At 71.7% G+C, this 44435-nt stretch carries 43 protein-coding genes (1 of these 43 cut by a window edge); 28 read left to right on the forward strand and 15 right to left on the reverse strand.

From position 1 onward, the window contains the following. Positions 1 to 1450: the 3' portion of a basic amino acid/polyamine antiporter gene (locus ACFVDP_RS21510; RefSeq protein ID WP_383491750.1), read on the forward strand. Its footprint begins 5 nt before the window's first position; the window shows 1450 of its 1455 coding nt (coding positions 6-1455); its start codon lies off the left edge, out of view; the stop codon is at positions 1448 to 1450. A gap of 49 nt (positions 1451 to 1499) precedes the next feature. Next, on the forward strand, positions 1500 to 2765 hold the full coding sequence (locus ACFVDP_RS21515) for an arginine deiminase (RefSeq protein ID WP_383491752.1): 1266 nt from the start codon (positions 1500 to 1502) through the stop codon (positions 2763 to 2765). A 51-nt stretch (positions 2766 to 2816) separates the two neighbouring features. On the opposite strand, the gene ACFVDP_RS21520 is transcribed toward ACFVDP_RS21515, so the two are convergent. Next, positions 2817 to 3239: a hypothetical protein gene (locus ACFVDP_RS21520; RefSeq protein WP_383491754.1), complete on the reverse strand. Its 423-nt coding sequence runs from the start codon at positions 3237 to 3239 to the stop codon at positions 2817 to 2819. 341 nt (positions 3240 to 3580) lie between these two features. Here ACFVDP_RS21520 and ACFVDP_RS21525 point away from each other — a divergent pair, with 341 nt between their 5' ends. Then, the gene (locus ACFVDP_RS21525) at positions 3581 to 3832 is read left to right on the forward strand and encodes a hypothetical protein (RefSeq protein WP_383491756.1); all 252 of its coding nucleotides are present in this window, start codon (positions 3581 to 3583) and stop codon (positions 3830 to 3832) included. 112 nt (positions 3833 to 3944) lie between these two features. On the opposite strand, the gene ACFVDP_RS21530 is transcribed toward ACFVDP_RS21525, so the two are convergent. Both ACFVDP_RS21530 and ACFVDP_RS21535 read right to left on the reverse strand, forming a co-directional pair. After that, positions 3945 to 4268 (reverse strand): hypothetical protein, encoded by a 324-nt coding sequence (locus ACFVDP_RS21530; RefSeq protein WP_383491758.1) that lies wholly within the window; start codon positions 4266 to 4268, stop codon positions 3945 to 3947. 76 nt (positions 4269 to 4344) lie between these two features. Further along, positions 4345 to 5052: a hypothetical protein gene (locus ACFVDP_RS21535; protein WP_383491760.1), complete on the reverse strand. Its 708-nt coding sequence runs from the start codon at positions 5050 to 5052 to the stop codon at positions 4345 to 4347. A 223-nt stretch (positions 5053 to 5275) separates the two neighbouring features. On the opposite strand from ACFVDP_RS21535, the gene ACFVDP_RS21540 reads away from it, so the two are divergent. Then, a complete protein-coding gene (locus ACFVDP_RS21540; protein ID WP_383491762.1) occupies positions 5276 to 6184 on the forward strand; it encodes a HipA family kinase in 909 nt (302 codons plus the stop codon). Positions 6185 to 6335: 151 nt separating this feature from the next. On the opposite strand, the gene aceB is transcribed toward ACFVDP_RS21540, so the two are convergent. Together aceB and ACFVDP_RS21550 are read right to left on the reverse strand one after the other, a co-directional pair. After that, positions 6336 to 7958: a malate synthase A gene (aceB, locus tag ACFVDP_RS21545; RefSeq protein ID WP_383491764.1), complete on the reverse strand. Its 1623-nt coding sequence runs from the start codon at positions 7956 to 7958 to the stop codon at positions 6336 to 6338. 201 nt (positions 7959 to 8159) lie between these two features. Beyond that, positions 8160 to 8762, reverse strand: coding sequence for an NTP transferase domain-containing protein (locus tag ACFVDP_RS21550; RefSeq protein ID WP_383491765.1), 603 nt, complete (start codon positions 8760 to 8762; stop codon positions 8160 to 8162). 220 nt (positions 8763 to 8982) lie between these two features. On the opposite strand from ACFVDP_RS21550, the gene ACFVDP_RS21555 reads away from it, so the two are divergent. Next, positions 8983 to 9291, forward strand: a complete 309-nt coding sequence (locus ACFVDP_RS21555; RefSeq protein WP_383491767.1) for a DUF5955 family protein — start codon at positions 8983 to 8985, stop codon at positions 9289 to 9291. Positions 9292 to 9316: 25 nt separating this feature from the next. Here ACFVDP_RS21555 and ACFVDP_RS21560 read toward each other — a convergent pair whose 3' ends face one another. From ACFVDP_RS21560 to ACFVDP_RS21570, 3 genes are all read right to left on the reverse strand, one after another. Further along, positions 9317 to 10786, reverse strand: a complete 1470-nt coding sequence (locus ACFVDP_RS21560) for a PLP-dependent aminotransferase family protein (protein ID WP_383491768.1) — start codon at positions 10784 to 10786, stop codon at positions 9317 to 9319. A gap of 105 nt (positions 10787 to 10891) precedes the next feature. Further along, the gene (locus tag ACFVDP_RS21565) at positions 10892 to 11518 is read right to left on the reverse strand and encodes a response regulator (RefSeq protein ID WP_383491770.1); all 627 of its coding nucleotides are present in this window, start codon (positions 11516 to 11518) and stop codon (positions 10892 to 10894) included. Next, positions 11515 to 12705 (reverse strand): sensor histidine kinase, encoded by a 1191-nt coding sequence (locus ACFVDP_RS21570; protein WP_383491772.1) that lies wholly within the window; start codon positions 12703 to 12705, stop codon positions 11515 to 11517. The genes ACFVDP_RS21565 and ACFVDP_RS21570 overlap by 4 nt, the downstream gene beginning before the upstream one ends. A 136-nt stretch (positions 12706 to 12841) precedes the next feature. Between ACFVDP_RS21570 and ACFVDP_RS21575 the strand changes: the two genes are divergently transcribed. Both ACFVDP_RS21575 and ACFVDP_RS21580 read left to right on the forward strand, forming a co-directional pair. Continuing rightward, positions 12842 to 13903 (forward strand): ABC transporter permease, encoded by a 1062-nt coding sequence (locus ACFVDP_RS21575; RefSeq protein WP_383491773.1) that lies wholly within the window; start codon positions 12842 to 12844, stop codon positions 13901 to 13903. Further along, a complete protein-coding gene (locus ACFVDP_RS21580; protein WP_383491775.1) occupies positions 13900 to 14592 on the forward strand; it encodes an ABC transporter ATP-binding protein in 693 nt (230 codons plus the stop codon). The genes ACFVDP_RS21575 and ACFVDP_RS21580 overlap by 4 nt, the downstream gene beginning before the upstream one ends. 128 nt (positions 14593 to 14720) lie before the next feature. Here ACFVDP_RS21580 and ACFVDP_RS21585 read toward each other — a convergent pair whose 3' ends face one another. Beyond that, on the reverse strand, positions 14721 to 15518 hold the full coding sequence (locus ACFVDP_RS21585) for an IclR family transcriptional regulator (RefSeq protein ID WP_383491777.1): 798 nt from the start codon (positions 15516 to 15518) through the stop codon (positions 14721 to 14723). A gap of 196 nt (positions 15519 to 15714) precedes the next feature. On the opposite strand from ACFVDP_RS21585, the gene allB reads away from it, so the two are divergent. Beyond that, entirely contained in the window at positions 15715 to 17079 is a 1365-nt protein-coding gene (gene allB, locus ACFVDP_RS21590; protein WP_383491779.1) for an allantoinase AllB, read from the forward strand. Between the two features lie 3 nt (positions 17080 to 17082). Further along, complete coding sequence (gene alc / locus ACFVDP_RS21595) at positions 17083 to 18207, forward strand: allantoicase (protein ID WP_383491781.1); 1125 nt, start codon at positions 17083 to 17085, stop codon at positions 18205 to 18207. A 130-nt stretch (positions 18208 to 18337) separates the two neighbouring features. Here alc and ACFVDP_RS21600 read toward each other — a convergent pair whose 3' ends face one another. Further along, a complete protein-coding gene (locus ACFVDP_RS21600; RefSeq protein ID WP_383491783.1) occupies positions 18338 to 19069 on the reverse strand; it encodes an SDR family oxidoreductase in 732 nt (243 codons plus the stop codon). A gap of 196 nt (positions 19070 to 19265) precedes the next feature. Between ACFVDP_RS21600 and ACFVDP_RS21605 the strand changes: the two genes are divergently transcribed. Both ACFVDP_RS21605 and ACFVDP_RS21610 read left to right on the forward strand, forming a co-directional pair. After that, positions 19266 to 20171: a DMT family transporter gene (locus ACFVDP_RS21605; RefSeq protein WP_383491785.1), complete on the forward strand. Its 906-nt coding sequence runs from the start codon at positions 19266 to 19268 to the stop codon at positions 20169 to 20171. Between the two features lie 63 nt (positions 20172 to 20234). Further along, a complete protein-coding gene (locus tag ACFVDP_RS21610; RefSeq protein WP_383491787.1) occupies positions 20235 to 20642 on the forward strand; it encodes a ribonuclease in 408 nt (135 codons plus the stop codon). A 22-nt stretch (positions 20643 to 20664) separates the two neighbouring features. On the opposite strand, the gene ACFVDP_RS21615 is transcribed toward ACFVDP_RS21610, so the two are convergent. After that, positions 20665 to 20883, reverse strand: a complete 219-nt coding sequence (locus ACFVDP_RS21615; RefSeq protein ID WP_383491789.1) for a hypothetical protein — start codon at positions 20881 to 20883, stop codon at positions 20665 to 20667. A gap of 179 nt (positions 20884 to 21062) precedes the next feature. On the opposite strand from ACFVDP_RS21615, the gene ACFVDP_RS21620 reads away from it, so the two are divergent. The 5 genes from ACFVDP_RS21620 (at position 21063) to ACFVDP_RS21640 (ending at position 25786) form a co-directional block, all read left to right on the forward strand. After that, complete coding sequence (locus ACFVDP_RS21620) at positions 21063 to 22340, forward strand: sensor histidine kinase (RefSeq protein ID WP_383491791.1); 1278 nt, start codon at positions 21063 to 21065, stop codon at positions 22338 to 22340. 44 nt (positions 22341 to 22384) lie between these two features. Continuing rightward, positions 22385 to 23050 (forward strand): response regulator, encoded by a 666-nt coding sequence (locus ACFVDP_RS21625; protein ID WP_383491793.1) that lies wholly within the window; start codon positions 22385 to 22387, stop codon positions 23048 to 23050. A 78-nt stretch (positions 23051 to 23128) separates the two neighbouring features. Beyond that, the gene (locus ACFVDP_RS21630) at positions 23129 to 24358 is read left to right on the forward strand and encodes an ROK family protein (RefSeq protein WP_383491795.1); all 1230 of its coding nucleotides are present in this window, start codon (positions 23129 to 23131) and stop codon (positions 24356 to 24358) included. Between the two features lie 55 nt (positions 24359 to 24413). Then, positions 24414 to 25598, forward strand: a complete 1185-nt coding sequence (locus tag ACFVDP_RS21635; protein ID WP_383491797.1) for a cytochrome P450 — start codon at positions 24414 to 24416, stop codon at positions 25596 to 25598. Positions 25599 to 25603: 5 nt separating this feature from the next. Further along, the gene (locus ACFVDP_RS21640) at positions 25604 to 25786 is read left to right on the forward strand and encodes a hypothetical protein (protein ID WP_383491799.1); all 183 of its coding nucleotides are present in this window, start codon (positions 25604 to 25606) and stop codon (positions 25784 to 25786) included. Here the strand turns inward: ACFVDP_RS21640 and ACFVDP_RS21645 are convergent. The 4 genes from ACFVDP_RS21645 to ACFVDP_RS21660 all read right to left on the reverse strand — a co-directional run bounded on the left by ACFVDP_RS21645 (position 25776) and on the right by ACFVDP_RS21660 (position 31176). Then, positions 25776 to 26777 carry a hypothetical protein gene (locus tag ACFVDP_RS21645; protein ID WP_383491801.1) on the reverse strand — a complete coding sequence of 334 codons (1002 nt, stop codon included), beginning with the start codon at positions 26775 to 26777 and terminating at the stop codon, positions 25776 to 25778. The genes ACFVDP_RS21640 and ACFVDP_RS21645 overlap by 11 nt on opposite strands. 150 nt (positions 26778 to 26927) lie before the next feature. Beyond that, positions 26928 to 27935 (reverse strand): Gfo/Idh/MocA family oxidoreductase, encoded by a 1008-nt coding sequence (locus ACFVDP_RS21650; RefSeq protein ID WP_383491803.1) that lies wholly within the window; start codon positions 27933 to 27935, stop codon positions 26928 to 26930. An 83-nt stretch (positions 27936 to 28018) separates the two neighbouring features. After that, complete coding sequence (locus tag ACFVDP_RS21655; RefSeq protein WP_383491804.1) at positions 28019 to 29965, reverse strand: cellulase family glycosylhydrolase; 1947 nt, start codon at positions 29963 to 29965, stop codon at positions 28019 to 28021. Positions 29966 to 30153: 188 nt separating this feature from the next. Beyond that, positions 30154 to 31176, reverse strand: a complete 1023-nt coding sequence (locus ACFVDP_RS21660) for a LacI family DNA-binding transcriptional regulator (RefSeq protein WP_383491806.1) — start codon at positions 31174 to 31176, stop codon at positions 30154 to 30156. A 234-nt stretch (positions 31177 to 31410) separates the two neighbouring features. On the opposite strand from ACFVDP_RS21660, the gene ACFVDP_RS21665 reads away from it, so the two are divergent. The 12 genes from ACFVDP_RS21665 to ACFVDP_RS21720 all read left to right on the forward strand — a co-directional run bounded on the left by ACFVDP_RS21665 (position 31411) and on the right by ACFVDP_RS21720 (position 44338). Further along, on the forward strand, positions 31411 to 33108 hold the full coding sequence (locus ACFVDP_RS21665; RefSeq protein WP_383491808.1) for an ABC transporter substrate-binding protein: 1698 nt from the start codon (positions 31411 to 31413) through the stop codon (positions 33106 to 33108). 9 nt (positions 33109 to 33117) lie between these two features. After that, positions 33118 to 34107 (forward strand): ABC transporter permease, encoded by a 990-nt coding sequence (locus ACFVDP_RS21670; protein ID WP_383491810.1) that lies wholly within the window; start codon positions 33118 to 33120, stop codon positions 34105 to 34107. Beyond that, a complete protein-coding gene (locus ACFVDP_RS21675) occupies positions 34104 to 34985 on the forward strand; it encodes an ABC transporter permease (RefSeq protein ID WP_383491811.1) in 882 nt (293 codons plus the stop codon). Before ACFVDP_RS21670 ends, ACFVDP_RS21675 begins: the two co-directional genes overlap by 4 nt. Continuing rightward, positions 34982 to 36079 (forward strand): ABC transporter ATP-binding protein, encoded by a 1098-nt coding sequence (locus ACFVDP_RS21680; protein ID WP_383491813.1) that lies wholly within the window; start codon positions 34982 to 34984, stop codon positions 36077 to 36079. The genes ACFVDP_RS21675 and ACFVDP_RS21680 overlap by 4 nt, the downstream gene beginning before the upstream one ends. A 127-nt stretch (positions 36080 to 36206) precedes the next feature. Beyond that, positions 36207 to 37196: an ABC transporter ATP-binding protein gene (locus tag ACFVDP_RS21685; RefSeq protein ID WP_383491815.1), complete on the forward strand. Its 990-nt coding sequence runs from the start codon at positions 36207 to 36209 to the stop codon at positions 37194 to 37196. Between the two features lie 62 nt (positions 37197 to 37258). Then, positions 37259 to 38023 carry a GntR family transcriptional regulator gene (locus ACFVDP_RS21690; protein WP_383491817.1) on the forward strand — a complete coding sequence of 255 codons (765 nt, stop codon included), beginning with the start codon at positions 37259 to 37261 and terminating at the stop codon, positions 38021 to 38023. 131 nt (positions 38024 to 38154) lie between these two features. Further along, positions 38155 to 39153 carry a sugar ABC transporter substrate-binding protein gene (locus ACFVDP_RS21695; protein WP_383491819.1) on the forward strand — a complete coding sequence of 333 codons (999 nt, stop codon included), beginning with the start codon at positions 38155 to 38157 and terminating at the stop codon, positions 39151 to 39153. 149 nt (positions 39154 to 39302) lie between these two features. Then, a complete protein-coding gene (locus tag ACFVDP_RS21700) occupies positions 39303 to 40307 on the forward strand; it encodes a sugar ABC transporter substrate-binding protein (protein WP_383491821.1) in 1005 nt (334 codons plus the stop codon). Then, positions 40304 to 41359: an ABC transporter permease gene (locus ACFVDP_RS21705; RefSeq protein ID WP_383491823.1), complete on the forward strand. Its 1056-nt coding sequence runs from the start codon at positions 40304 to 40306 to the stop codon at positions 41357 to 41359. Before ACFVDP_RS21700 ends, ACFVDP_RS21705 begins: the two co-directional genes overlap by 4 nt. Beyond that, positions 41356 to 42198 (forward strand): ATP-binding cassette domain-containing protein, encoded by an 843-nt coding sequence (locus ACFVDP_RS21710; RefSeq protein WP_383491825.1) that lies wholly within the window; start codon positions 41356 to 41358, stop codon positions 42196 to 42198. Before ACFVDP_RS21705 ends, ACFVDP_RS21710 begins: the two co-directional genes overlap by 4 nt. A 347-nt stretch (positions 42199 to 42545) precedes the next feature. Further along, positions 42546 to 43700, forward strand: a complete 1155-nt coding sequence (locus ACFVDP_RS21715; RefSeq protein ID WP_383491827.1) for an ROK family glucokinase — start codon at positions 42546 to 42548, stop codon at positions 43698 to 43700. A 53-nt stretch (positions 43701 to 43753) separates the two neighbouring features. After that, positions 43754 to 44338, forward strand: coding sequence for a sugar kinase (locus ACFVDP_RS21720; protein ID WP_383491829.1), 585 nt, complete (start codon positions 43754 to 43756; stop codon positions 44336 to 44338). Positions 44339 to 44435: the final 97 nt, after the last annotated feature.

A 44435-nucleotide genomic window follows, 5' to 3' on the forward strand; every position in this document is an offset into this window, starting at 1 on the left:
TCAGGCCGCGGACACCGCCCGGGACGCCACCCCACGGACAGCCAAGCTGACGTTGTTCACGCTGACGACGATGGTCGTCGGCTCCATGGTCGGCGCGGGGGTGTTCTCGCTGCCGCGCCGGTTCGCGGACGAGACGGGCGTCGCCGGCGCCCTCATCGCGTGGCTGGTCGCGGGCGCGGGCATGCTCATGCTCGCCTTCGTCTTCCAGCGCCTCGCGCTGCGCAGACCGGACCTCGACGCGGGGGTGTACGCGTACGCCAAGGCCGGGTTCGGCGAGTACCTCGGCTTCTTCTCCGCGTTCGGCTACTGGGCCAGCGCCTGCGTCGGCAACGTGACGTACTGGGTGCTGATCATGTCCACGGTGGGAGCGATCGCCCCGGCGCTCGGCGACGGCGACACGTTCCTCGCGATCGTCCTGTCCTCGGTCGGACTGTGGGCGTTCTTCCTGCTCATCCGCCGTGGCGTGAAGGAAGCCGCGACGATCAACCGGATCGTCACCGTCGCCAAGGTCGTCCCGATCGTGGTCTTCGTGATCCTGGCGCTGTTCTTCTTCAAGCCGCACGTCTTCGCCGAAAACTGGGGCGGCGCCGACTACGCGGGCTCCCTCTTCGACCAGGTCCGCGGCACCATGCTCGCGACCGTCTTCGTCTTCCTCGGCGTCGAGGGCGCCAGCGTCTACTCGCGCCACGCCAAGCGCCGCGAGGACGTCGGCCGGGCCACGATCCTCGGTTTCCTCAGCGTCTTCGCGATCTTCGCCTCGGTCACCATCGTGTCGTACGGGATCCTGCCGATGAGCGAGATCGCCGAGCTGCGCCAGCCGTCGATGGCCGGGGTCCTGGAGGAGGCGGTCGGCACCTGGGGCACGGTCTTCGTCAGCGTCGGCCTGATCGTCTCGGTGCTCGGCGCCTATCTCGCCTGGACCCTGATGGCCGCCGAGGTGCTGTTCGTCGCCGCCAAGGACGAGGACATGCCGCGCTTCCTGGGCCGCGCGACCTCGGAGGACGTGCCCGTACCGGCCCTGCTGATGACGACGATCCTGTCCCAGGTCGTCCTCGTCATCACCATGTTCTCGGACGACGCCTTCAACTTCGCGCTGGACCTGACCAGCTCACTGACGCTGATCCCGTTCCTGCTGGCCGCCGCGTTCGCCCTGAAGATCGCGCTGCGGCCCGATCCGCGCACCGTCGGCGGCGGCACCGGCTTCTCCTCCGACCTCGTGGTGGCCGCCCTCGCCACCGTCTACACGGCGTTCCTGCTGTACGCGGCCGGGCTCAAGTTCGTCCTCGTCTCGTTCATCTTCTACGCCCCCGCCACGATCCTCTTCGTCATGGCCCGCCGCGAGCAGGGCAGACGCGTCTTCTCCGCCCGCGAACTGATCATCCTGGCCGTCTCGATCGTCGGCGCCGTGCTCGGCGTCGTCGCGCTGGCGGCCGGCTGGATCAGCCTGTGAACCCCACCAGCAGCCCCGGACCACCGGCTCGACCACCGGAAGGCACACCGTGACCGACCACGACACGACCCCCGCTTCCGCCTCGTACGGCGTGCACTCCGAGGTGGGCCGACTGCGCAAGGTACTCGTGTGCGCGCCCGGCCTCGCGCACCGCAGGCTCACCCCGACCAACTCGGACGACCTGCTCTTCGACGACGTCATGTGGGTGGAGAACGCCGAGCGCGACCACGCCGACTTCGTCAACAAACTGACCCGGCGCGGTGTCGAGGTCGTCGAGCTGCACGACCTGCTCGCGCAGACCATGGCGATCCCCGAGGCGAAGAGCTGGCTCCTGGACCGCAAGATCGTGGCGAACCAGGTCGGCGTCGGCCTCATCGACGACACCCGCGCCTTCCTGGAGAGCCTCGAGCCGCGCCGGCTCGCCGACCACCTCATCGGCGGCCTGGCCACCACCGACCTCCCCGACGACTTCCGCTCGCCGTACGTGTCCCTGGCCCGCGAATCGACCGGTGTGCGCGAGTACTTGATGCCGCCGCTGCCCAACACCCTCTACACGCGCGACACCACGTGCTGGCTCTACGGCGGCCTCACCCTGAACCCGCTCTACTGGCCCGCCCGCCACGACGAGACGCTGCTGATGAAGGCCGTCTACCTCTTCCACCCGGACTTCGTGGGCTCCACCGTCTGGTGGGGCGATCCCGAACGCGACTGGGGGCAGGCCACCTTCGAGGGCGGCGACATCATGCCCGTCGGCAACGGCGTGGTCCTGATGGGCATGAGCGAGCGCACCTCCCGGCAGGCCATCACCCAGGTCGCCGCCGCCCTGTTCGAGCGGGGCGCCGCCGAGCGGGTGATCGTGGCCGGGATGCCGCGGCTGCGCTCGGCGATGCACCTCGACACCGTCTTCACGTTCGCCGACCGCGACATCGTCACGCTCTACCCGCGGATCATGGACTCGGTGCACACGTTCACGCTCCGGCCCACGGACCGGGCGCCGGGCCTGGACATCACCGACGAGGGCTCGACCCCGTTCGTCGACGTGGTCGCGAAGGCGCTCGGCCTCGACGCCCTGCGGGTCATCGAGACCGGCGGTGACGTCTACGCCTCCGAGCGCCAGCAGTGGGACAGCGGCAACAACGCCGTCGCCGTCGAACCCGGCGTCGTCTTCACCTACGACCGCAACACCCAGACCAACACGCTGCTGCGCAAGGCCGGGGTCGAGGTGATCACCATCGTGGGCGCCGAGTTGGGCCGGGGCCGCGGCGGCGGCCACTGCATGACGTGCCCGATCGTCCGCGACCCGGTCGACTTCTGAAGCACCCCGGCCTCGGCCGTCGCCCCCGGTGCCTTTCGGCCGGGGGCGATTTCAGCGTGGGCTGTGCAGGGTGAGGGTGGAGCGGGTGCTGGCGGTGGGGAAGACCTGCGGGTCGGGACCGATGCCGAGGCTGGCGGTGATGACGGCGTCGGTGCCGGCCCGTGCCGCGGGACCCGCGCCGCGGGCGGTGGCGACGGTCGTCTCGTGCCAACTGCCGTCGCATTCAGGGGCGGTGGAGGCGCTGTAGACGCCCCCGTCCTCGGTGTTGGCCAGGGAGACGGCAAGGGTGTCGGTGCCCATCAACTCCTCGCACCGGTAGCGGACTTGCACCTCGACGTGGTCGCCGGCCGCGGTGGCCCGGACCAGAGTGAGCTGGTCGGCCGCCGAGGCGGTGGTGGCGGGCAGCGCGAGTGCGGCCGCGCTCAGAGCGAGGACGGACAGGGTGCGGACCGGCCAAGTACGGGCGTGCGACATGGATTCTCCGAGAAGGTAGTGGGGGCCGGGCAGCGAGCCCGGGAACAGGGCGAGTCTGTGCCGACCCGGGAGCGCGCGCAAAGGCACGCGGAACAACGGATTCCGCCGGCTGCTCGCGCCATTCGGCGGCAATTAATCCGGCCGTTCGCGGAGGTGTCTGTGCAGCTCAGCGGCCATATCGAGACTGCTGCCCCGCCATAGTCATCACGGTGTGTGACGGCTGCGGATGCGGAGGGTCCGGATAGGCGGCAAGGTCGATTTCGGCGGACGGTGGCCGACTCCGCCGCCCCGGCTCGTGCCGGGGCTTCTCAGGCCGGCGAACCCTGAAAGGACCGCATCAGATGCGCAGCATTGCCAAGTACGTCGCTGTCGGTGCTCTCGTGACCCCCCTGGTCATCGGCAGCGCGAGCTTCGCTTCCGCCGACGACGGCCCCGCCTACAAGATGACGCAGAACTCCGCGAACACCAGCGGCGGCAAGTCGACGAAGACGGTCAGCGGCTTCACCCCGGACGGGAAGGCCTACTTCCTGACCTCGACGAAGCAGGCCGGCCCCACGGGTGCCACCGGCAACTCGACGGGCTCGCACTCCTGACGCGGTCCAACCGTGCTGCCCGGCCGCTGATCTGAGCCGGACGGCCCACCGTGTGCCCCGCGCCTTCGAGGCGCGGGGCACACGTGTGTTCAGGGCGCTGCTCGGGGCCGGGTCAGGAGTGCGAGCGGGTGGTCGACCAGCGCAGGCCGCCGGGCTCGCCGAGGTGCAGCAGCGTCTGCTCGAAGTAGGCCGTGCCGTCCGTCTCGAAGCCCGACGCCGTGCCGCTGTAGGAGAACCCCTCGCCGGTGAAGTCGACCGTCTCGTTGCCGTACGACGGCCCGCCCTCCGACGTTGCGGTGGCCGCCGGGCCGGGGTGGGGGGACGTGGTCGCCGCTCCGGCCGTGGGGGCGGCCAGGAGGAGGAGGCCGCTCGCGCCGAGGGCCAGGGTCAGTGCGGTCGTCAGTCGGGCGGAGGATGAGCGGGGTCGCGTCAGCATGCTTCGACACTGCCTCGCGCGCGGTCGGAGCGGGCGGCGGCGCGCCGAGCGGCCGCCGCCTCGACTCCGGCGGCGGTCACCGAAGTGGTGACGGGGTCGCGCTCGGGGCGGCGGCCGGGGAGACGGAAGGGCCGGCCGGCGCGGCGGGTGTGGCATCACCCGGACTCGGGGAGGGGCTGACGGAGCTGTCCGGAGTGCCGGACGGGCTGGGAGCGGGCGTCGACGGCGTTGCCGCCACCGGCGTGACAGCCGGAGTCGCAGCCGCAGTCGGCGTCGGCGTCGCGCTCGCCGTCGCGGTCGGAGTCGGCGTCGGCGCGGGATCGGTGTCCGGGTCGGGACCGCCGATGCTGGTGGTGGCCGATCCCGGCGCGAACAGGGCGTTGCCGTCGAACGTGACCGTGGCCGAGGTCGTCGCGCGAGCCTTGACATGGAAGGTGCAGGTGAACCGCCCCTGCCGGGTTGTCACCGTGTTGCACTGCTGCGAGGCGCCCTTGCCGCTGCTGATCTGCACCGACACCGCCAGCCGGGCGAGCGGATAGGTGAGGGTGTCGCCCTCCACGAGCCGCCCGCTGACCTGAAGCGTCGCGCTCGGTCCGACGGTGATCTCCTGCGCGCTCAGCTCGGTGATGACGGAGGCCGTCCGGGTGGAGACGGCATCGGTGCGCGGCGGCACCGTCTGCGTCGCGGCGGGCGGCTGCGGGCCGGCCCAGGCGACTGCGGGCACCGCACACAGGACAAGGGGAACAGCCGCCGCGAGCAGCAGCTGTCTGCGGACATGGTTCACTCGGCACTCCTCGACTGACCGGATAATCCTCTTCAGGGCTTATGCCACTTACGTGTCGACGGGTAACGGTCGACCCGGCACGGCTGCGCGCACACGTCCTGCCGCTGCTCCGGACGGGTGACGGAGGCCGCTCATGACGCGAGCCTCGGGCGCTCCTCGCGGATGATCACCCGTGGTTACCATGGTGAGGACTGCGGCGTTGACGAGACAGGTGGCCCGGGACATGTTGAGAGAGGTCACAGCGACCCGCTACGTCACCCCGCTGCACGCCGGCGGCTCGGTTCCCGGTGTCGTCGAGGCCGATGATCTGGGCACGTACGTCCTGAAGTTCACCGGCTCCGCGCAGGGCGTCAAGGCGCTGGTCGCCGAGGTCGTCGTCGGGGAGCTGGCCCGTCGCCTCGGGCTGCGCTTTCCCGAGCTGGTTCTCGCCCACTTCGACCCGGCCGTCGCCGCCGACGAACCGCACCAGGAGGTCCAGGACCTGCTGCACGCGAGTGCCGGGCTCAACCTCGGCATGGACTATCTGTCGGGCGCGGCCGACTTCACGCCCGACGTCGCCGCGGTGTTTCCCGTCGACCCGCTCGAAGCGGGCCGGATCGTCTGGCTCGACGCGTTCACCGTGAACGTCGACCGCACCGTTCACAGTTCGAACCTGATGGTCTGGCCGACCTTCGGCATCGTCCCGCCGAAGCTGTGGCTCATCGACCACGGGGCCGCCCTCGTCTTCCACCACCGCTGGGAGGGGGCCGCGCCCGAGCGGGCCTACGACTTCAGGCACCACGCGCTGGGCGGCTACGGCCCCGACACCCGCGCCGCCGACGCCGAGCTTTGTCCGAAGGTGACGGAGGGGTTGTTGCGCGAGGTGCTGGCGCTGGTGCCGGATGCCTGGCTCACGTCCGACTTCGCGTCGCCGGGGGAGGCGCGGGACGCGTACGTGGCGTATTTGCTGGCCCGCGCCCGCAGCTCGGCTTCCTGGCTCCCGACGGACTTTCCCAGCCGGGACGAGCTGGCCGCGGTGGATGCGCGGCGGGCTGCTGCCATGGAGCGTGGGCGGCCGGCGTGGTTGAAGCGGGTGCCCGATCTGCACGGCAAGCCCGGCGCTGAGCAGGACTGGTCCGTTCACCTCGGGTGAGCGGGGGGTTGTTCGTCGTCTGCGGGACGGTGGCCGCTTCTCGCGCAGTTCCCCGCGCCCCTGAAGGCTGCGGCTTCGCCGCATGCCTTCATCGATGGAGGTGGCGCACGAAGTGTGCACTTCCAGGGGCGCGGGGAACTGCGCGGCCGGGTCAGCCCAGCTGCTCGTACGCCGGAAGGGTCAGGAAGTCGGCGTAGTCGGCGTCCAGGGAGACCTGGAGGAGCAGGTCGTGGGCCTGCTGCCACTTGCCGGCCGCGAAGGCCTCCTCGCCGATCTCGGCCTTGATGGCGGCCAGTTCTTCGGCGGCGACCTTGCGGGCCAGATCGGCCGTGACCGTCTGACCGTTGTCGAAGACGACACCCGCGTTGATCCACTGCCAGATCTGCGAGCGCGAGATCTCGGCGGTGGCCGCGTCCTCCATGAGGTTGAAGATCGCGACGGCGCCGAGCCCGCGCAGCCAGGCCTCGATGTAGCGGATGCCGACCTGGACGGCGTTGACCAGACCGTCGTAGGTGGGCTTGGCGTCGAGGGAGTCGATGGCGATGAGGTCGCCGGCGGCCACCGAGACGTCCTCGCGCAGGCGGTCCTTCTGGTTCGGGTTCGCGCCGAGGACCTTGTCGAAGGACTCCATCGCGATCGGGACGAGGTCCGGGTGCGCGACCCAGGAGCCGTCGAAGCCGTCGCCGGCCTCGCGGTCCTTGTCGGCGCGGACCTTTTCGAACGCCACCTTGTTGACCTCTGCGTCCTTGCGGGACGGGATGAAGGCCGCCATGCCGCCGATCGCGTGCGCGCCGCGCTTGTGGCACGTACGGACGAGGAGTTCGGTGTACGCCCGCATGAAGGGGGCCGTCATCGTCACCAGGTTGCGGTCCGGCAGGACGAACTTCTGGCCGCCGTCACGGAAGTTCTTGACGATGGAGAAGAGGTAGTCCCAGCGGCCCGCGTTCAGGCCGGAGGCGTGGTCGCGCAGCTCGTAGAGGATCTCCTCCATCTCGTACGCGGCCGTGATCGTCTCGATGAGGACGGTGGCGCGGACGGTGCCCTGCGGGATGCCGACGTAGTCCTGCGCGAAGACGAAGATCTCGTTCCAGAGGCGCGCCTCCAGGTACGACTCCGTCTTCGGGAGGTAGAAGTACGGGCCCTTGCCGAGCTCGATCAGGCGCTTGGCGTTGTGGAAGAAGTAGAGGCCGAAGTCGACCAGGGCGCCCGGGACGGCCTTGCCGTCGGCGTCCACCAGGTGGCGCTCGTTCAGGTGCCAGCCGCGCGGGCGCATGACGACCGTCGCCAGCTCGTCGGCGCCCTTGAGGGCGTACGACTTGCCGGTGCGCTCGTCGGTGAAGTCGATCGAGCGGTTGTAGGCGGCGGTCAGATTGAGCTGGCCGCCGATCACGTTCTCCCAGGTCGGGGCCGAGGCGTCCTCGAAGTCGGCGAGCCAGACCTTGGCGCCCGAGTTCAGCGCGTTGATCGTCATCTTGCGGTCGGTGGGGCCGGTGATCTCGACCCGGCGGTCGTTCAGCGCGGCCGGGGCCTCGGCGACCTTCCAGGTGTCGTCCTCGCGGATCGACGCGGTCTCCGGGCGGAAGTCGAGCGTGGAGGTGCGGGCGATCTCGGCGCGGCGCTCGGCACGGCGGGCGAGGAGCTCGTCACGCCGGGGCGTGAACAGCCGGTGCAGCTCGGCCACGAAGGCGAGGGCCGCATCGGTGAGCACCTCGTCCTGCCGGGGCAGGGGCGCGGCGTCGACGATGGCCAGCGGGGACGGCGCTGGTGCGGACATGAACTGTCACTTCCTTCAGCGAGCGGCGGCGTCGGCTGCGGCACGGGGTGCCGAGGACACCTGGGTACGGCTGCTGGCCCCTGTGTAGGGGACCGGCCCTTCTGATCAGTGGATACTAGTTTCCTCATCGTGGAAGTTCAATGGTTTGTTGATGTCGAGATTCTCTGAGTCGACAGACCGTGGCGCTGAGTGCCATCCCCTTCACCGAAGGTGCCGGAGGTCGGCCTCCGTGTCGATGTCGTACGCCTCGGCGATGTCCCCGCACTCCACGAGTTCCACCGCCGCCGCGTGCTCCTTGAGATAGGCGCGTGCCCCGCGGTCGCCGCTCGCACTCGCGGCGATCCCGGCCCAGTGGTCACGGCCGAAGAGCACCGGGTGCCCGCGCTCCCCGTCGTACGCGGCCGCCACCAGGGACGCGGGCGAGTGCAGCGCCTCCCGGACCCGGGCCACCGCGGCCGCCCCGATGCCCGGCTGGTCGACGAGCAGGACGAGCGCCGCCACCGCGTCCGTCGCGGCGAGCGAGTCGAGACCGGCCCGCAGCGACGAACCCATGCCGTCCGCCCACCCGGGGTTCTCCACGACCACGCACCCGTTGAGCGCGGCCCGCTCCCGTACGTCGCCGGCCGCCGCCCCGAGTACCACGTGCAGCGGCCCGCATCCCCCCGCGCGCAGGATTCCCGCCGCGTGCTCCACCAGAGGGCGGCCGTGATGGGGCAGCAGGGCCTTCGGGCGCCCGCCGAGCCGCCGCCCGCCTCCGGCGGCGAGCAGCAGCCCCGCGACCGCGCCTGTCTCTGTCGTCGTCATGGTCCCTGCATACCGCACGCGGGCGCTCCCGGCGGCTCGGGCCCGCGGTGCGGCACGGCCTGCGCGAATGAAGTTGCTCTACGCAACGGACTGGCGCGGACGGGCCCGTGTGGCGTTAACTGGGCGGCCTCAAAACCGAGTTGTGCGACTGACCACCGTGCGGCGCGGGACAGTGGGGGACGCACGACGACGTGCGAGGGGGAGTGCTGTGTTGCGGAGCATGGAGCAGAGGGTTGTGACGGGCACCGACGAGGATCCGCGAGTGGCGGGGCTGCGGACCGCCGTGTCCCGGCTGCGTCGTGAACTCGCCGCCCATCCGGTCGAGTTCGCCGACCGGGGGATCGCCGAGGACGAACTGGCGGCCCTCGACGCGATGGCGGGCGGCGGGCGGCCCGAGGTGCCGCGGCTGCGCCGGTCGCTGCTGCTGGTCGCGGGGGCGGTCGGCTCGGTGAGCGCGCTGTCCGGGGCGCTGTCCCAAGTGCGCGGCGCCGTCGAGCTGTTCGGCACCGCACCTCCGTCGCGGAACTGAGCCGGCCGGCGGGGCCGCCGCCGGGTCAGGCCACCCAGTGCGGCCGCCCCGGCTCGTCGCCCGCCCCGCCGAGCCCGCCGTCGACCGCCGCCGCGATCCGGCGCACCGCCTCGTCCAGGACGTCCACCGGCTGGGTGTAGGGGACGCGCAGCCGGTGCTCGAACGTCCCGGGGTCCGCGCCGAACCGTGACCCGCCCTCGATCCGCACCCCGCGCCGCAGCGCGGCCCGGGACAGCGCGGAGGCGACCGGGCGGCCCAGGTCGACCCAGAGCGACATCCCGCCGGGCGGCAACGCCCAGCGCCACGAGGGGAATTCACGGGCCAGCGCGGCCGCCAGCCGGTCGCGCTGCGCGCGCAGGACCGGGATCCGATGGCGCAGCACCTCGGCCTCGCGATCGAGGAGCCGCCCCGCCACCAGCTGGTCCAGGACCGACCCCGACATGTCGGCGGTCACCCGCAGCGCGGTCAGCTCGGTGATCAGCCGGGTGCCCGCGCGCACCCAGCCCACCCGCAGCCCGCTCCAGTGCCCCTTGCTCAACGAGCCGACGGTGACGATCTGTTCACCACCGCCCGCCCCGGCCAGCGAGGCGAACGGCGGCGGTGTCGGGGTGTCGAGCGCGATGTCCGCGACCGTCTCGTCGACGACCAGCCAGGTGCCGGTCGCCCGCGCCGCCGCGATCAGCTGCTGCCGTTGTCCGGCCGGCATCAGGCGGCCGGTCGGATTCTGGAAGTCCGGGATGAGGTACGCGAGCCGGGGCGCCGCCTGCCGCAGCGTCGCGCCGAACAGTTCGGCGTCCCACCCGTCCTCGGTCACCGGCACGGGCGCGGTCCGCAGGCCCAGGCGCCGGACCACGGACAGCGCGTTGGCGTACGACGGGTTCTCCACCGCGATCCGGTCGCCGGGCCGGCCCAGCAGGGTGAGCGTGAGGGAGACGGCCTGCTGGGCGCCGGTCGTCACCAGGATCTGGTCCGGCAGCGTCGGCAGTCCGCGCCGCGTGTACCGCTCGGCGATCTTGGCCCGCAGCTCCGGCAGGCCGAACGGATGGTAGCCCGGGGTCGTCGCGTGCCGGGCCACGTCCGGCGCCGCCTCGGCGTACGCGGAGGTCAGCTCCTCGGTCACCGCGCCCGGCGCCGCGATCGCCAGGTCGATCACGCCGTCCCCGGCGGCCGGGGTGGCGACGCTGGTCGGCCGGGCGCCGTCCGGCAGCTCCGTCCAGGTCCCCGAGCCGCGCCTGCTGTGCGCGTACCCGCTCTCCCGCAGCAGGTCGTACGCGGCCGTGACGGTGGCCCGGCTGACCCCGAGCGCCGTGGCGAACTCGCGCTCCGCGGGCAGCCGCGTGCGCAGCGGGATCCGCCCGTCGAGCAGCAGCGTCCGCACGCCCTGCGCGAGCGCCCGGTAGCCGGGGCGCCGCCCGGCCGTGGTCCCGGTCACCAGCTCGGCGAGCCGCCGGCTGCCGAGACCGTCCATGCTGCGGACCACTGCTCCACCCGCCATGCCACATCTCCGATATCGGCCCTGCTGTCCAGGCCAATCAGCGTACAGACCTGGAGGTGGCCGAGGAGAAGTGGCCTGGGGAGCCCCTGGCAGTTCTTCGCGCCCCTAGCGGGGCCTGACCAGGCCCCTTTTGATGGCGGCGGCCACCGCCGAGGTCCGCGAATCCACGCCCAGCTTGGCGTACACGTGGACCAGGTGGGACTTCACCGTGGCCTGGCTCAGGAACAGCTGACGGGCGATCTCGGCGTTCGACAACCCGTCCCGCACCAGCTGCAACACCTCCAGCTCCCGCTTGCTGAGCGATTCCGCAGGCGCCCGCATCCGGTCCATCAGGCGGAGCGCGACGGCCGGGGCCAGCGCGGAGCGCCCTGCGGCGGCGGTCCGTACGGCCGCCGCCAGTTCCTCCGGCGGGGCGTCCTTGAGCAGGTAACCGGAGGCCCCGGCCTCCACCGCCGCGAGGATGTCGGCATCCGTGTCGTACGTCGTGAGCACCAGCACGCGCGGCCCGCCGTCGGCCGCCGCGATCAGCGCCGTCGCGTCCGCGCCGTGCATCCCGGCCCCGAACTGAAGGTCCATCAGCACCACGTCGACCCGCTCGGAAGCGGCCAGCTCCACCGCCCGCTCGGCGGACGCCGCCTCCGCGACGATCTCGAAGTCGGGCTCCGCGTCGAGGACGGCCCGCAGCCCGGCCCGTACGACGGGATGGTCGTCGGCGAGCAGCAGCCGGATCACGCGGAGCCCCCGGCGGGCAGCGGCAGCGTGACGGCGACGGCCGTCCCCTGGCCGGGCGCCGACTCGACGGTGAACGTGCCGCCGAGCGCCCGCACCCGCGCCCGCATCGCGGGCAGCCCGAACCCGCCGCCGTCGCCGCCGTCACCCGCGACAACCCGCTCCGCGTCGAATCCGTCGCCGTCGTCCACCACGTCGAGCGCCACCGAGGTCTCCATGAAGCTGAGGGTGATCTCCGCGCGACGCGCGTGCGCGTGCCGCACCGTGTTGCCGAGCGCCGACTGGGCGATCCGCAGCAGTGCCACCTCGTACGGGGTGGGGAGCGCGAGCGGGGTGCCGCTCGTCGTGAAGCGGGCGCTGACGCCGGGGGCGGTCGCGCAGAGCCGTTCCAGCGCTCCGGCCAGCGAGCCGTTGTCGAGGTCGGGCGGGCTGAGCGCGCGCACGAAACGGCGGGCCTCGGCGAGATTGTCCTGGGCGGTCGCCCTGGCCTGCTCGATGTGGGCGGCGGCGGGGGAGCCGGCGGGCAGATCACGTCCCGCCGCGCGCAGCAGCAACTGGATCGAGGACAGGCCCTGGGCGAGGGTGTCGTGGATCTCGCGGGCGAGCCGTTCGCGTTCGGCGAGGGTGCCCGCGGCGCGCTCGGCGTCGGCGAGTTCGGCGCGGGTCGCGATCAGCTCCTCGATGAGCCGGCGCCTGGCCTCGCTCTCCCGGTACAGGGCCTGATAGCCCAGCACGGTCGCCACGGCGACGGCCGCGCCGATCAGCGGCCCTATGAACGCGCCCGCGTTGAGGGGCGCGCCATGACCGACGTACGAGGCGATGGCCGCGCCCGCCGCCACCGCCACGGCCGGCACGCCCCAGCGGGCGGGCAGCAGATGGACGAGGAGGAAGTAGAGGGGGAAGGCCAGCCACAGGCCGTCGGGGGAGAGGGCGAGCAGCACCGCCCACACGGCGCCGAGCACGGCCAGCCAGCACACGGCGCCCGCGCGCGTGGAGCGGACGGCCGGGATCAGCGGACCGGCCGCGTAGACCGCGCCCATCGCCGCGGCCGCCGTCACCACGGCCGTCGCCGGTTCGTCCGTCCGCCCGCTCAGGGCGCGTACGACGACGAGGGCGAGCAGCCCCGCGGTGAGCAGGTGCAGGCACAGGCGCAGCACGCGCAGGACGGGGGTGAGGGAACGTGGATCCATACCGTTGACCAGCGTACGGAGGCAATCCCTCGAAGCGGTCAACCGAAAGGTTGAAAGGGGACTGCGTCCTTCGATTCGGGTGAAGTGTGCTGTGGCGCGATGCCCGGGCGGGCCGCCGGGCCGCACTGTGGACGGCATGTTCGTCGCATGGAGAGATCTACGGTTCGCCCGGGGCAGGTTCGCCCTGATGGGCGCGGTGATCGTACTGATCACGCTGCTGGTGGGACTGCTGTCGGGGCTGACCGCCGGGCTCGCGCGGGACAACACGTCCGCGCTGACGGCACTGCCGGCCGACCACATCGCGTTCGCGCGGCCCGCCGACGGCCAGTCGGTGTCCTTCACCGGCTCGGCCGTCACCGAGAAGCAGTGGCGGGAGCTGGCCGGGCGGCCGGGCGTGCGCGGCGCCGAACCGATCGGCATCCGCACGCTCAACGCGGAGGCGGGCGGCCGGACCGTCGCCGTCTCCGCGTTCGGGGTGCGGCCGGACTCCGGTCTCGCGCCCGACGCCACGGCCCCCGGCACCGCCGTCCTGTCGCAGAAGGCCGCGCGGGAACTCGGGGTGCGCGCGGGCGGCACGGTCACGCTCGGCTCCGGGAAGCTCACCGTCTCCGCCGTCTCCGGCGACGCCTCGTACAGCCACACGCCCGTCGTCTGGGCCGACCTCGCCGACTGGCAGAAGCTCACCCGCTCCGGCGGCGCCACGGTCGTCGCCCTGTCCACCACGTCCGGCGCCGACCTCGCCGCCGCCGACCGGGCGGCCGGGACCGACACCACCACCGTCGACGGCGCTCTCGAAGCCATAGGGTCCTACCAGGCCGAGAACGGTTCGCTGCAACTGATGCGCGGCTTCCTCTTCGTCATCTCGGCGCTCGTCATCGGCGCGTTCTTCACCGTCTGGACCATTCAGCGCAGCGGCGACATCGCGGTGCTGAAGGCGCTGGGCTCGTCCACCGGCCATCTGCTGCGGGACGCGCTCGGGCAGGCCGTCGTCATGCTGGTCGGCGGCACCGCCCTCGGCACCGGGCTCGCCGCGCTCATCGGGGCGTTCGTGCCGGACAGCGTGCCGTTCGTGATGGAGCCGCTGACCACGATCGGGCCGGCCGTCGTGATGACCGTCCTCGGCGCCGTCGGCGCCGCCCTGTCCATCCGGCGGATCACCGCCGTCGACCCTCTCACCGCGCTCGGAAGTGCCCGATGACCCTGCTGCTCGACGACATCACGCTGACGTATCCGGACGGGGAGGGGCGGCTGACCGCGCTGGACCGGGTGAGCCTGGAGGTTCCGGCGGGCGGGCTCACGGCCGTCGTCGGGCCGTCGGGATCCGGCAAATCCAGCCTGCTCGCCGTCGCGGCGACGCTCGTCACCCCGGACAGCGGGCGCGTCCTCGTCGACGGCGCCGAGGCGACCGGGCTCGGCCGCGCGGCCGCCGCCGAGCTGCGGCGCGGGGCCATCGGGATCGTCTTCCAGCAGCCGAACCTGCTGCCGTCGCTCACCGCGATCGAGCAGCTTCAGGTGATGGCGCATCTGGGCGGGCGGCGCGGGCGCGATGTGCGGGGGCGGGCCGGGGAGCTGCTGGAGGCCGTGGGTCTGGCGGCGCAGTCCCACCGGCGGCCGCATCAGCTGTCCGGCGGGCAGCGGCAGCGGGTCAATATCGCGCGGGCCCTCATGAACGAGCCGAAGGTGCTGCTCGTCGACGAGCCGACCAGCGCGCTGGATCATGAACGGGGGGTCGTGGTGCTGGAGCTGATCGCCGGGCTCACCCGGGAGCGGGGGACCGCGACGGTGCTGGTCACTCATGACCGGGGCCATCTGGGCGTTGCCGACCGGGTCGTCGAGATGGTGGACGGACGGCTTTCCTCTGCCGAGGCGGGTCTCGTCGTCGACTGACGGCCGGTGGCGGGCTGGTCGCGCAGTTCCCCGCGCCCCTGAAGCGAGCGAAGCTCGCCCTTCAGGGGCGCGGGGAACTGCGCGACCAGCCACGACGAAAGCCGCACCCGGCAACGAGACCCGAACCCCTACGACGTGGTCCCGGAGCTGGCCAGTGCCGCCGACAGTTCTCGGGCCACCTGCTGCAGCACCGGCACGATCTTCTCGGTCGCGGCCTCGGTCACGCGCCCGGCAGGCCCCGAGATGGAGATGGCCGCGGCCGTGGGCGACTCGGGCACGGACACGGCGAGACACCGCACGCCGATCTCCTGCTCGTTGTCGTCGACGGCGTACCCGAGCCGCCGCACCTCCTCCAGCGCGTCCAGGAAACCGTCCGGCGTGGTGATCGTCTTCTCGGTCGCGGCGGGCATCCCGGTCCGCCCGAGCAGCGAGCGCACCTCGTCCGCCGGGGTGTACGCCAGCAGCGCCTTGCCCACCCCGGTCGAGTGCGGCAGCACCCGCCGCCCGACCTCGGTGAACATCCGCATGGAGTGCTTGGACGGCACCTGGGCGACGTACACGATCTCGTCACCGTCGAGCAGCGCCATGTTCGCCGTCTCGCCGGTCTCGTCCACCAGCCGGGCCAGATACGGCCGCGCCCACGTGCCGAGCAGCCGGGACGCCGACTCGCCGAGCCGGATCAGGCGCGGGCCGAGCGCGTACCGGCGGTTGGGCTGCTGACGTACGTAACCGCAGGCGACCAGCGTGCGCATCAGGCGGTGGATCGTCGGCAGCGGCAGACCGCTGCTCGCGGAGAGTTCGCTCAGGCCCACCTCGCCACCGGCGTCGGCCATCCGCTCCAAGAGGTCGAAGGCGCGCTCGAGGGACTGGACACCGCCGCTGGGTGCCTTGACGGTGTCGGTGGTGCTGGCGTCGGACGTCGGCACAGCGCGTTCCTTTCGAGGACAAGCAGGCGATGGTGCAGCCTACCGAGCGTTTCCCGACCGGTGATCTCTTGACCCCGAAGTTCGTGGGTAGCTACGTTCTGCCTACCGGAATCGTAATTTCACTTTGTGGAAACGTCTAGAGCCTTGACGGTTCCCGAAGGTGGAGTGAAAACTCCTTCAACAGAACGTTGAACTCATGTACGGGAGGTCCAGGGTGTCGGACGTCGAAGTCGAACTGGTGCTGCGCTCGACCCGCGTCATCACCCCCGAAGGTACGCGGCCCGCGTCGGTCGCCGTCGCCCAGGGGAAGATCGCCGCGGTGCTCGCGCACGACGCGGAGGTACCGGCGGGCGCCAGGGTCGAGGACTTCGGCGACGACGTGCTGCTGCCCGGCATCGTCGACACGCACGTCCACGTGAACGACCCGGGGCGCACCGAGTGGGAGGGCTTCTGGACCGCCACCCGCGCGGCCGCGGCCGGCGGCATCACGACGCTCGTCGACATGCCCCTCAACTCCCTGCCGCCGACCACGACGGTCGACAATCTCCGAACGAAGAAGGAGGTCGCGGCGAGCAAGGCGCACATCGACGTCGGTTTCTGGGGCGGCGCGCTGCCCGACAACGTCAAGGACCTGCGCCCGCTGCACGACGCCGGCGTCTTCGGCTTCAAGTGCTTCCTGTCGCCGTCGGGCGTGGACGAGTTCCCGCACCTGAACGGCGAGCAGCTCACCGCCTCCATGGCGGAGATCGCGGGCTTCGGCGGCCTCCTCATCGTGCACGCCGAGGACCCGCACGAGCTGGACGTCGCCCCGCACAACAGCGGCCCGAAGTACGACGACTACCTCGCCACCCGCCCCCGGGTCTCCGAGGACGTCGCCATCAAGGGCCTCATCGACACCGCGAAGCGGATCGGCGCCCGCATCCACATCCTGCACCTGTCGTCCTCCGACGCGCTGCCGCTGATCGCCGCCGCCAAGGCCGAGGGCGTCAAGGTCACCGTCGAGACCTGTCCGCACTACCTCACGCTCACCGCCGAGGAAGTCCCGGACGGCGCCAGCGAGTTCAAGTGCTGCCCGCCCATCCGCGAGGCCGCCAACCAGGACCTGCTGTGGCAGGCGCTCGCCGACGGCACCATCGACTGCATCGTCACCGACCACTCGCCGTCGACGGCCGACCTGAAGACCGACGACTTCGCCACCGCGTGGGGCGGCATCTCCGGGCTCCAGCTCAGCCTCTCCGCGATCTGGACGGCGGCCCGCGGGCGCGGTCACTCCCTGGAGGACGTGGTCCGCTGGATGTCCGAGCGGACGTCGGCCCTCGTGGGCCTCGACGACCGCAAGGGCGCCATCGCCGTCGGCCGCGACGCCGACTTCGCGGTCCTCGCCCCCGAGGAGACGTTCACCGTCGACCCGGCCGAACTCCAGCACCGCAACCGCGTCACCGCGTACGCGGGCAAGACCCTGCACGGCGTCGTGAAGTCGACCTGGCTGCGCGGCGAACGCATCGTCGCCGACGGCGAGTTCACCGCCCCGCAGGGCAAGCTCATCGAGAGGAACAAGTAGGCCATGTCCGCGACTTCTGGGATACCCAGCTTCACCGGTGACGCCAGCCCCTACGGCGGCGGCGACCCGTACGCCGACTACCGCACCGCGGACTTCCCCTTCACCCGGTACGTCGACCTCGCCGCGCGGGCGCTCGGCGCCGGAGTGATCGCCGCCAACGACGAGTTCTTCGCCCAGCGCGAGAACCTGCTCGTGCCCGGCCGCGCCGAGTTCGACCCCGAGCACTTCGGCCACAAGGGCAAGATCATGGACGGCTGGGAGACCCGCCGTCGCCGCGGCGCGGGCGCCGACCACCCGTGGCCCACCGCCGACGACCACGACTGGGCGCTCGTCCGGCTCGGCGCGCCCGGCGTGATCCGCGGCATCGTCGTCGACACCGCCCACTTCCGCGGCAACTACCCGCAGGCGGTCAGCGTCGAGGCCACGTCCGTCGCGGGCGCGCCCACCCCGGAGGAGCTGCTCGCCGACGACGTGAAGTGGACGACGCTCGTCCCGCGCACGGCGGTCGGCGGCCACGCGGCCAACGGCTTCGAGGTCGACGCCGAGCAGCGCTTCACGCACCTGCGCGTCAACCAGCACCCCGACGGCGGCATCGCCCGCCTGCGCGTGTACGGCGAGGTCGTGCCGGACCCGAAGTGGCTCGCCACGCTCGGCACGTTCGACGTCGTCGCCCTCGCGAACGGCGGCCGCGCCGAGGACGCCTCGAACCTCTTCTACTCGCCGGCCTCCAACACCATCCAGCCGGGCTACTCCCGCAAGATGGACGACGGCTGGGAGACCCGGCGCCGCCGCGACCAGGGCAACGACTGGATCCGCTACCAGCTCGCGGCCCAGTCCGAGATCCGCGCCCTGGAGATCGACACGGCGTATTTGAAGGGCAACAGCGCCGGCTGGGCCTCCGTCTCGGTGAAGGACGGCGAGAGCGGAGAGTGGACCGAGGTCCTGCCCCGCACCCGGCTCCAGCCCGACACCAACCACCGCTTCGTCCTCGACACCCCGGCGGTCGGCACCCACGCCCGGATCGACATCTACCCCGACGGCGGCATCTCCCGGCTGCGCCTGTTCGGCTCCCTGACCGAGCAGGGCACCGCCCAACTGACCGCACGGCACGCGGAGTCGGGCGCGTAACACGCGACACTCCGAGTTCCCCGCGCCCTGGACGAGCGAAGCTCGCCCCAGGGGCGCGGGGAACTGCGCGAGAAGCGGCCACAGCAGTCAGCCGAACGACGGCCCGCCCAACTCCTGCCCGGGACCGGGGCTACGCGGCGTGCCCGCCGTCCACCGCGAACTCGGCGCCCGTCACGTACGACGCCCCGTCGCCCGCCAGATAGGCGACGGCCGACGCCACCTCGTCCGCCGTGCCGTACCGGCCGAGCGCCGTCAGCCCCGCCTGGCCGGCCGCGTACGGTCCGTCCGCCGGGTTCATGTCGGTGTCCGTCGGGCCGGGGTGGACGATGTTCGCCGTGATCCCGCGCCCGCCCAACTCCCGTGCCAGCGCCTTCGTCAGGCCGGTCAGCGCCGACTTGCTCATCGCGTAGAGCGTGCCGCCGGGACCCGGGACGCGCTGCGTCATACAGGTCCCGATCGTGACGATCCGCCCGCCCTCGCCCATGAGCCGCGCCGCGGACTGCGCGGCGAGGAAGACCCCGCGCACGTTCACCGCGAGCACCTGGTCGACGGCGTCGAGCGACAGCCCCTCCAACGGGCCGAGCACCCCCAGGCCGACGTTGTTCACGAGCACGTCGATCCGGCCGAGCCCCGCCACGGTCCGCTCGACCGCGCCCGCCGCCTCACCCGGGTCCCCGGAGTCCGCCCGCAGCGCGAGCCCGCGCCGCCCCAGCGCCTCGATCCGGCGCACGACCTCCTCTGCGGCCTCCTTGCCCTGGACGTAGGTGACGGCCACGTCGAATCCGTCCCCGGCCAACCGGAGCGCCGTCGCCGCGCCGATCCCGCGCGAGCCGCCGGTCACCAGAGCCACCTTGCCGTTCATGTCCGCCTCCATAACGAGCTGTTGTCGTGTTCCGAGTACAGCCGCGTACGGAAGTGAAAGCTGGCGGCAAACGGACGCCGAGCCCCGGGCCCGACCTCTAGCCGAGGTGATCACGCGCTGGATACCGTGAGCGCTCCCTCGCGCGAGCCGCCGACGTCTCCGCACGGCCCCAGCCCTCCCGGAGACCGGAGACCCCTTGAGCAGCATCGCCCTGCCCGCGCCCCGCCCCCGCGCCTGGCACACCGACGTCCCCGTGCTCGCCGTCGCCGTCGTCTGGGGCGCCAGCTATCTCGCCGCCAAGGGCGTCACCACCCAGTCGACCGTGCTCGCCGTCCTCGTCCTGCGCTTCGGCATCGTGCTGCCGGTGCTCGCGGGCGCGGGCCTGCGGGGGCTGCGCGCGCTGAGCGCCGCCCAGTGGCGCGGGGCCGGGCTGCTCGGCCTGATCCTCAGCGGGATCTTCCTCCTGGAGACGTACGGGGTCGTGCACACCTCGGCGACCAACGCGGGTCTCATCATCAGCCTCACCATGATCTTCACGCCGCTCGCCGAGTCCGCGCTCACCAGGACCCGGCCGTCCCGTACGTTCCTGGCGGCGGCCGGCACCTCCGTCCTCGGCGTCGTGCTGCTCACCCAAGGGGGCGGTTTCACGACACCTTCGGCCGGCGATCTGCTGATGCTCCTGGCGGCCCTCGCCCGCACCGTGCACGTCCTCTGCATGGCCCGCATCCGTGCCGTGCAGGGCGCCGACGCGCTGCCCATGACGACGGTCCAACTCGGGACCGCCGTCGTCGTGTTCGCCCTGCTCTGCACGGCCCCCGGCACCGGCGCGGCCCCCTGGGACGCAGCGGCCGCCTTCCGGCCCGCCGACTGGGCCGGGCTGCTGTTCCTGTCCGTCTGCTGCACGCTGTTCGCGTTCTTCGTACAGATGTGGGCCGTACGCCGCACCTCGCCCTCCCGCGTGAGCCTGCTGCTCGGCACGGAACCCCTCTGGGCGGCCGCCGTCGGAATCGCCCTGGGCGGCGAGAAGTTGGGCGTTCTGGGCGTCGTCGGAGCGGCCCTCGTCCTGGCCGGAACCGGGTGGGGCCGCCGCTCCACAAGTTAACGGCCGGAAAACATGCGGCAGTTGGGATTGACGCGCGTAGCGCTACGCGCGTCAATTGAACGCATGAAGACCCCACGCTTCCTCAGTGCCGCGGCCGTCGCCGCCGCCCTCCTCGTCGGTGGCCCCGCCACCCTCGCCGCCCAGGCCGCCCCCACGGCCGCCGTCTCCGTGCGCGCCGCCGCCTCGGTCGGCGACATCTGCTACTCCGACCTGCCCTCCCAGGCGCACGACACCCTGGACCTGATCGAGGCGGGCGGCCCGTACCCGTACTCGCAGGACGGGACCGTGTTCCAGAACCGCGAGGGCGTCCTGCCGTCCCAGTCCACCGGGTACTACCACGAGTACACGGTGATCACCCCGGGCTCCTCCGACCGCGGCGCGCGCCGCATCGTCACCGGTGAGGCGAGCCAGGAGGACTACTACACGGCCGACCACTACGCGTCGTTCGACCTGGTCGACCACTCCTGCTGACCCCGTCCGTCTCCTGGGGCCTCTAGGGCTTCTTCCGGCTGTCGGCGGCCGCGAACAGGGCGATCGCGAGCACCACCAGCGCGATGCTCCCGTACACCTCGCGGCCGTCGATGAAGGGGATCCGCCCGATCAGGCCCCAGTCCAGCCGGCCGGTGAACTCGTGGATCAGGCCCATGGCGCCCTGCACCAGGGCGAGCGTGCCGATGATCTCCAGCACCGTCCGCAACCGCTTGTCGTCCATGCCAGGAACTCTCGCCCCGCGGACCCCCCACTCACATCGGCCGCGGGGCGAGGCCCGCACGCCACAGGTCGACGAACGGCCCGGCGGCCCGCGACCAAAGTCTTCCGCGGCCCGACTTTGGTCCCCGGTGCGCGGTACGGAGCGGTGCGCGCCGCTCATCCTGCGTAGATTTGTCGACCATGGAGGCCATACGGGATCAGCAGACGGCGGGAAGCGCGGGAGCGGCGGGTGAGCCGGCCCTGCGGTGGCGGCGCTGGCTGCCCTCGGCCGTCGCCGACGAGCTGGACCTCGACCCGGACGGCCGCCCCGGCCGCAGACGGCGCACCGCCCGCGACTGGATCGTCGACTTCTGCTGCTTCCTGATCGCCGTCTTCATCGGCCTGATCGCGGCCGAGCAGGTCTGGGACGACCCGCACACCCCGCACGCCCTGGCCCTCGTCGACCAGGTGCTCGGCGCGCTGGCCTGCGCCGCGGTCTGGCTGCGCAGACGCTGGCCGCTCGGCCTCGCCCTCGCGATGCTCCCGGTCGGTTTCGTGTCCAACAGTGCGGGCGGCGCCTCGATGGTCGCGCTGTTCACGCTCGCGGTGCACCGCCCGTTCCGCTTCATCGCCTGGGTCGCGGGCGCCAACCTCGTCCTCGTCCCGTTCTTCTTCCTGCTGCGGCCCGAACCGGACACGTCGTGGGGAGCGGCGGTCACCTTCACGGTGATCATCACGGTCGCCGTGGTCGGCTGGGGCATGTTCGTGCGCTCCCGGCGCCAGCTCCTGATGTCGCTGCGGGACCGGGCGGTGCGCGCCGAGAACGAGGCGGCCCTGCGCGCCGAGAACGCCCAGCGCCTCGCCCGCGAGGCCATCGCCCGCGAGATGCACGACGTGCTCGCGCACCGGCTGACCCTGCTGAGCGTGCACGCGGGCGCCCTGGAGTTCCGGCCCGACGCACCCCAGCCGGAGATCGCCCGGGCCGCCGGTGTCATCCGGGAGAGCGCCCACGAGGCGCTGCAGGACCTGCGCGAGATCATCGGCGTGCTGCGGGCCGCCGACCAGGCCGAGGAGTCGGGCCGCCCGCAGCCCACCCTCGTCGCCCTCGACACCCTGGTCGAGGAATCCCGCGAGGCCGGCATGCGCGTACACCTCGACAACCACGTCCCCGACCCCAAGGCCGTCCCCGCCTCCACCGGCCGCACCGCCTACCGCATCGCCCAGGAGGGCCTGACCAACGCCCGCAAGCACGCCCCCGGCGCCGAGGTCGCCGTCACGGTCACCGGCGCGGCGGGCGACGGCCTCACCATCTCCGTACGCAATCCGGCGCCGCCCGGCGACGTCCCGCACGTGCCCGGCTCGGGCCAGGGCCTGATCGGACTGACCGAGCGGGCGACCCTCGCCGGCGGCCGCCTCGACCACGGGCCGGCCGCCGACGGCGGATTCCTGGTGCGGGCCTGGCTGCCGTGGAGCGGCTGACACGGCCGCGCACCGCGCACGACGGCTTGACTACGGTGGGGGCCATGAACGCGATCCGGTTGCTGCTCGTCGACGACGACCCCCTGGTCCGCTCGGGCCTCAGGTTCATGCTGGGCGGCGCCGACGACGTCGAGATCGTCGGAGAGGCCGCCGACGGCGAGGAGGCACTGACGCTCGCCGCCACGCTCGGACCCGACGTCGTCCTCATGGACATCCGCATGCCGGTCCTCGACGGCCTCACCGCCACCGAGCGGCTGCGGGCCCGCAAGGACGCCCCCGAGGTCGTCGTCCTCACCACCTTCCACGCCGACGAGCAGGTCCTGCGGGCCCTGCGCGCGGGCGCCGCCGGATTCGTCCTCAAGGACGCCTCGCCCGCCGACATCCTCGGCGCCGTGCGCAGCGTCGCCGGCGGTGACCCCGTCCTGTCGCCCGCCGTGACCCGTCAGCTGATGACGCACGCCGCCGCCTCCGAGCGCGAGGTGCGCACGGCCGGAGCCCGCGCCCGCATCGGTGAACTCGCCGAGCGGGAGCGGGAAGTGGCGGTCGAGGTGGGCCGCGGCAAGTCCAACGCGCAGATCGCCGAGACCCTCTACATGAGCGTCGCCACCGTCAAGACCCACGTCTCACGCGTCATGACCAGGCTCGACCTCAACAACCGCGTACAGATCGCGCTCCTCGTCCACGACGCGGGGCTGCTCGACGAAGGCTGAAGCGCGCCCCCGGCCGGGGTAAATTCACACCGTGATCCAAGAGCTGGGTGCTGTTGGGTGAAGGGGCGGGAGCCAGGCATGGCAGGACCACGTCGGCGTACGGTGCGCGATCTGCGCCGCAACAACCGGGCGACCGTACTGAGCAAGCTCTACTTCGAAGGACCGCTCAGCAGACAGGAGCTGGGCCCGCTGACGGCGCTCAGCTCGGGCTCCATCAGCAACGTCGTCTCCGAGCTGGTCGCCGACGGCCTGGTCGAGGAGGCCGGATCCGTGGACTCCGACGGCGGCCGCCCGCGCACCCTGCTGCGGGTCGCGCCCGGCAGCGGCCACCTCGCGGGCGTGGACGTCGGCGAGACCCGCGTACGGGTGGAGCTGTTCGACCTCTCCCTGAACGAACTCGCGCGCGTGGAAGCCCCCTTGCCCGACGGACGCTACGACGCCGAGGGCGTGGTGCGGCTCATCGCGGACGGACTGACCCGGGTCGTCGCCGAGGCCGCGGTGACCCCCGCCTCGCTCATCGGCGTCGGGATCGGCGTGCCCGGCATCGTCGACGCCTCGGGCCCCGAGGGCGCCGTCGTGCACGGCCAGACCATCGGCTGGGACGCGGTCCCGCTGGAGGCCATGCTGCGCGCGGACGGTGAACTCCTCGCCGAACCGCCCCTGTTCGTCGACAACGGCGCCAAGACGCTCGGCCGCGCCGAGATGTGGTTCGGCGCGGGCCGCGGCGCCCGCAATGCCGTGATCACCCTCATCGGCTCCGGCGTCGGAGCCTGTGTCATCGCCGACGGCGTGCCCTACCAGGGCTCGTCGTCCAGCGCGGGGGAGTGGGGCCACACCGTGCTCCGGGTCGGCGGCCGGGAGTGCCGGTGCGGCGCCCGCGGCTGCCTGGAGGCGTACGTCGGCGCGGAGGCGCTGCTCGAGCGGTGGCGGGAGAGCGGCGGCGGCTGGTCGTCGCCCGACGAGGAGGGCGCCCTCGCCGAACTCCTCGAAGACCCCTCCGCCGCCGGCCTGCTGGACGAGACGGCCGAGTTCCTCGGCGCGGGCATCGCCGACCTCGTGAACCTCTTCAACCCGGAACGGATCGTCGTCGGCGGCTGGGCGGGCCTGCTGCTCGGCCCGCGGCTGATCGAACCGGTGCGCCGCGCCGCCGCCGCGTACGCCCTGCGGCACCCCTTCGCGCAGACCACCGTGGAGCTGGGCCGCCTCGGCACCGACGCCGTCACCGTCGGCGCGGCGACCCTCCCGCTCGCCCGGTTCCTGGAGACGGGCGGCACCCGCAGGGAACCGATCGCGAGCGGCGCGAGTTGAACAGGGTGGGAGCCGGGGGCGGGCTGTCGGTTCAGGAATCGGGAGGGCACGGGGCATGACGGAGATCGTCGATCTGGACGAGTACGCGGACGGCGGCCGCGCGGGGTTCTACGCCGACCCGTACCCCGTGTACGAGAAGCTGCGGGCCGAGGGCCCGGTCCACCATGTGCGCACACCGGGCCCCGGCCCGGCCGAGGAGCTGTGGCTGATCGTCGGGCACGAGGCGGCGCGCGCCGCGTTCACCGATCCGCGCCTGGCCAAGTCTCCGCCGTGGGACATGGCCGGCGACCTCATCGGCCCTCACCTGCTGTTCGCGGACCCGCCGGAGCACGGCAGGCTGCGCTCGCTCGTCACCCGCGAGTTCACCCCCGGCCGGGTGGCGGCGCTCGCCCCGCGCATCCAGAAGATCACCGACGAGCTGCTCGACGCCATGGTGCCGCACGGCTCCGCCGACCTGATCGCCTCCCTCGCCTTCCCGCTCCCCTTCGTCGTCATCTGCGAGCTGCTCGGCGTGCCCGACATCGACCGCGACCGGTTCCGCCGGATGTCGACACAGGTGGTGGCGCCGACGTCCGACGAGGAGGCGTACGCCGCCCATGTCGAGATCGCCGGATTCCTCGACGAGCTGATCGAGGACAAGCGGTGCGCGGCGCCCGCCGACGACCTGCTGAGCGCGCTGATCCGCACGACGGCGGAGGACGGCGACCGGCTGTCCCCGGCCGAGCTGCGCGGCATGGCCTTCCTGCTGCTCGTCGCCGGCCACGAAACGACGGTGAACCTGATCGGCAACGGCGTCCGCGCACTCCTCGACCACCCCGACCAACTCTTGGCCCTGCGCGCCGACATGACCCTCATCGACGGCGCCGTGGAGGAGATGCTGCGCTACGACGGCCCGGTCGAGACGTCCACCCACCGCTTCGCGGCCGAGCCGGTCGAGATCGGCGGCACGGTGATCCCGGCGGGCGCCCCGGTCCTGATCGCCATCGGCAACGCCGACCGCGACCCGGACCGCTTCTCCGCCCCCGACCGCTTCGACATCCGCCGCGCGCCGCGCGGCCACCTCGCCTTCGGCCACGGCATCCACTACTGCCTGGGCGCGCCGCTCGCCCGCCTGGAGGGCCGGATCGCTTTGCGCTCCCTCCTCGACCGCTGCCCGGACCTGGCCCTGGACGGCGACCCGGACGGCTGGCTGCCGGGACTGCTGATGCGCGGGGTTCGTACACTGCGGGTGCGCTGGTAGCGGCCGTGCCACGCGCACCGCTGCCCGCGCCCCTGGAGGAACCCCGGGGCACGACACTGACGGCCCGCGCCGAGGTGGTCGACGCGGGGCGCAGGCAGGCAGTGGTTCGCGTCGACCTCACCTTCCGGGACGACACCGGGCGCGAGAAGGTGTGCGCGGTGGCGCAGGGCACGGTCCTCACCGTGTAGCCACCGGGACACCCTGGTGCGGCGCCGCCACCGCGTGCCGCCGCACGGCACGGGCCGCGAGAGCGAGCAGCAGCAGCGCCTCGCACGCGAACAGGACGTTGCCGGACACGCTCAGGGTGTGCGGCACGCCCATGTCCCAGCCGTGCTCGAAGCCCACCCAGGCGTAGGTGAGCAGCGCCCCGCCCGCCAGCGCGAGCCGGTGCCGGGCGTCCCAGCCGAGGCCGCGCGCCCAGCGGCCGAACAGCACCACGGCCCCGGCCGCGAGCACGCACCACACGCCGACCAGCACCCAGGCGGGCACGGCCTCGTCGGGCAGCAGGTCGCGGGCCCAGTACACACTCGACACGGCGAACGACGTCGCGCCCACCATCAGCGGCGCGGGCGCCTGCGCGTCCCGGCGCGGTCCGGGGCGCCGCCCGACGACGAACGCGAGCACGATCAGCACAGCGATCGCGAGACCCGCCCCCGCGAACTGCCCGGCCGACGCGACGAACTCCTCCGACTGCGCCTGCGCGAACCCCAGGAACACGGCCCCCGCTCCGAACACCAGCGCCGTCACCGTGAGCCCGAAACCGCCCAGCCACGGCCGCGTACGGTCCCGGCAGAACGTCTCCACGAGGGCGATCGGGACACAGATGCTCCAGACGGTGTGCATCGCCAGGACGTCCTGGAGCAACTGCACGCTCGTACCGAGCAACGGCACATGGGTCGCCGAGTAGGCGGCGCCGATGTCGAAGCCGCCGTAGTGCGGATTCCACAGCATCTGGTCGACGGGCCCCTCCTCGACCAGGGCGTACGCGGCGGCCAGCACGATCATCGTCGGCCAGCCCCGCCCGGCGCGCCGCGCGACCTCCCGGATCAGCAGCGCGCCACCGCCGTACAACGGCGCGAACAGCACGAGCCCGGGCAACTGGGTGACCGGCTGATTCCCCAGCAGAAACTCACCGACGAGCGGCGCCAACAGAAACAACCCGAACGCGAACGGGACCATGCCACCGACGCTAGGCGGGCGGACAGTTCAAGGAATCGCCCGAAAGTTGCTATAGCGCCGACTTAGGTAGCGCCCCGTAGGGGCGCGGGGAACGGCGCGACCAGCCACATACAACCTGCACCCGGCAACGAGACGGATCAGGCCCTCTGCTCACCGCCCCCCGGCGATCTCGGCAACCCGCACGACCCGCCGCTCGCGCCGCGACACCTCACAAGCCTCGGCCACCCGCAGCGCGGCCAACGCCTCCCACCCGTCACACGGGTTCTCCCGAACCCCCCGCACCACATCCACGAACGCCTTCAGCTCGGCCTCGTACGCGGGAGCGAACCGCTCGAGAAAGCCCGGCCAGGGCTTGGGAGCGGCCGGCGGCCCCGACGGCTCCGTCGACGTGACCGGCGTGCGGTCGTCGAGCCCGACCACGACCGTGTCCCGCTCCCCGGACAGCTCCATCCGCACGTCGTACCCGGCCCCGTTGCACCGCGTGGCCGTCGCGGTGGCCAGGGTGCCGTCGTCCAGGGTGAGCACGACCGCGGCGGTGTCCACGTCCCCGGCCTCCCGGAACATGGCGGGCCCCGCGTCCGACCCGGTGGCGTACACCTCGACGATCTCCCGCCCGGTCACCCAGCGCAGCGCGTCGAAGTCGTGCACCAGGCAGTCCCGGTAGAGCCCGCCCGACAGGGGCAGATACGCGGCCGGCGGCGGCGCCGGGTCGGAGGTCATCGCCCGTACGGTGTGCAGCCGTCCGAGTCCGCCCGCCCGCACGATGTCCCGGGCGTTCGCGTACCCGGCGTCGAAGCGCCGCTGGAAGCCGAGCTGGAGGACCGTCCCGGCCGCCTCCACCTCGGCGAGGGCGGCCAGCGTCCCGGGCAGGTCGAGCGCGATCGGCTTCTCGCAGAAGACCGGCAGACCGGCCCGCGCCGCCCGCCCGATCAGCTCGGCGTGCGCCGCCGTCGCCGCGGTGACGACCAGCGCGTCGACCCCCCAGGTGAACAGCTCGTCGACGCTCGGCGCCGCCGTCGCCCCGATGCGGTCGGCGAGGGCGACGGCCCGCTCCGGCGCCACGTCGGTGACGAGGAGCGAGCCCACCTCCCGGTACCGCTCGAGGACGCCCGCGTGAAAGGTGCCGATCCGGCCCGTACCGATGAGTCCGATGCGCATGCGTCCCAACGTGCCGTGCCGCCCAGATGCTGTCAATCCTTTGTCCTGACAAAGGCCCGGGCGGCCGCCCGGGCCGCATTGCCTCAGACCGCGTCGAGCCGCAGCACCACGACCCCGTACGGCGGCAGGGTCACCGCATCCGCAGGTGCGCCGTCCCGCGTCGTCAGCCGCCACCCGTCCGCGACCACCGGCTTCACCGGCAGCTCGGTGTCGCACTGCCCGACCAGCCACACCCACCGGTGCCCGTCCGCGTGCTCGACGAGGTCCACCGCGACCCGCGGATCCGCCACCGTCACCGGTCGGCGCACCCCGGCCCGCACCGCCAGCGCGTCGTACAGCGTGCTGGTCGCCTCCGGGTTCACCCGCGGTGTCACCGCCGCCATGTGCTCCAGGGGGTAGGTGCACAGCACGAGCCGCCCGGCGCCGACCGTCCGCTCCACCAGGGCGGGCCGCCCGTGCCCGTCGACGGCGACCACCTCGGCCTCGCCCTCGACCACGTCCACGGGCAGGAAGCACCGGCTGTTCACCGTCCCCGCCGCCCGCAGGGTGAGCCGGGTCCCCGCGCCCAGGCTGCCGAAGTCCCGCTCGAAGACGAGGCTCACCTCGTCGTCCTCGATCGGATTCACCATCCCGTACGTCAACCCGTGCCGGACCCCGAAGAGCTGGTCCATCCGCGCGTACCAGGGCCCGCGCTGCTCCTCGTGTGCGCCGGGCGAGTACGACACGTACACCGTCGCCCCGCCCCTGGCCAGCTCCTCCAGGCGGTACCACGTCGGCGCCAGCAACTGCTTCACCGACGGGACCAGATACAGCCGGTGGCCCGCCGCGGGCTCCCCGTCGCTCTCGCGCAGCACCGTCGGCGGGGCGTCCGCGAGCCGCGCCGCGATCCACGCCTGCCGCCCCGTCTCCTGGACGTAGGCACGGTCCTCGGCCCGGGTGAACGGGTACGCCGTGTCGAGATACGACGACACCAGCAGCGCGGTGTCCGTCTCCGCGCGCGAGCACCGGTCCCACTCCACCTCCTCCAACACCCGCGCGAAGTCCCGCAGTTCACGCAGCTGCGGCTTGGGCCTGCCCTGCGAGTCGGTCAGTCCGAAGTACAGCTCGAAGGCGTGGTGCCGGTACGGCGGCTGCTCGCGGACCTCCGGGGTGTCGTAGTCCGTGTTGTTCCAGGCGATCCAGCCGGTGGCGCCCGCGAGCAGGCTGTTGTGCAGGGCCTGGCGGTAGTACACGGCCGCGTTCTCGTCCGAGGCGAAGGCCGACGTCAGCCCGAACTCCTCGAGCACCACCGGCCTGCCGAAGGTCGACGTGAGTTCGCACGCCCAGGCCGCCGCGTGGTGCTGGCGCACCAGATCGTCCTCCATGCGGTACACGTGCGGGCCGAGCCAGTCGCACAGCCGGGCCGCGTCGCGCACCGAGAAGCCGTTGTCGTGCCCCGAGTTCTCGATGCCCCACGCGCCGTCGCCGAGCGAGACGGGCTGGCTGCCGCCACCGGCACGCACCGCGTCGACCACCAACTGTGCCCAGGAGGAGACCAGTTCACGATTCGCGTTCGGCGCTCCGTAGATCGGCATCTCGTTGGAGATCAGCCACCCGGCCACCGCCGGATGGTCCTTGAACCGGCGGGTCATCTCGCGCACGAACCAGGCCTGCCGCGCCACCAGCCACACGTCTCCGTACAGATCGCGGCCGCCGCGCCAGACCGGATCCCAGTTCTCCCCGGACATGTGCCCCACGAGGAACGTCGGCACGGTCGTCATGCCCAGCTCCTCGTGGCGGTCCAGGAAGTCCGCGAAGCGCCCGCACAACTCCTCGTCCACACGGTCGGGTTCGGGCATGAAGTCCGGCCAGTAGAAGAACGAGCGGGTCATGTTGAGCCCGTGCTCGCGCAGCACCCGCAGTTCGTCGGCGACGAGCTTCGGGTCGTAACTGCGCCACATCAGCGGACCGCCCGAACGGGACCAGAAATTGGCCCCGATCCAGGTGACCGGGCGGCAGTCACGGGAAATCCGGGCAGCGGAACGCGGCATCGGCGAACTCTCCCTGCGAATGGGGGACATGAAGAGCGCGGCCCGTTGCGGACGGGCGTGCCGCGGCACGGTCGAGGTACGCGTCGAGTGAACCGCTGCACCGGTTTAGCGTCAATACGGCGAACACCACAAACACCGAAAACACCGAGAAGGCCGAGGCGCCTTGAACGCGAGATCGATAAACCGGTTTACGGGACCGGTGGGGGCGCCACACTGCCCCGCACCGTCAGCCGCGGCGCCACATCCTGCAGGTCACCGACCTCGCGCCCGCCCGCCGCCGCCCGCAGCCGGCGCGCCGCGTGCGCCCCGTACGCGGCGATGTCCCGGCTCAGCGCCGTCAGCGGCGGATGCACGAGTTCGCACAGCGCCGAGTCGTCCCACGCCACCACCGACACGTCGTCAGGCACCCGCAGCCCGAGGGCCTGCGCCGCGGTCAGCCCGGACAGCGCCATCACATCGTTGTCGTAGAGGATCGCCGTGGGCCGCGAGGGCGCGGGGCCCGACAGCAGTTCGCGGGTCGCCGCGGCACCCCGCTCGCCGCTGTAGTCGGCCTCGACGATCCGCCCTTCGATGTCCAACTCCCGTACGCAGGTGGCGAACGCGTCCGTCCTGATGATCGTGTGCCGCAGCGCGGACGGGCCGCTGACCCGGGCGATCCTGCGGTGCCCGAGCCCCGCCAGAGCGTCGACGACCGTGCGCACCGCCGCCTCGTCGTCGCTCCACACGGCGGGCAGCCGGCCGGTGCCGACCGGCGCCCCGATCACCACGCCCGGCATGCCCAGCTCCTCCAGGACGGCGACCCGCGCGTCGTGCGCCTTCAGGTCCACCAGGAACACCCCGTCGACCCGCCGCTGCGCCCACCAGGACCGGTACAGGGCGATCTCGGCGGCCTGGTCCTCGGCCATCGTGAACACCAGCGGGGTCGCGTCCGTGATCAGTTCGGCCTGGATCCCGGAGATCAGCTGCATGAAGAACGGCTCCAGGCCGAGCGTGCGCGCGGGCCGGTCGATGACCAGGCCGAACGCGCCCGCCCTGCCGTCAGACAGAGCCCGCGCCGCGCTGTTGGGCTGCCAGCCGAGCTCCTCCGCTATCGCGAGGATGCGGCGCCTGGTGGGCGCCGAGACCCCCGGGCGGTCGTTGAGCGCGAAGGACACGGCGGCCTTGGTGACACCGGCGCGGCGTGCGATGTCCGCCATGGTGGGTCGCTTCACTCAAAATCTCCTCGCTCGGGGCCGTCCCTGAGGTGGCCTGCTCGTTCGACGATATTCGATGAACTCGCCAGCTAATCCGGTTCAGTTGAATACCGGGGAGAGTTCGGCGAGTGCATTGACAGCCACTTTGGCACGCGTTTACTTTCACGGCGCCGACGGTGTGCGGACCACCGCTTCGGCCCCCTTAGCCAGACCTGTCGGAGCAGTTTCACAGCCTCAGCAAGGGAACCCGCCATGCATTCCGCCCCGCCGTCCTCCCCGCTCCCGCCGAGCCGACGCAGCGTGCTCGCCGCGACCGCCGCAATCCTCCTGCCCGTCCCGCTGGCCGCCTGCGGCGGCGGCAACGACAACGGCGGCGCCGGCCGCGGCGGCGTCCTGACCGTGTCCACCGGCTCCACGGGCAACTTCGTGCGCAACTTCAACCCGTTCGCGCCGCAGCCCCTCCAGGCGACGCACGGGATGATCTACGAGCCGCTGTTCCACTTCAACGCGGCGAAGGCGGGCGAGGTCGACGACTGGCTCGGTACGAAGTACAAGTGGGGCGCCGACGGCAAGTCCCTGGAGATCACGCTCCGTTCGGGCGTCACCTGGAACGACGGCAAGCCGTTCACCGCCGACGACGTCGCCTACACCTTCCAGATCGCCAAGGACAACGAGGAGCTCAACCAGTTCGCGCTGCCGCTCGACACCATCACCACCAGCGGCAAGGACACGGTCCGCCTGACCTTCTCCCAGTCGGCGTACACCAAGGAGTACTTCATCCTCGGCAAGCTGAAGATGCTGCCCAAGCACATCTGGTCGAAGATCCCGGACAGCAAGAAGAAGACGGACCTCAACGTCAACCCCGTCGGCACCGGGGCGTGGAAGGTGAAGTCCGTCAAGGGCACCACCCTCGACCTCACCGCGCGCGACGACTACTACATCGAGGGCCTGCCCGGCTTCAAGACGATGCGCTACCTGTCCTTCAGCGGCAACAACGCCGCGACGGCGGCGATCGGTTCGGGCCGCACCGACTGGGCGGGCGGCTTCATCCCGGACATCAAGAAGAACTACCTCGACAAGAACGCCCGCTTCGAACTCGTCAACATCCCGCTGGCCGTCACGTACTTCGTGCCGAACGCCGTCGAGGGACCGACCGCCGACGCCAATGTCCGCAAGGCGATCAGCGCCGCCCTCGACCGCGACTTCATGAGCAAGAGCGTCTACGACGGCCAGGCCCCCGCCATCAACCCGACGGCCCTGCTGCTGCCCAACTTCGAGTCGGTGATGGACCCTTCGCTCAAGGACGCCACCTTCGAGACGGGCCAGGCCAAGGTCGACCAGTATCTGAAGGCCGCCGGATACACCAGAAGCGGCGACACCTGGACCAAGGACGGCAAGAAGCTCAGCCTCGACCTGACCCTCGTCTCCGGCTGGACCGACTACATCAGCGTCGCCCAGATGGCCAAGCAGCAGCTGAAGAAGGCCGGCATCGAGCTGAACATCAAGGCCGTCGCCTACGCCCAGTTCGCCAACGCCCAGTCCACCGGCCGCTTCCAGCTCCTGCTCTCCAACTACGGCTACACGCCCGACCCGCGCGCCTACTACGACCAGCTCCTCGACAGCGCGATCGCCCCCGCCATCGGCAAGACCACCAACGTCGGCAACTACGGCCGCTACAAGAACGACACCGTCGACCAGGCGCTGGCCGCCCTCGCCAAGACCACCGACCTGGCCGAACAGAAGCCGCACTACGCCACGATCCAGCACGAGTTCATCAAGGACATGCCGCTGATCCCGCTGTTCGCCGCGCAGAACGAGGCCGAGTTCAACGGCAACAACGTCACCGGCTTCCCCACCAAGGACAACCTGTACGCCGCGCCGTCCGTCTGGCTCGACCCCGACGGCGGCTGGGTCGCCGCCCGCCTGAAGCCCGCGAAGTCCTCGAAGTAGGGCCGGCCCGTGCGTCACATCCTGCGCAAACTCGGCTTCTACGCGATCGCCGCCTGGCTGGCGATCACCCTCAACTTCCTGCTGCCACGCCTGATCCCGGGTGATCCCGTGCAGCTGATGCTCGCCCGCATGCAGGGCGTCGGCGGCACGGTGACGGACGGTCAGGAGGAGTCGCTGCGGGCCATGCTGGGGCTCGGCGACGGCAACCTCGCCCAGCAGTACGGCGAGTACCTCTCCTCCCTCGCCCACCTCGACTTCGGCCTGTCCATCACGTACTTCCCGACCCCCGTCGGCGACGTCGTCCGCCAGGCCGTGCCGTGGACGCTGGTCCTCGTCGGCCTCGCCACCCTGCTGAGCGTGGTCATCGGCCTCACCCTCGGCATGCTGGCCGGCTGGCGGCGCGGCGGCCGGCTCGACGCCCTCGTGCCCTCCGCCACCTTCCTCGCCGCCATCCCGTACTTCTGGGTCGCCCTGCTGCTGCTCTACCTCACCACCCAGGTGTGGAACCTGCTGCCGCAGGGCGGCGGCTACGACGAGACGTACGACATCGGATTCAGCGGCGCCTTCCTCGGCTCGGCCGTCGAGCACGGCATCCTGCCCGCCGTCACCATCGTGCTCAGCTCGGTCGGCGGCTGGATGCTCGGCATGCGCAACATGATGGTCTCCACGCTCGCCGAGGACTACGTCGTCGCCGCCGAGGCCAAGGGACTGCGCCCCCGCACGGTGATGATCGGCTACGCCGCCCGCAACGCGGTGCTGCCGTCCGTCGCGGGCTTCGCCATCACGCTCGGCTTCATCGTGAGCGGCTCGCTCGTGATGGAGATCGTCTTCTCCTATCCCGGCATGGGCTACACGATGCTCCAGGCCGTCACCAACAACGACTACCCCCTCATGCAGGCGGTCTTCCTCATGATCACCTTCGCGGTGCTCGCGGCGAACTTCCTCGTCGACCTCGTCTACGCCTTCATCGACCCCCGCACCCGGCAGGCCGGCTCATGACCGCCCCCGTCACCGCCCTCACCGCGCCCGCACCCCGCGCGGGCCGCCTCCGCGCGGCCCTGCGCTCACGCCGGCTGCGCCTCGGACTCGGCGTCCTGGCCCTCCTCGTCCTCACCGCGATCCTCGGCCCGCTCTTCCTCGGCGACCCGAACGAGATCGGCCAGGACCTGGGCCAGGCCCCCTCCCTCGCCCACTGGCTGGGCACGACACAGACCGGCCAGGACGTGTTCGCCCAGTTCGTCGTCGCCACCCGCGGCACCCTCCTGATCGGCGCCGCGGCGGCCCTCGTGGCGACCGTGGTCTCCGTCGTCGTCGGCATCGGCGGCGGCTTCGCGGGCGGTCTCACCGACGAGGCACTGTCCCTGGTCAGCAATGTCTTCCTGGTCGTCCCCGGTCTGCCGCTCGTCATCGTCGTCGCGGCGTACGTGGGCGCGGGCACGACCGCCACCATCCTCGTCATCGCACTGACCACCTGGGCGGCCTCGGCACGCGTGCTCCGTGCGCAGACCCTGTCGCTGCGCACCCGCGACTACGTCCTCGCGGCCCGTCTCTACGGCGAGAGCCGCCGCCGGATCGTCCTGGTCGAGATCCTGCCCAACGAACTCGCCATCATCGTCTCGCAGTTCATCTTCGCCGTGATCTTCGCGGTGCTCACCCAGGCGTCCCTCGCCTTCCTCGGCCTCGACGACCCGTCCAACCTCACCTGGGGCACGATGCTCTACTTCGCACAGAACGCCGAGGCCCTCGCCGGCGGCTCCTGGTGGTGGTTCATCCCACCCGGGCTCGCCATCGCCGTGCTCGGCGCGGCCCTCTCCCTGATCAGCTTCGGACTCGACGAGATCCTCGACCCCCGGCTGCGCACGAGGAGGCGGCGATGACCTCGGACGTGATCCTGTCGGCCGAGCACCTGGACGTGGTCTACGACTCCGGCGACGGCCGCCCCACCCACGCCGTACGGGACGTCTCCCTCCAGGTGCGGCGCGGCGAACTCCTCGGCATCGCGGGGGAGTCGGGCTGCGGCAAGTCCACCCTCGCCTACGCCCTCGCCCGGCTGCTCCAGCCACCGGGCCGGCTGTCCGGCGGCACGGTCACCCTCGACGGCGACGACCTGTACGCACTGGGCGCCGAAGCGCTGCGCGCGGTGCGCTGGACCCGGCTCGCGATGGTCTTCCAGAGCGCGATGAACGCCCTCAACCCGGTGACGACGGTGGGCCGCCAGTTCGACGACCTCTTCCGGGCGCACCGTCCGGCCCTGAAGGCGGCCGAACGCCGCGTCAGGGGAGGGGAGTTGCTCGAACTCGTCGGCATCGACGCCGCCCGGCTGCGCTCGCACCCCCATGAACTGTCGGGCGGCATGCGCCAGCGCGTCTCCATCGCCATGGCCCTCGCCCTCGACCCCGACGTCGTCATCATGGACGAGCCGACCACCGCCCTCGACGTCGTCGTGCAGCGCGAGATCCTCGACGAGATCGAGCAGCTGAGGGAGCGTCTCGGCTTCGCCGTCGTCTTCATCACGCACGACCTGAACCTGCTCCTGGAGATCAGCGACCGGCTCGCCGTCATGTACGCGGGCCGCGTCGTCGAATACGCGGACACGGACACGGTGGCCTCCGGCGGGGCCGTGCACCCCTATACGCGGGGCCTGCTGAGGTCGTTCCCGGCGCTGACGGGCGAGCGGCGCGACCTGCGCGGCATTCCGGGCCAGCCACCGGATCTCCGGGCGGAACCGGCGGGGTGCTCGTTCGCGGACCGGTGCGCGTGGGTGATCGACCGGTGCCGGGTGGAGCGGCCCGAGTTGTCGGGGGCGGCCGCCTGCCATGTGGCGACCCGGGCCACATCGAGCGCCCCATCACCTCCTTCCGCCGACGGCGCTGCGCGCGGGCCGGCCAAATCAAGCCCCTCGGCCCAATCAAGCCCTTCACGGGACCTTGGAGCGCACGGTCCGGCCAAATCAAGCCCCTCCGGCGATTGAGGAGCGGGGTCCGGGGCGGAGCCCCGGGGGCCTCAGCGCCATCGCCGTCTCACGCGCCGTCGTGGCTGGGCGCGCAGTTCCCCGCGCCCCTAAAGGGGCGCTCCATGCACCCCGCGAGGAGAGAGCCATGCACCCCACCCTCGACGTCGAGAAACTCACCGTCGACTACAAGCGCCGCGGCACCACCCCCCTCCGAGCCGTCGACGAAGTCACCTTCGCGCTGCACCCGGGCCACACCCTCGCCCTGGTCGGCGAAAGCGGCAGCGGCAAGTCCACGGTGGTCCGCGCCCTGTCCCGCCTGGTGGCACCCAGCGCGGGCGAGGTGCGGCTGAGAGGCGAGCGGCGCGTACGCGACAGCGCGTACCGCGCATCCGTGCAGATGGTGTTCCAGGACCCCTTCGCCTCCCTCAACCCGGCCCACACCGTCGGCCACCACCTGCGCCGCCCGCTCCTGGTCAGCGGCCGCGCGACCCGCGCCGACGCCGACACCCGCGTCGAGGAACTGCTCACCTCCGTCAATCTCACCCCGGCCGCCGACGTCGCCCGCAAACGCCCGCACGAACTCTCCGGCGGACAGCGCCAGCGGGTCGCCATCGCCCGCGCCCTGGCACCCGGGCCCGCGGTGCTGCTCGCCGACGAACCCGTCTCCATGCTCGACGTCTCCATCCGGCTGGAGATCCTCGGGCTGCTCGACCGGCTCAAGGAGGAGCGCCGGCTCGCCCTCCTCTACGTCACCCACGACCTGGCCACCGCCCGCCACTTCGCCGCCGACGTGATGGTCATGTACCGCGGCCAGATCGTCGAGCGCGGCCCCAGCGACGAGGTGATCCTGCGCCCCCGCCACCCCTACACCCAGCTCCTCGCCTCCGCCGCCCCGGGCGCGACCGGCTCCCGGGCGAACGCCCGGCGGGCCCGCGCCGCCCGGCTCGCCGCACGCGCGGACCGCACCGCCGAGCTGCGCGAGACGGCGGCCCGCGGCGGCTGCCGGTTCCGCGCCCGCTGCCCGGCCGCCGTCGAGCGCTGCGCGCAGGATCCGCCGATGGTGCCGCTCGGCGGGACCGGCCACGCCTCCCGGTGCTGGCTGCACACCGAGGCCGCCGACCCCACCGGCAATTGATTTGTCCGGACAACCTGACTTCCGGACTTCCCGTCAACATCTCCCGCCGCTACGCTCGGCCCGTGGCCAAATCTGGAGCGGACTCCACTGTCCAGCTGGAGCTGAGCGTCGACCGCGGCAGCCCGGTCCCGCTCTACTTCCAGCTGTCGCAGCAGCTGGAGGCGGCGATCGAGCGCGGCGCGCTCACCCCCGGCAGCCTCCTGGGCAACGAGATCGAGCTGGCCGGCCGCCTCGGCCTGTCCCGGCCCACGGTCCGCCAGGCCATCCAGTCGCTGGTCGACAAGGGGCTGCTGGTGCGGCGCCGCGGCGTGGGCACCCAGGTCGTGCACAGCCAGGTCAAGCGCCCCCTCGAACTGAGCAGCCTCTACGACGACCTGGAGGCGGCGGGCCAGCGCCCCGAGACCCGCGTCCTCGGTAACGTCCTGGTGCCCGCGTCCGCCGAGGTGGCCGCCGCCCTCTCGGTCGGCGAGGGGGAACAGGTGCACCGGATCGACCGGCTGCGCCTGGCCCACGGCGAGCCGGTCGCGTACCTGTGCAACCACCTGCCCACCGGCCTGCTCGCCCTGGACGACACCCGCCTGGAGGCCACCGGCCTGTACCGCCTGATGCGGGCCGCCGGCATCACCCTGCACAGCGCCCGGCAGACCGTCGGGGCCCGCGCGGCGACCGCCGTCGAGGGCGACCGGCTCGGCGAACCGGAAGGGGCGCCGCTGCTGACCATGCAGCGCACGACGTTCGACGACAAGGGCCGCGCGGTCGAGTTCGCCTCCCACGTCTACCGGGCCTCCCGCTACTCCTTCGAGTTCCAACTCCTCGTACGCCCTTAGGAGTTGTGCGGAGTCGCACCCATACCCGTACGAAGTCCGAATGTTCTGACAAAGTCATTGACGCTGCGGTGGGAGCCCGCTACAAACACCTCCAGCCGCTACCGGGCGGCCGGAGGAGAGGTGGCTCCACCATGCTCACGACGCGTACAGCCCGTACGGCCGCGGCCCTCGTCGCGGTGGTCGCACTCGCCGCCGGATGCAGCGGCTCCGGCGGCAAGAAGTCCGAGGACGACGGGGGCGGCGGGGGCGGCGGCCAGGCCGTGGACACGCCCCTGCTCAAGATCGCGATGATCACGCACTCCGGCGAGGGCGACACCTTCTGGGACATCGTGCGCAGCGGCGCCAAGACCGCGGCCAAGAAGGACAACGTCACCTTCCTCTACTCCAACGACAAGGAAGCGCAGGGGCAGGCCCAGCTGGTCCAGGCCGCGATCGACAAGAAGGTGGACGGGATCGTCGTCACCCTCGCCAAGCCGCAGGCCATGGAGTCGGTGCTGGCGAAGGCGAAGGCGGCCGGCATCCCGGTGATCTCGATCAACTCGGGCTCCGAGTACTCGGAGAAGTTCGGCGCGCTCGCCCACATCGGCCAGGAGGAGGCGGTGGCCGGCGAGGCCGTCGGCACCAGACTCACCGAGGAGGGCCGCAAGAAGACCCTGTGCGTCATCCACGAGCAGGGCAACGTCTCGCTGGAGCAGCGCTGCGACGGCGTGAAGAAGACCTTCAAGGGCACGGTCGAGAACCTCAACGTCGACGGCACCAACGCCCCCGACTCCCAGGCCGCCGTCGAGGCCAAGCTCCAGGCCGACAAGAGCATCGACGCGGTCGTGGCGCTCGGCGCCCCCGTCGCGGCGCTCACCGTGAAGGCCAAGCAGGACGCGGGCAGCAAGGCCGAGATCGCCACCTTCGACCTGAACGCCGAGGTCGTGCGCCGGCTGAAGGCCAAGGAGGTCTCCTTCGCCGTCGACCAGCAGCCCTACCTCCAGGGGTACGAGGCGGTGGATCTGCTGTGGCTGTACAAGTACAACGCGAACGTCCTCGGCGGCGGCCGGCCGGTCTTCACCGGCCCCGCGCTCGTCACCGAGAAGGACGTGCCGAAACTGGAGAAGTACACCGCGCGCGGTACCCGGTGAATAGATGGATGATCCCCGTGACCCATACTTGTGCGTTTGGGACCGCAAAGAGGTCCCCATGGACCGGTAAACGGCCCTCTGGGATCGGCCGCCGTCGGGCGGGCCCGATCCCGGTGTACAACGCAGCAGACCAAGAAGGGCACGGCCTCGTGGCACGGTTTCGGACCTGGGTGAGCATTGCGGTTGCGGGGGCTCTCGGCCTCGCACTGACGGGATGCAGCAGCACGGGCGGCAAGCGGGCGGAAGACGCCAGGAAAGCCCAGCAGGCTCAGGGGAAGGCCGCGGTGGACACGCCCAGGTGGACCTTCTCCATGATCACCCATTCGGGCGACGGGGACACCTTCTGGGACATCGTCCAGAACGGCGCCAAGCAGGCCGCCGTCAAGGACAACATCAACTTCCTCTACTCGCACAGCGACGAGGCCAACCAGCAGGCGCAGCTCGTGGACGCCGCCATCGACAAGAAGGTCGACGGCATCATCGTCACGCTCGCCAAGCCCGACGCCATGAAGGCGGCCGTGGCCCGCGCCGAGAAGGCCGGCATCCCGGTCATCACCGTGAACTCGGGCTCCGCCGAGTCCAAGAAGTTCGGCGCGCTCACCCACATCGGGCAGGACGAGACGATCGCGGGCGAGGCCGTCGGCGACGAGCTGAACAAGCGCGGCAAGAAGAAGGCCCTCTGCGTCCTGCACGAGCAGGGCAACGTCGGCCACGAGCAGCGCTGCGCGGGCGCCAAGTCGACCTTCGACGGCACGATGACGAACCTCTACGTCGACGGCACCAACATGCCCGACGTGCAGTCCTCCATCGAGGCCAAGCTCCAGGCCGACAAGTCCATCGACTCGGTCGTCACGCTCGGCGCGCCGTTCGCCGCCACCGCCGTCAAGGCCAAGCAGGACGCGGGCAGCAAGGCCGAGGTCGACACCTTCGATCTGAACGAGAAGGTGGCCCAGGGCCTCCAGGACGACAGCCTCGGCTTCGCCGTCGACCAGCAGCCCTACCTCCAGGGCTACGAGGCCGTGGACCTGCTCTGGCTGTACCGGTACAACGCGAACGTCCTGGGCGGCGGCAAGCCGGTGCTCACGGGCCCGCAGATCGTGACCAAGGAGATGGCCGCGAAGCTGGCGGAGTACGCGAAGAGGGGGACGCGATGACCACCACAGCTCCGGAGAAACAGCCCGAGCCGCAGCTCGACGAACGGCTCCTGAAGACCTCGCCCTGGAAGAAGCTCCTCGGCCGCCCCGAGCTGGGCTCGGTCGTCGGCGCGATCGCCGTCTTCATCTTCTTCTCGGTCGCCGCGGACAGCTTCCTGCGGGCGACCAGCCTGGCGACCGTCCTCTACGCGGCCTCCGTCCTCGGCATCATGGCGGTGCCGGTCGCCCTTCTGATGATCGGCGGCGAGTTCGACCTGTCGGCGGGCGTGCTCGTGACGTCGTCGGCGCTGGTCTCGTCGATGTTCAGCTACCAGATGACGGCGAACACCTGGGTCGGCGTCGGCGTCTCGCTCCTGGTCACCCTCGCCATCGGCGCCTTCAACGGCATCATGCTGACCCGGACCAAGCTGCCCAGCTTCATCATCACGCTCGGCACCTTCCTGATGCTCACCGGCATGAACCTGGGCTTCACCAAGCTGATCAGCGGCACCGTGTCGACCAAGTCCATCGCCGACATGCAGGGCTTCACCTCCGGCAAGAACGTCTTCGCCTCGACGTTCACCATCGGCGGCGTCGACTTCAAGATCACGATCGTCTGGTGGCTGGCCCTGATCCTGGTGGCGACCTGGATCCTGCTCCGTACCCGTATCGGCAACTGGATCTTCGCGGTCGGCGGTGACGTGGACGCGGCCCGCGCGGTCGGCGTCCCGGTCAACAAGACCAAGATCGGCCTCTACATGGGCGTCGCGTTCGGCGCCTGGATCTCCGGCCAGCACCTGCTCTTCTCGTACGACGTGGTGCAGTCCGGCGAGGGCGTCGGCAACGAGCTGATCTACATCGTCGCGGCCGTCATCGGCGGCTGTCTGATCACCGGCGGCTACGGCTCCGCGGTCGGCGCGGCCATCGGTGCCCTGATCTTCGGCATGACCAGCAAGGGCATCGTGTTCGCCGAGTGGAACTCGGACTGGTTCAAGTTCTTCCTCGGAGCGATGCTGCTCCTCGCGACCCTCCTCAACCACTGGGTCCGCAAGCGCGCGGAGGCGAGCAAATGACCACTCCTCTCGGAGAGACCACCCCTCTCGTAGAGCTGACCGGCGTCAGTAAGTACTACGGCAACATCCGCGCCCTCGAAGATGTCTCGCTCGTCGTGAACGCGGGGGAGATCTCCTGTGTGCTCGGTGACAACGGCGCCGGCAAGTCCACCCTCATCAAGATCATCGCGGGCCTTCACCAGCACGACTCGGGCACCTTCTCCGTCGACGGCGAGCCCACGAAGTTCGCCAACCCCCGCCAGGCACTGGACCACGGCATCGCCACGGTCTACCAGGACCTGGCCGTCGTCCCGCTGATGCCGGTGTGGCGGAACTTCTTCCTCGGCTCGGAGCCGACGAAGGGCACCGCCCCGTTCAAGCGCATGGACGTCGACCTCATGCGGCGCACGACCCGCGCCGAACTGCTGCGCATGGGGATCGACCTGCGCGACGTCGATCAGCCCATCGGGACGCTGTCCGGCGGCGAGCGCCAGTGTGTCGCGATCGCGCGCGCCGTGTACTTCGGCGCCAAGGTTCTCGTCCTGGACGAGCCGACCGCGGCGCTCGGTGTGAAGCAGTCCGGGGTCGTCCTCAAGTACGTGGCGGCGGCGCGGGACGCCGGGCTCGGCGTGGTGCTGATCACGCACAACCCGCACCACGCGTATCTGGTCGGTGACCGGTTCATCCTGCTCAAGCGCGGTGGCATGTTCGGCAGCCACACCCGCGACGAGATCACGCTCGACGAGCTGACCCGGCAGATGGCCGGTGGCAGTGAGCTCGACGACCTCCGTCACGAGCTGGAGCGCGCGCCTGTGCCGACGCACTTGGGCGGGCACTCGGCCGACGGCACCGAAAAGTAGCCCGGCGCCGGACATTCGTCTGCGGGTTCGTGGGGGCCGGTCGCGCCGTTCCCCGCGCCCCTGAGGCATGCGCTGCGCGCAGCCTCCCCTTTGAGGCTGCGGCTCCGCCGCGCCTCTGATGGAGATGGCGCACGAAGTGCGCATCTCCAGGGGCGCGGGGAACTGCGCGACCAGCCCCCACCGGGCCGCGGCTGACCGACTCCCCAGGGGCGCGGGGAACGGCGCGACCAGCCCCCACCGGGCCGCAGCCGAACGACGGCCGTGGGTGTTGCCACCCGAGCGCCGCACCCCGCCACACCCCAAACCCGGCATGCGTCAAGGCCACGCCGTGAGGCAGAATCGCCGCAATGAGCACCTACCGCGACCTCGCACACCGTGGCAGCGCACGAGCCACCGTCCTGCGGACGGTCGGCACCAGGGAACGCCGCTCGCACCTGACCGCCCCCCGCGTCCCCACCGTGGGCATCGACATCGGCGGCACCAAGGTGATGGCGGGTGTCGTCGACGCGGACGGCACCATCCTGGAGACGCTGCGCACGGAGACCCCGGACAAGTCCAAGAGCCCGAAGGTCGTCGAGGACACGATCTGCGAGCTGGTCCTGGACCTGTCCGACCGGCACGACGTGCACGCGGTCGGCATCGGTGCGGCCGGCTGGGTCGACGCGGACCGCAACCGCGTCCTGTTCGCCCCGCACCTGTCCTGGCGCAACGAACCGCTCCGCGACCGCCTCGCGGGCCGCCTCGCGGTCCCCGTGCTGGTCGACAACGACGCGAACACCGCCGCCTGGGCGGAGTGGCGCTTCGGCGCGGGCCGCGGCGAGGACCACCTCGTCATGATCACCCTCGGCACCGGCATCGGCGGCGCGATCCTGGAGGACGGCCAGGTCAAGCGCGGCAAGTACGGCGTCGCCGGCGAGTTCGGCCACATGCAGGTCGTCCCCGGCGGCCACCGATGCCCGTGCGGCAACCGCGGCTGCTGGGAGCAGTACAGCTCGGGCAACGCCCTGGTCAGGGAGGCCCGCGAACTCGCGGCGGCCGACTCCCCGGTCGCGTACAACATCATCGAGCGCGTCCAGGGCAACGTCCCCGAGATCAGCGGACCGCTCATCACCGAGCTGGCCCGCGAGGGCGACGCCATGTGCATCGAGCTGCTCCAGGACATCGGCCAGTGGCTCGGTGTCGGCATCGCGAACCTGGCCGCCGCCCTCGACCCGTCGTGCTTCGTCATCGGCGGCGGGGTGAGCGCCGCCGACGACCTGCTCATCGCCCCGGCCCGCGACGCCTTCAAGCGCCAGCTGACCGGCCGCGGCTACCGCCCCGAGGCCCGCATCGCGCGCGCCCAGCTCGGCCCCGAGGCCGGCATGGTCGGCGCCGCGGACCTGGCCCGCCTGGTCGCCCGCCGGTTCCGCCGCGCCAAGCGCCGCCGCGTGGAGCGCTACGAACGGTACGAGCGCTACGCCCAGGCCCGCGAGGCCACGGCGCCCGGCGCCGAGGACCAGTAGAGCGCGCGTACGCGGACCGCTTGGAACGTGGAACAGTGACAGGAAAGCCAGCCATGACCGTGCCCCGCCAGCCTCCGTCCCCGTACGAGGAGACGCGCCCGCCGCAGGAGCCGCGCGGTCATGTGATCCGCCGCCGCGCCCTCACCCTCCTGACGATCGTGCTGCTCATCGGCATCCCCGCCGGATACCTGGTGATCTCCGCGAACCAGAGCCGCGACAGCGGCAAGGACAAGGAGGCCAAGTACTCGGTGACCGGCCTGACCATCGGCTGGCCGTCGAAGGTGCAGCGGCGGCTCTACGAGACGCCGATCCCGCACTACTCGCGCAACGTCGCCTACTACGAGACGAACAACTACAAGGTCAGCCGCCTGTACACGCAGTTCCTCACCAGCAAGGGCGGCCTCGACACGTTCCTCAAGGAGGTCGACGACAAGTACACCGTCGACGACCTGAAGAAGGACGACATCCCGATCGGCAGCCGGGACCGGAAGGTCGCCGGGTGGGACTTCACCGGGCCGGGCCCCTGGTACGGGCTGACCCACGGCCAGAAGGACCCGTCGCCGACGCAGAGCATCGTGGTGAACATGTCGAACCCGGACCATCCGATGGTCTTCGTCGTCTCGACCACCGAGCCCTGATCCGGCGGCGGGGGGGGGGGGGGGTGGAGCGAGACGGAAGGACGATCATGATCCCCGCCTCCTTTCCCTCCAGTCGTTGGGTAAGCGTCCATAGCCA

This window comes from Streptomyces sp. NPDC057694 (assembly GCF_042799415.1).
GTDB lineage: Bacteria > Actinomycetota > Actinomycetes > Streptomycetales > Streptomycetaceae > Streptomyces.

What these genes read in the sequence shown, in the direction of transcription:
- ACFVDP_RS21520 (WP_383491754.1), bottom strand. Translation starts at nt 3,239, where the DNA reads ATGTCGCACGCCCGTACTTGGCCGGTCCGCACCCTGTCCGTCCTCGCT.
- ACFVDP_RS21525 (WP_383491756.1), top strand. Translation starts at nt 3,581, where the DNA reads ATGCGCAGCATTGCCAAGTACGTCGCTGTCGGTGCTCTCGTGACCCCC.
- ACFVDP_RS21530 (WP_383491758.1), bottom strand. Translation starts at nt 4,268, where the DNA reads ATGCTGACGCGACCCCGCTCATCCTCCGCCCGACTGACGACCGCACTG.
- ACFVDP_RS21540 (WP_383491762.1), top strand. Translation starts at nt 5,276, where the DNA reads ATGTTGAGAGAGGTCACAGCGACCCGCTACGTCACCCCGCTGCACGCC.
- aceB (WP_383491764.1), bottom strand. Translation starts at nt 7,958, where the DNA reads ATGTCCGCACCAGCGCCGTCCCCGCTGGCCATCGTCGACGCCGCGCCC.
- ACFVDP_RS21550 (WP_383491765.1), bottom strand. Translation starts at nt 8,762, where the DNA reads ATGACGACGACAGAGACAGGCGCGGTCGCGGGGCTGCTGCTCGCCGCC.
- ACFVDP_RS21555 (WP_383491767.1), top strand. Translation starts at nt 8,983, where the DNA reads ATGGAGCAGAGGGTTGTGACGGGCACCGACGAGGATCCGCGAGTGGCG.
- ACFVDP_RS21560 (WP_383491768.1), bottom strand. Translation starts at nt 10,786, where the DNA reads ATGGCGGGTGGAGCAGTGGTCCGCAGCATGGACGGTCTCGGCAGCCGG.
- ACFVDP_RS21570 (WP_383491772.1), bottom strand. Translation starts at nt 12,705, where the DNA reads ATGGATCCACGTTCCCTCACCCCCGTCCTGCGCGTGCTGCGCCTGTGC.
- ACFVDP_RS21575 (WP_383491773.1), top strand. Translation starts at nt 12,842, where the DNA reads ATGTTCGTCGCATGGAGAGATCTACGGTTCGCCCGGGGCAGGTTCGCC.
- ACFVDP_RS21580 (WP_383491775.1), top strand. Translation starts at nt 13,900, where the DNA reads ATGACCCTGCTGCTCGACGACATCACGCTGACGTATCCGGACGGGGAG.
- allB (WP_383491779.1), top strand. Translation starts at nt 15,715, where the DNA reads ATGTACGGGAGGTCCAGGGTGTCGGACGTCGAAGTCGAACTGGTGCTG.
- alc (WP_383491781.1), top strand. Translation starts at nt 17,083, where the DNA reads ATGTCCGCGACTTCTGGGATACCCAGCTTCACCGGTGACGCCAGCCCC.
- ACFVDP_RS21600 (WP_383491783.1), bottom strand. Translation starts at nt 19,069, where the DNA reads ATGAACGGCAAGGTGGCTCTGGTGACCGGCGGCTCGCGCGGGATCGGC.
- ACFVDP_RS21610 (WP_383491787.1), top strand. Translation starts at nt 20,235, where the DNA reads ATGAAGACCCCACGCTTCCTCAGTGCCGCGGCCGTCGCCGCCGCCCTC.
- ACFVDP_RS21615 (WP_383491789.1), bottom strand. Translation starts at nt 20,883, where the DNA reads ATGGACGACAAGCGGTTGCGGACGGTGCTGGAGATCATCGGCACGCTC.
- ACFVDP_RS21620 (WP_383491791.1), top strand. Translation starts at nt 21,063, where the DNA reads ATGGAGGCCATACGGGATCAGCAGACGGCGGGAAGCGCGGGAGCGGCG.
- ACFVDP_RS21625 (WP_383491793.1), top strand. Translation starts at nt 22,385, where the DNA reads ATGAACGCGATCCGGTTGCTGCTCGTCGACGACGACCCCCTGGTCCGC.
- ACFVDP_RS21630 (WP_383491795.1), top strand. Translation starts at nt 23,129, where the DNA reads ATGGCAGGACCACGTCGGCGTACGGTGCGCGATCTGCGCCGCAACAAC.
- ACFVDP_RS21635 (WP_383491797.1), top strand. Translation starts at nt 24,414, where the DNA reads ATGACGGAGATCGTCGATCTGGACGAGTACGCGGACGGCGGCCGCGCG.
- ACFVDP_RS21645 (WP_383491801.1), bottom strand. Translation starts at nt 26,777, where the DNA reads ATGGTCCCGTTCGCGTTCGGGTTGTTTCTGTTGGCGCCGCTCGTCGGT.
- ACFVDP_RS21650 (WP_383491803.1), bottom strand. Translation starts at nt 27,935, where the DNA reads ATGCGCATCGGACTCATCGGTACGGGCCGGATCGGCACCTTTCACGCG.
- ACFVDP_RS21655 (WP_383491804.1), bottom strand. Translation starts at nt 29,965, where the DNA reads ATGCCGCGTTCCGCTGCCCGGATTTCCCGTGACTGCCGCCCGGTCACC.
- ACFVDP_RS21665 (WP_383491808.1), top strand. Translation starts at nt 31,411, where the DNA reads ATGCATTCCGCCCCGCCGTCCTCCCCGCTCCCGCCGAGCCGACGCAGC.
- ACFVDP_RS21675 (WP_383491811.1), top strand. Translation starts at nt 34,104, where the DNA reads ATGACCGCCCCCGTCACCGCCCTCACCGCGCCCGCACCCCGCGCGGGC.
- ACFVDP_RS21680 (WP_383491813.1), top strand. Translation starts at nt 34,982, where the DNA reads ATGACCTCGGACGTGATCCTGTCGGCCGAGCACCTGGACGTGGTCTAC.
- ACFVDP_RS21685 (WP_383491815.1), top strand. Translation starts at nt 36,207, where the DNA reads ATGCACCCCACCCTCGACGTCGAGAAACTCACCGTCGACTACAAGCGC.
- ACFVDP_RS21695 (WP_383491819.1), top strand. Translation starts at nt 38,155, where the DNA reads ATGCTCACGACGCGTACAGCCCGTACGGCCGCGGCCCTCGTCGCGGTG.
- ACFVDP_RS21705 (WP_383491823.1), top strand. Translation starts at nt 40,304, where the DNA reads ATGACCACCACAGCTCCGGAGAAACAGCCCGAGCCGCAGCTCGACGAA.
- ACFVDP_RS21710 (WP_383491825.1), top strand. Translation starts at nt 41,356, where the DNA reads ATGACCACTCCTCTCGGAGAGACCACCCCTCTCGTAGAGCTGACCGGC.
- ACFVDP_RS21715 (WP_383491827.1), top strand. Translation starts at nt 42,546, where the DNA reads ATGAGCACCTACCGCGACCTCGCACACCGTGGCAGCGCACGAGCCACC.
- ACFVDP_RS21720 (WP_383491829.1), top strand. Translation starts at nt 43,754, where the DNA reads ATGACCGTGCCCCGCCAGCCTCCGTCCCCGTACGAGGAGACGCGCCCG.